The following is a 57,302-nucleotide window of genomic DNA, read 5'->3' on the forward strand; positions in this document are numbered from 1 at the left end:
CCTTTTCTTGTTGCTTTGGTTGGGCCATCTTTTACTAGCTGCCTGCTAACGAACAAAGTCATCGGGCAATGAATAAATCCTGTCATGCAGAGCTCTCTATTAAACGAGATAACATCGTGACATGATATTCAATCAGTCACGCGACATTCTGTGTCGCCTCATATAAACAATTTCATTTTTATATGACAGGAACGTTTTTGCGTACTGTAATTGCGCGGTTTGATCGCTCTAGACCCAGTTTTGGTTATCGACTGATAGATGAGAGACTGTAATGTTTCTTCTGTATCAACGCTGGCTACACCCAAAGGTCCGCTCCTCCCGACAGTATGATTTTGTTCGCCCTTTAGCGAAGTAGCTCAACCTAAACGTTAGCTTTCCATAAACCGTTCGATAATCTTCAGTGTTGATATCCAGATAATAGAGAGGGCTTTTAGGGAAGTGTACCAGCGTCCGGTAGCTTGGTTGGTTACTAAGACCTAACCCACTCAGCCATAATGCCTGTATCAACGACGCTAACCCCGCCCCGCTTTCGTCATACATTCCCAGACCGCTGAAGGTATCGTTATTAACGAACAAGACTATATGATAATGCGACTTCTGGTTTTCCTCTCCGACTTCGCGTACCTAGGCATGACGCAACTGACAGGGATAGGTCCGTGTCCCTTGTTTCTGCTTACTTCGATATCGCGCTTCAATCTTTGCATCCAGTGATTCAACGAAACGGGACATCAAGCCCTGACGTGCATTGAATTCATCGTCTGGCAGGCGTAAATCTACCCGTATTGCCAGGGGCGCGGATGCTCGGCTACTGCGTTATTTATCACGTTAATCATGTGTTGCAGATCAGTCTCGTTAAACGGAGCATGGCTCTGATCGATACGAATGTTATTTATCATGGTTTTTCACTTATAAGATTGCTACAGGCAGGGCATAGCCTTACCCGTAGTGGGTTGATGAATGGGTTGAGTAATTTGCAGGGATAGTGCTGAAGTAGCAGTAAGAGGAACTATACCTGTGTTATGCGAATGAAAATCTACCCGGTTGTCAGGTAGATAATTTATTTATATCAGTTAGTTAATAACACCAATCCGTCATCGACCACACCGGATAGTTACCTGTGGCGTATGGTGTTACCCGAGAAAATCAGGTTAATTTTTACTCCGAAGTTATCCTGCTCATACTATGGCCTGTTAACGTACCAAAATGCCTGAAGACGATTCGGTACGTGTTATGTTCGAGGAGCCTCTGTCGAGCCTGTATTTCAGTCTTTCAGGCAATTATATTTCCCAGCTGTAAATACCTGTCTTGCACAGTGAACACTGTTTCTTCCCTCGGTAGTGGCTACCACACATTGTGCATCGCCAGTGGGTAACCCGCTGAACGGGTGGTAGCTGCGCAATAAGCCTTTGCAGTTGCTTCATATTGGAGGGCGTTTGATCCTTTGAGACAAGGTAAGCGCAATGTAATAGCGCTTCGGGATCACCAGTAGTAATGACATGCTCAAACCATGCAGGCGACATTACCGTTGCAGGATGAAATATCAACGGACACTGGCAGTGATGGCAGCACCACTCATCGTCAGCAGAATCGACCTGACGGGCTGCCACAATTTCACCGGTATTCCTCTGTGCGATGTGGCATTTTTCTATACGCATAGCCCACCTTCACAATGGCCGGGTAGCATCAATGTAATCCTTCGTCAGCGTTGCCAGCCCTCGGTAAGCTTTTTGTCGTGCCGATACCCACTGTTTTAACTCGTCAGCATTAGGCAAGTGTAGTGAATACCATTCATCCAAATCGCTACCCGTGGTGAGATCACACCAGCACAGTAGTATTAGGGCATGACGCATCTCCGGTTGCGTATGCAATCGGAATAGCATTTTTAATTGTTCTGCCAGCTTTCTTTTTCCCAACCGGCAACATTCACTAAATAGCACGCCAGGAAGCAAGGGGTAATCAATATGCTTAATCAGTTGGGGAATAATATTGCAATCTACTACCTGCTCCGTGCGTATAACCTGGAGCAGACACTGTGGAATGACAATAATGGATGTGCTGCCATCTTCTTGTTGGCCCGACGTAATCGTCAGCTTGTTCCAGTGCTCTATTTTCTGCCAGACGCGCTACCGGCTTGCTCAAAGCATAAAAATTGCGAGCCGCTTTCCAGTAATACCAGGCCAAATCAATTTATCTTCTTCCCCAATGCATAATGCGCCAGCCCTGACCGGCTGGCGCATTTGCTTTTTATGTATGGACCGCAAACTATGCAAATTGAACCCGAGGTTTTAACCGAACACACCGAGTTTATTTGCTCGACCAACATTGAGCGTATCGTCACCGGACGTGATGCTGCGCTGCAACAGATAGATCAACTCCTCAACCAGCTACGGGCGATCTCAACACTCACGGCGACTATCGGCGGCGGCACTGCCGAAGAATGGGGGCTGAAGCAAGGGCATCGTTACGATTGCTGGCTGACAGATACGCCTGATAAAGCGATACCCTAGGATGTTGGCGGCGAGGTAGTCACATGATGTAGCAGGGATGCTGATGTTGTGTTTGCCACAGGTAGTGACGCTAACAGAATCATGCTATTTTAATAAGTGTTATTAACTTTTATTAAAAGGTGGCATTCATGGGACAACCAGCAAAACAGACGATCAGTGCTCAGATACCCGCTGAACTTGCTGCTGCGGTTGAAAGCCTGGCTATTGAACTGGATAGATCCAAAAGTTGGGTGATTAAAGAAGCGTTGACCGCAATGATTGAAGAGAGAGAACGGCGGCATCAGCGGATTTTGAAAGGCCTTGCTGATGTCGATGCGGGAAGAGTAGTAAGCCATGCAGATGTGATCGACTTCGCCAACAAACTGAAAAAGTCATAATCAATGGAAATACGTTGGACGCAAAAGGCACAGGATGATCTGGAACGTATTTATGGGTTTGCCAGTCAATACAGTCGGCAACATGCTGACGAGGTGTTAGATCGCTTGATCATTGGCACCACAGGGCTTGCCGATCATCCAAGAATCGGCGTATCTCAGACAAGATATGAACCACGCGAGGTGAGAAAGATCTTGTTTGATGATTATGAAGTTCACTATGAAATTCAGCACGATACTATTTATATCGTCGATCTTTGGCATACACGAGAAGATCGCTAGCTTCCGTTGTCTTTGGAGTAAAACATGACGACGAGAGATCGTATCCAGTCCAGACTGAAGCGTTCAATGCATTATGTCTTCACTCGTGATGACTTCAAGGATATTGGCAGCTATGCCCAAGTTGGAAAAGTATTACGTATTCTGGTCAGTGAAGGCCTATTGTTGAAAGTGGGTTATGGGGTATACACCAAAGCTCGTCAAAATAGCATTACCGGCAACATTATGCCCGCCGCGCCAGGGGGATCTTCAGCCGTGATTATTGAAACGCTAGAGCGTTTAAATGTCCCTTATCGTTTCGTCGGTGCAACGGCAGCGTGTAACAGCGGAAAATCCACTCAGATCCCTGCTTTTCTGGAAATAGAAAACCCACCGAGTTTTAAGAGAGTGCTTAGCGTAGGGAACAGTAAATTGAATGCATGATATCTGCTGCAATGATACCGTCAGATGCCAATCTTCCCCTTCTAAAATGTCTGTGCGGCTTCGAGTCCCAAATTTAACAATTTCAAGTGTTGGTATCTGCATTGGTATAATGTCTTTATTTTCTGTTTGAACTAAATATAAATCATGAGGTTATGTATAATGCGCGAGTCCGGCCTTCGCACCATTGTATGTAAATAGACCTCAACTGAGGTCTTTTTTTATGTCTGAAATTCAGATTCTTATGTAGTTTCCCGACCTAATCTCCTAAAAATACTCCAAAATGGCCCCTAAACAGCCAACCTTTCTTTAACCACATAAAGAAGCATAATCGCCATGAAAAAGAATCATATACCGAAAGGTGGATTGTGATTATGCTGAAGCAGCCTCGTGTGGGAGGTGCTTGAAAACCAGGACGTTTCTGAAACCAGATTTCGGCTGCGTGTTATCTATATAGGTCATGCATTTTTAATAAACGGGAACCGAGGAGAACGAGTGGAATTAATCGTGACGCACGACATTACCGATGACGATCGGGAAGCGCTTTTTGCGGGTCTTCGGAGCTATAACTACCGATTTATTAATCCAACCTCCTTTGGGCAAATCGGTATTTTTCACCGAAATAGCGCTGGGACTATGCTGGGTGGGTTGATCGCAACGCGGAAAGGATTATGGTTGTGTATTGATTATTTGTGGGTGAGCGAAGAATCCAGAGGTCTGAAGCTTGGCAGCGCGTTGATGAAGGAAGCTGAGCAGGAGGCGATACGCCTTGGGTGCCGTCATGCGCTTGTGGATACGTTTAGTTTTCAGGCGCTTCCCTTCTATGAAAAGCAAGGTTATCAGTTACAAATGTCCTTACCTGATTTTCCTGAAGAAGGCATGTTAAGGCATTATCTCATCAAGAAAAATATGCAGGCTGCATGATAGTTATCACCCCATTGACCAATGACAAAGTAGTGCTGGCACCACCCTCTTTATAATCATGCCCGTTTCTCTTCTCACTGGTGTGAACGCATGGCTTACCAACTTAATCTTAACTGGCCCGAATTCTTAGAAAAATACTGGCAAAAACAACCTGTTGTATTGAAGAACGCTTTCCCGAATTTTGTCGACCCCATTACGCCGGATGAGCTGGCGGGTCTGGCGATGGAGGCGGAGGTTGATAGCCGTCTGGTCAGCTATAAAAAGGGTCAATGGCAGGCCAGCAACGGGCCGTTTGAACATTTTGATAATCTGGGGGAGACTGGCTGGTCGCTGCTGGCTCAGGCGGTGAACCACTGGCATGCGCCGTCTGCTGAACTTGTGCGTCCGTTCCGCGTATTGCCGGACTGGCGTTTAGACGACCTGATGATCTCCTTTTCTGTCCCAGGCGGTGGTGTTGGCCCGCATATCGATCAGTACGATGTTTTCATCATTCAGGGGATGGGCAGCCGTCGTTGGCGCGTGGGCGATAAATTGCCGATGCGTCAGTTCTGCCCGCATCCTGCGCTGCTGCATGTCGATCCTTTCCCGCCGATCATTGATGAAGATCTTGAACCGGGCGACATTCTCTATATTCCACCTGGTTTTCCGCATGATGGCTTCACCCACGAAACGGCTCTTAACTATTCCGTGGGGTTCCGTGGGCCGAATGGTAGAGATTTAATCAGTAGTTTTGCTGACTACGTGCTGGAGAACGATCTCGGTGGTGAGCACTATAGCGACCCTGATTTGACCTGTCGGGAGCATCCGGGACGGGTTGAGGCTTATGAGTTTGACCGTCTTCGCGAGATGATGATCGACGTGATTAATCAGCCGGAAGCACTTAAAGCATGGTTCGGCCGCTTTGTAACGACGCCGCGCCACGAGTTGGATATCGCTCCGGCGGAGCCACCTTACGAGCAAGATGAGATTGTGGGGGCACTGATGGACGGTGACGTGCTGACGCGCCTGAGCGGGCTGCGCGTTCTGGAAGTGGGCGGTGACTACTTCATTAACAGTGAACGGCTGGATACCGTTGATCCGAAAGCGGCTGATGCGCTGTGTCGTTACACCGTTCTCGGTAAAAAAGAACTGGGCAAGGCACTAGAGAATCCAGCTTTTGTGGCTGAACTAACCGCGCTGGTTAATCAGGGCTACTGGTTCTTCGACGAATAAATTTCCTTCTCTTTGGTGGCTTCTGCGCACGTCTTGTATGACGTGTTCAGAAGCCGCATATTACGATTCGCATGGTTCACGGTACAGCACGCGTATAGGCTAGCCCTGTGAATACTCGGCAGTCGACCTGACGTCGGTAACGCTAATGTGAAGATTGCTATGACGTTAACTTTTCTTGACTAAAAATTAGCTAGCTATTGAATTTATTGATAAAAAACTCTTCCTTCACGCAATTTAATCCATAACTGAACTATCTTTAGAGTGATATCCACTTAAATAACTCTGGAGAAATGCCATGTTTCATGTACCTACATTCAAGCAAAAACCCTTAGCGCTACTTCTCGCCATTTCTATAGGGATGATGGCTCCGTTTACTTTCGCTGAGACGAAAACGCCGGGCACCCTGGTAGAAAAGACAACGTTGGATACGAAACATGGCCTTATGGAGGCGGGGGAACAGTATCGAATCAAGTATTCTTCGAAGAGTGGCGTCGATGGTGAAAGCCTGCGGGAAGACACCGGCGCGGTTTTCATCCCTAAAGGTGAGGCACCAAAAGAGGGCTGGCCGGTTGTGGTATGGACACATGGGACGATTGGCGTGGGAACCTCCTGCGCGCCATCCCTCAATCCGCGTTCCGCTCGGGACTCGCAGTACCTGAATACCTGGCTGTCGCTGGGGTTTGCGATTGTGGCACCGGATTATGCGGGGCTAGGGTCTGCTGGCTTGCATCACTACCTCAATTCACGTGGTGAGGCATGGAGCGTGTTGGATAGCGTCAAAGCGTCACTGACCACATTCCCGCTGCAAAATAAGTTGACGATCGTCGGCCAGTCGCAGGGGGCACACGCGGCCTTTGCGAGTACGGGCTATCAACCAGGTTATGCGCCGAATCTGAATATCGCCTCGACCGTATTGACCGGCACGCCCTATTTTGATGATAAAACCTCGGCGAAAAAGATTTTTGACGTGGACGTAAAGGGCGGCGATCCTAAAATCCCTTATGTGATGTATATCTATCTGTCAGCAACCGATATGAAACCAGGGTTTAAGGTCGAGGATTATTTCGAGCCGGAAGCCGCTAAGCTCGTAGAGGATGCACGTAAGATGTGCATCGGTGAGTTGACGCAAAAAGTGATGGAAGAAGGGCTGAATGCGAAGAATAGCCTGAAGTCTGACATCTATAAATTATTGGATGACCAAATGGTGCATTTTCGCTACAACACACTACATGTTACCCCTCCCGTCTTTATCGGGATTGGAACCAATGACATCAACGTGCCTACCAAGATGCAGGTTCACTTTGCGGAAGATGTCGTGAGTGCGGGGACGTCAGCCGATGTGCACGAATATAAAGGCATGGACCACAGCGAAACGGTTAACGTTTCACTGCGCAATTCTGTTCCTTTCGTGCTGGGAAAATAGTGTAGACATACAGCAAAACCGTAAATCTCTTGTCCCGGCGTGTCTGCTGGGACAAGATTCCCGTTATTAACGTGCGGCCTGATTTTTCCGGCGGAATTGCCGTTGCCGATACCCTAGCATCCCCCACGCCAGCAGGCCGTAAAGCACGGAAAGCATCCACAAATGCCACCAAAATTCGCCGATCTGGTCAAAATCAGCCCCCATCTGATTAAGGCGCAATATTCCCTGAATTGTGAAGACGGCTGGTATCCACTGAGCCAGCCAGTTCAGTGGTGCGGGGATCATTTCCACGGGCCAGATGAAGCCAGCAAGAAAGACAATCGGAATGGAAGACAGCAGCACTGCCTGACTGGGGAGATCTTTGCGCATAAAGGCAGCACCGATCACCACACCAAGCCATAGCGTCGAGAGCAGAAAGGGCAGCGCAAACAGCAGCAGTTGGCTCATGCTGGCCTCGCGTGCGATGCCGTAAGCATCAAGACAAAAGCCGAGCATATAGAGCAGCGAAAGCAGGTAGGCACTGCCAACGACCAGCGTACGCGCCAGCAGTAAACGCCACGGCGCGGCATAGTGCCAGTAGCGCATGTCGCCAGCGCGCGTGCACTGATTTTGTCCAGCACCGAGCAGGCCACATCCCATCAGTAAAATCTGGTGCAGTATCAACATGAAGACACCAGGAACCACATAATCGACATAGCCCATGGTGGGATTAAAGACCGGAACAACATTCAGAGAAGTGGCCTGCCACTGCGAGCTGGCGGCGGGCATGCCTTCCCCCTGAGCAAGCAGCCGTGCGATTTTTACCTGTGCACCCGCGGTGCCGCCTGCTGTCGCCAGAGACTGCGCGATCGCGCCGTAGATCAGGAAGTAGCTGGCATCTGCCGAGTAGCTTACCGTGACGCTTTTTCCCTGCATGATATCGCGATAGAAGTGGCGCGGAATGTAGAGAATCCCTTTTGCTTCGCCATGCAGAAGTAGCGCTTTGGCCTCATCCAGCGAATTACGTTGTGCCACCAGCCTTACTTCCGGCGTGGCGTCAGCCATAAACGCCAGACGGCGCGAGAGCTGGGTGCCGTCTTCATCAACCAGCACCACCGGCAATTCACGCGGCGTCTGGGCGAGGTAAGGGCGCGGATAGAGAAAGGAATAGAGCAGAATCCCACCGAACAGGGTGAGCAAGATGGTCGGATCGCGCAGTAAACTGCGCAACTCAAACCGGATGAGTTTGGCGAAGGTCAGCATACTGCCTCCTTGTCACCGGAGCGGTAGCGCCACAGCGTGAGCGGTAGCAGCAGCCAGAATAGAGCGAGCGCTACCAGTGCGGGCGCGATCTGAATGATTCCGGCACCGTAGCTGGTGATAGCAATCGCGATATCACCGTAGTGGGCGACGGGCAGCAGCTGTCGCCAGAACGTGGCGAAGGTCTCCATCGCGGCGGCGGGAAAGGTGATACCCATGAACGCCAGTCCGGGAGCCATTAACGCCCCGACAATGGAAACGGCGCGTGCTGGGTCGCGAATCAGCGCATAGAAGGCCATGCCCAGTGCGATGCAGGCGCCAGCGGTTACGCCGATCGAGACAAATAGCAGCATTGCTGAACCGTTGAGCGGGTAATCAAGTAGGCTGTACAGCGCATAGCTCCAGACGCCGCCCCACGCCCAGCCAATCAGCCAGTGTGTCAGGAATTTAGAACCGATAGCGATAGTCGGATTCTCTGGCACCCAACGTGCCCCGTGCCGATCCTCCCGAGCCAGCGTATTCAGGCCGTATAGCGCGAGTAAAATCGACCAAATCGAGGGAATAATCGCGTTTAGCAAAAACTGAGCATAGTTAGCGTTCTGGTTAAACAATGCGGTAATCTGCCCGCCAATTGGCACCGCCAGGCCTTTGGCTTCGGGAACGGCTGCCCCCTGAGATAGCGCCTGCACCACGGCAATCTGTCCGTTGAATGTCCCCGCTACCAGCGCCAATGAACTGTTGATGACTTTGGCAATCAGGACAAATTGCCCATTATTCCAGGCAGTAATCGTCGGTAATGTTTTCAGGCGAATATCACGCTCAAAGTGGCGGGGGATGACCACCAGCGCATAGATCTCGCCGCCGCGCAACGAGGTCGAGCCTTCTTCTATTGATGAGAACTGATGATTCAGGTCGAAGGATGATGAGGCATGTAGCTCTCTGGCAAACTGGCGCGACATCGTGCTGTTGTCTAGATCAATTAAACCGATGGGGAGCTCGCGAACAATCGCGCCAGATAGTGTCCACCAGACAATCAGCATCGTGACCAGCGGCAGCCAGAGCGCTAATGCCATCCCCCAGCGGTCGCGCCACAGCGCCCTCCATTCGCGCACCATCACATTTCTACCAGTGCGCTCATGCCAACGCGCAGCCCGTCAATCGGTTGAACTGGCCGCGCTTCTACCTCGAACGTCCGCATATCAAATCCTTGGCGGGTGTCCGTTGCCCGCCACGTCGCGAAATCCCCCATGACGGAAACGTAAGATACCTTAAACCGGAATGTCTGGTTATTGAGCGCCGGAATGCGCGCCTCAAACTCGGTGTCCATCGCAAAGCGCTCCAGCAGATCTTCGCGTACCGCGAGTTGAATCCAGATGTCACTCATGTCCAGTAGCGTGACCACAGGAAAGCCCTGTGGCGCAATTTCACCGCTGCGCAACAGCACGTTGCTGACCTCGCCAGTGTGCGGGCTAACGACGCGCGCCTCTGCCAGATAGGCTTCCACCTCGGCAACGGAGCCGGCGGCCATACGCGCTTTTTCCTCTGCGGCGACCTGAGTTTCTTTCCGCGTGCCTTCCTGCGCCATTTGATATTCCTGCCATGCCATCCCTTCGGTATAGCGTGCGGCATCCCATGAGGCTTTGGCTTCATCCCGTTTTTGCAGCGGCAACACGCCTTCCTGATAGAGATTTTGCACGCGCAGGTAGGTTTTATGACTTAGCTCGGAGCCCGCTTTGGCTTTTTGCCACTGATCTTTGGCGGCAGCAATTTGCTGCTCACGTGCGCCTTTTTTAGCCTCTAATGCCACTGCGCCAGCTGCGGCTTCACCCGCTTTCGCCTGTTCCAGCTTAGCATCGAGTTCCGGCGTCAGAAGCGTGAAGACGAGATCGCCAACATCGAGCTGTTGGCCTTTTTCTACCCGCACATCAGCAATACGGCCCGGTACTTTTGAAGAGACGGAATACTGCTGCGCTTCGATTTGCCCCTGTAGCCGTATCGGTTCGGGCTGGTAGGCAAGCCAGAAGCGATAGGCTATCCAGACCACCACAATCAGCAGAACGGCCTGAAGGAGCCATTTGCGCGTCGAACGCGAAGAAGAGGGGGGTTGTGTCATGGTGTCACCTGTATGGCGTGCTGAGTTTGGTAGTCAGAGAAGCGGTTTATCTGGCTGGAAATAGCCATCAATCTGGCGATGGAAACCACGTAACGATAGGCCGCAGAAGCGCGCTGTGTGTTGGCTCCGGCTAACTGATTCAGCGCATCGACGACGTCCAACGAGGTAGACATTCCCTGCATAAAGGCTTTGTTGCGTAACCGGACGTTCTCTTCCGCCAGTTTTTGCGTGGATGACAGCGAGTTGAATTCTTCCTGTGCCTGTCGAGCCTCTCGCCATGTAGTTTCGACCAAGACCTCAAGGTTTTGCCGCATATCGGCTTCCAGATAGTTAACCTGCATTTCTGCACTTTTGGCGGCGGCAATGTTGTCGGAACGGCCTTCACGGCTGATGAGCGGGACGGAAACGCCGACGCCGACCATCCAGTCTGGCGTCGTTCTGGCTGCCAGCGTGTCCTGTTCATAAAGCTGATAGTTGCCGAACAGAAATACGTCGGGGGCATATTTGGCGCGCTCAATGCGGATGAGATCCTTGGCCTGATCGCGCTTGGCTGAGAGCACTTTTAAGCCGGGATGTGTATTGAGCGTTTGTTTCACCAACGCAGGCAGTTCGGGAAGGGTTTTGTTGATGAATAACGAAGAAGAGGGCGTTGCGCCTTCCGTCTTGATCAGCTTCGCGAAGATAATTTCAGTCGTCTCTAGGCTGCGACGCGCCTTTTGTGTTTCGATTCGCGCCATGTCATAAGCGGACTGTGCGGACAGCACGTCGACTTTGGCAATTTGCCCCTGTGCTTCTAACTTGCGGGCGTGGTCATAATGCTGCGCCATGCCTTTTTCAGTATCCTGACGCGTCTTTATCACCTGATGTGCCATCACCACGCCGTAATAAGCCTGCGCGAGCGCCTCAAACTGCGCCAGCGTGCGGACGATCAGCATTTGTTCTGCCTCATTCACCTGTGCTGCCCGAATCGACTGAGCTGCATCAATCCGACCTCCGGTGAATAGCGGCCAGACAACCTGAACGGAACTGGTTACCACGTTTTGTTCTGTGAAACGGGTGACAAAGGGATTGCCGCTGATGTTAACAAGCTGGTTCAACGCGGCGAAGATATCTCGATGATTTGCCAGCGGATTGAGGTCCCGGGCATCGAGTTCGACAGGTTTGTCGAGACGCGTATAGCTTGCGCCTATGTTGACCTGTGGCCAATAGAGGCCTTTAGCGGATTCTCGCAGGGACTGCGCGCGATCGACCCCGGCGTGTTCGGCAGCAATACTGTCATCGCTTTGCAGCAGGCGAACCCAGGCCTGATTAAACGAGATGGTTTGCCCAAATGCCGTGGACGACCAGCACTGCAACAGCAGCAGTGCGACGGAGAAATAAGTCAGAAGCCAGATGTTGCCGTATGTTAATCGAGGCATGCCAGGTGAAATCATCCTTTTACCCAAATATCGCCAACGTGGTAGGAATAAGCCCGCTGGAAAAGCGAGACCTGTATAGGATAAAGAAACAGGGCTAACGCTGAGGTAAACAAACCGCGTTATGTCCTATTATTTTCGGAGATGATTTAGTTTTGGTCTAAATCCCCAATTATTCAAATAATATAAGGGGTTAAATTGGAAAAATTATTGGAAGGGAAATAACGCCTGTGATGCCGGACGTTATGATGTAAATAACGATGATTATTTTCTAATAAATAATGAGTCGGCAAAGGCCCGGATTGTCCCCGGGCCAGCGTGACAGAAAACGAAAATTAAACGGCTTCGTTTTCGTCGGTGTAGCGTTTGGCTTTGTAGGCCGGGTGCATCAGGTTCTGGATGGAGAAAATGTCGTCCAGCTGTTCTTCGGTCAGCAGGCCGCGTTCCAGTACGACTTCACGCACACTCTTACCCGTTTCGGCACAAATTTTCCCAACGATATCACCGTTGTGGTGGCCGATGAACGGGTTCAGGTAGGTCACGATACCGATAGAGTTGAAGACATAAGCTTCACACACGTCTTTGTTGGCGGTGATACCGTCGACGCATTTTTCCAGCAGGTTGTAGCAAGCGCTAGACAGAATCTGGATAGACTCGAACATCGCCTGCCCGATAACGGGTTCCATCACGTTCAACTGTAGCTGACCGGCTTCTGCCGCCATCGTGACGCAGGTATCGTTGCCGATCACTTTGAAGCACACCTGATTCACCACTTCTGGTACAACTGGGTTAACTTTGGCTGGCATGATGGATGAGCCCGCCTGCAATTCCGGCAGGTTGATTTCGTTCAGGCCAGTACGCGGACCGGAAGACAGCAGGCGCAGGTCGTTACAGATCTTCGACATTTTAACCGCAACGCGTTTCAGGGCGCTGTGCATCATCACGTAGGCACCGCAGTCGGAGGTGGCTTCGATCAGGTCTTCAGCCGGTACGCAAGGCAGGCCGCTGACTTTTGCCAGATGTTGAACAGCCAGTTTCTGGTACTCATCCGGCGTGTTCAGGCGTGTGCCGATGGCGGTGGCGCCAAGGTTCACTTCCAGCAGCAACTCGGCGGTACGCAGCAGGTTACGGTTTTCTTCTTTCAGCAGCACGTTGAACGCGTGGAATTCCTGACCGAGCGTCATCGGTACGGCGTCCTGTAACTGAGTACGACCCATTTTCAGGATGTTTTCGAACTCTTTCGCTTTGCGCTCAAAGCCATCGCTCAGTTGGGTAATCGCTTCAACCAATTTCAGGATTGAAGTGTACACCGCGATACGGAAGCCAGTCGGGTAGGCATCGTTGGTGGACTGGCATTTGTTCAGATGGTCGTTCGGGTTCAGGTATTGGTATTCGCCTTTCTGATGCCCCATCAGTTCCAGACCGATATTTGCCAGCACTTCGTTGGTATTCATGTTGACTGATGTACCCGCACCACCCTGATACACATCGACAGGGAATTGGTCCAGGCATTTACCGTTATTCAGCACTTCATCACAGGCTTGCAGAATAGTGTCGGCAATTTTACGTGGAATGGTTTGCAGTTCTTTATTTGCCAATGCAGCGGCTTTTTTTACCATCACCATGGCGCGAACAAATTCTGGAATATCGCTGATGGTGCTATTGCTGATATAAAAGTTCTCAATCGCACGCAGCGTATGGATACCATAATAGGCATCAGCAGGGACTTCACGAGTGCCTAACAGGTCTTCTTCAATACGGATATTCGTTGACATGGGCTTCTTCCTTTTTTCTTGTTCGATGTACATAGCATCGTTTTCAATATTAAGACTATGATTTTTTAGGGTTTGCCTTTCCTGTTTTTTGATTTTCAGGTAACACGAACCCATCACGATTTTTATAAAATCATGACTAAAAAGCGTTCTCGGGGAGACGAACATTGAATTAGCATCGTTAAATGACTAGTGGCGGATATATTCCTCCATTTTTGTTTTGTCTCCCAATCGTAAATAGTTATACCTAACCGTTATTCCGTATTATCCGGGTTGATCTCAACCAGCTTTTCTATTCCACGGTTCAGCGTTTTCAATTTCGGAATAAATACAGTTTTGATAATGTCATGCGTGACGTCGCACGCTTCTTCAAAGAACGCGCTGTATTCATCGCGGTGCCCAACAATATAAAGCGAACGCTTGATATTCAGCTGTTCCGGCATATGCGTCAGCACCTCGCGGGAGTGTGCAACGGATTGCAGGAAACTGAGCGGGGTGGTCACCGCCCAACCGATACCTGCCGCCACCATCGACGTTAAGGTATCCGCATTATCAAATTCGAGCATGTTCGGCACGCGGACATCGATGCGGCGCAGGTAGCGCTCAATCTGCATCCCAATCTGCGAGTTCCGGTTAAAGCGCACCAGCGGCAGCGCTGAGGAAAGCTCACGGATGTCCTCAACCGTTTTGATGCGTTTGCGGTAATCCGGCGGTGTGATAATGAAATAGCCTTCGGAAAACAGCTGATGACGCACCACGCTATCGCTGTCGATCAACGGGTCACTGGTGACGATCAGATCCAGTTCGCGGCGCATTAACGCTTCACCCTGCTGCGGGCTGAGCCCGGTACGAATCAGCAACTGCGATGAACTCTTCATCAAACTCTTGGTAAACACCGAACCGCAGGTGATGGCAAACGAATCTACCAGGCCGATACGCAAGTCGGGTTTGATTCCTTTTCCCGCTTCCAGCACCTGTGCCTTCAGGTTCGCGATCTCCTCCGTCAGGATCTCTCCGCGGTTTTTCAACGCAATGCCGTAGGGCGTCAGGACAAAGGGGCGACGAGCCCGGTTAACCAATTTGACGCCGAAATCTTCTTCCAATAACCGGATAGTTTGCGAAATGGCAGAGGGCGTCAGGCCTAACCGCGCGGCGGCTGCCGTCATGCTTCCTGCTTCCGCCATCGTCACAAAAACATAGACGGCGTACATATCGATCGATTTATTGGCGGACACTGTGCGTTTAACCATGTGAGTTTGCCTACGCTGCAAGGTGAATGTCGTCGAAATATGAAGCGTTAGTCTATCTCATCTCGCTGACTACGACCTCGCTAACTGATGTCAGAATAGTCGGGTAACTTCAGAAAAAATACAGGTCGCGTCACTGATTAATTTTTTCTTATTTCTAGCTTTAGCGGATCTGAAGATGAAATGGATTACATGGTGTTACTACTCGTGCATCGGTTGTATTCCCTTGCTAGGGCTGTTTCTTATCCACATTTTTATGCCGCTGTTGAGGCAGTTTCGTGCGCGATAATACCGTCATTTTCATGCTACCCCGTAGCACGCGCCCGACACGAGGCGGCTCACACGCCGCTCGCCCCGTGACCCCGAGGCTTTTGGCGGAAATTATGCCGCTGGCGCGGTTCCTTCGTCGGTATCAGGCTTAACGGACCGCTTGCGACACGTTTACTCGCCCCATAAATGGGACTCGCCCTTCGGGCCAGCACTAGTGCTGTTCAAAAACGTCTCTGACGTTTTTGTCCGACGTGGCGCAAGCTTTCGCCGCATCCATGCGGCTCATCCGAAGCCTGCTATCTCCTCAGCATAATTTTTTACGCCGGATAACGGAAAAATCCGCGATGAACCCCTGTATTTGTGGATAAACGACAGTTGAGAAGTAGAGGGTGAGGGGAACCATCCTCCTGTTAGGCATAACGTATTGTTTTTACTGCGCAGTAAAATGTGGGTCGCCCACTGGCGTTATCGTTCGTACATGACGTTCTGCCTGTTCGCACATTTCCAGCAGCGCCGGAATCAGGTGTGCGGTGGCATTGAGGCACGCGCCGAGTTGACTGAGGCTTTCTTGCGGCAGTTCAACGTCATTTTGCAGCGTGTCGCCGAGGTAATGCAGGCCGTGGCACAGGCCTTCGATCGATTCGGCGGCAATTGCGCCGAGGTCGCAGAGCTGAACGTCATCCAACTGCGCGAAAGGCAGACTGGCTATCAGATCGCGGAAAATAGTAATGGTGCTGTCAGCGGGTGTGGCGTGAGTGTCCGTCATGGTCATTTTTTCCTTGAGATAATTAAGTCCGCCACCACACAAGGTTCCAAATTCGGGTGGTGACGCAGACAGGATTGGAACCCCGGCTCTCAAGAAGACCGGTCAACCTTGCGGTTGCCCTGCCTGCGTCACCGTAAAGAGTGTGCACGCAGCCCCTGAAAAAACAAAGTGTTTTTCAGTCTTGAGAGGTTCGGGGTTCCAAGCCCGGCTGCGGATGTTGCCGCAGCACAGAGACTCTATTCCAACGGCGAAAAACGTGAAATAGGGTGGATGGATTTACAGTAGAATTACACTGTGTTTTGGAATGAAACTCGCAGAAATGAGATGGGTTCTGGGAAAGACGTTGTTGATGAGGTGACAGGTATTCTTGAACAACAGGCAAGGCTTACGCACTTGTTTATGTCGTGTTTTTGGAAAACACCAGTGCGTCCTGTGGCAACGACATCGATACGCCATAATGAGGTGCTGAGAGGCGTTATTCAGTGGGACTTCATTTATTCAAAAGTTGGCTATTTAAAGATTATAAAATCATTTGCTTTGCCGATCGGCAAAGCACACTATCAGATTCATATTCTAATTAATTCGGTTAAGACCATAGTTTACGAACTTTTTATTATATCTATTGTAATGCTGTTTTTAAGAGGTAGAACATCATGCCGCAATTAAGTGAAATTTTTTACACTTCACAGGAAAATATCAACTGGCATTTAGACAGCATTGTTGATGGATTAAAAGACGTTCGTCAGCAATGGCGTGATAAATACCTACAGAGTGATTATCATAATAAGCGCCTTTTCCCCTCGAAAGAGAATGTCAGTAGTATTGTCGATACGTTATCAAAAATTTTGTACCCCATGCGTTTAGGTGCCACCGATCTTAAAAAAGAAAGTGAAGACTATTACGTAGGGTATCTACTGGGTAACGTGCTCGATCGTCTGGCTGAAGAAGCCCTATTGGAGCAGCGTTATAACGCTGGCGAATCATCCCATCTGGATAATACGCAGACTGGCGATCAACGTGTTATCAGTCGCATCAAGCGGTTCGCCGCGCAGTTGCCTGAAATACGCAAACTACTCGACAGTGATATTCTGGCTGCCTATCAGGGTGACCCCTCTGCGCGCAGTATTGATGAAGTGCTGTTGTGCTACCCAGGTATTCACGCCGTGATTCATTACCGTTTAGCTCATGTGCTTTACCAACTGGATTTCCCGCTACTGGCGCGAATAATCACAGAGAAAGCGCACAGCCAGACGGGTATCGATATTCATCCCGGTGCGCAGATTGATGAAGGATTTTTTATCGATCACGGCACAGGCGTGGTAATTGGTGAAACGGCGATTATTGGAAAGCGAGTGCGTATCTATCAGGCCGTCACGCTGGGGGCGAAGAACTTCATTACTGATAGCAATGGGAATTTGAAAAAACGCTATCCTCGCCATCCGATTATCGAAAATGATGTGGTGATCTACGCGGGCGCGACATTGCTGGGGCGTATTACTATCGGTGCACGTTCGAGTATTGGCGGTAACGTGTGGTTAACTCGCGACACGCCGCCGGACAGCAATATTCGACAAGCTAATCTATTACAAAGCCAATATAAAGATGGTGATGGGATTTGATTTTCTCATTATTTACTCTCTGGTTTTATTTTAAATAATAAGTTATCGATATTTATATTTTCTATGGCGGAGCTAAATAATAAGTTTTTATTATGATTATCTCTGTTTTTTAAATAGAGGCTCCATTTTTTTCTTTAATTAAAAATAAAGAATAAATAGCCCTGCTTACGGAAATAAGTATGAGTATTCTTGATCTTGTCGGAAATACGCCATTGTTAGCACTGCCGCATTTTTCTGAAAAAACGCCGGGTGTTTCTCTGTTGGCAAAAGCGGAGTTTATGAATCCCAGCGGTTCGGTAAAAGATCGGGCTGCAAAAGCTATGGTGCTTGACGGTATTGCTCAGGGGAAGCTCGTGCGTGGAAAGACGATCATTGACGCCACCAGCGGCAATACGGGTATTGCCTACGCGATGATCGGTGCGGCGCTGGGGTATGACGTGGTGCTCTATATGCCGCAGAACACCAGCAATGAGCGTAAACAGATTATTCGCCATTACGGTGCGACGATCGTAGAAACCGATCCGCTAGAAGGTTCCGATGGGGCTTATCTGGCGGTAAGAACGCAGGTGGAACAAGACCCCGAACGCTATTTTTATCCCGATCAATACAACAACCCCGTTAATGCCCATACACATTTTTCCACAACTGGTTGGGAAATTTGGCAGCAAACGCACAAGCGTATTACGCATTTTATCACCAGCATGGGCACCTCTGGCAGCTTTGTCGGCAGTGCGCGGCGACTAAAGCAGGAAAATCCTCGTATTCAAACATTAGCGGTACAGCCTGCGTCTCCTCTGCATGGTATTGAGGGCACCAAGCACATGGCTAGCAGCATCAAACCTGGCATTTTGGATGAAACTTTGCAGGACGGCGTGGTGACGGTAACGACGGAAGAAGCCTATGCCACCACTCGTCATCTGGCGAATTGCGAAGGTATTTTTACCGGCATCTCTTCGGGTGCCAATGTGGCGGCAGCCTTGAAGCTAGCTCAGACGCTGCCGAGCGGGTCTGTGGTTGTGACACTGCTTTGCGATACCGGTTCGCGCTATCTGGCAGATCCTTTTTGGAATGAAAGCTGATGATTCGATTAACAACGGAAACGGAGCGCCTGATTCGAGTAGAGGGCGAAAAAACGTACCCCAATGAGTGTTGCGGTGCGCTATTGGGGAGTTTTGACAAGAACGGTGATGCACAAGTGACGGCGCTACTGCCCATCGTCAACGCGCGCGAGGCGCAGGAGCAATATCACCGTTTTATCATCACGGCGGACGACTACCTATTGGCAGAACGCACGGCGCGAGCGCAGGACATTGACGTGGTGGGTTTCTACCATTCGCATCCGGATCATCCGGCCATCCCGTCCGAGTATGACCGTGAGCATGCCCTGCCGTTTTATGCCTACATCATCGTTGCCGTTGCCAAGGGGCAATCTACCGATCTCACCAGTTGGCGGTTGACGCAGGATCGGCAGCGTTTTGAACAGGAAGTGGTCGACATTGCGCAGTGATCAGCAGCGATAAGCAGTAACAAAGTGATGGGGACGATGTGCCCTGATGTTGAACATGGCAGAGAGAGCATAACGATGGCAGTGACATTATTGATTCCGACCGCATTACGCGCTTTTACCGACGGTCAGGGGAAAGTGAGCCTGGAAGGTGAAACGGTTGGGCAACTGGTGGCGGCATTAGCCGCTGGCTACCCCGATATTCATCAGCATCTCTATGAAGAGAATGGTTCGCTGCGCGCTTTTATCAATTTATACGTAGGTGAAACCAATATAAAAACCACTGGTGGTTTAGATACACCGGTTAAAAGTGGCGACGAGGTCCTTCTGGTGCCTGCCATTGCGGGTGGTGCCGGAGTGCTGGCATGAGTATTCCAAGCATTATCCCCGACGACCGTCTAACGGAACTGTCACACGCGGAGATCGCACGTTACAGCCGCCATCTGCTGCTGGCGGAAGTCGGGCTGGAAGGGCAACAACGCCTGAAAAGTGCACGCGTATTGCTGATTGGTACGGGGGGGCTGGGTGCACCGGTCGCACTGTATTTGGCTGCCGCAGGCGTAGGAACCATTGGCATCGTGGACTTCGATTTTGTCGAAGTATCCAACCTGCAACGGCAGATAATCCACAGCACCAAGGATATCGATCGCCCCAAGGTGGCGTCCGCCAAAGATAAAATCCGGGCCATCAATCCGGATATTGAGGTCGTGACCTACAACACGCAGCTCAGTAGTAAAAATGCGTTGGATATCATCCGCGATTACGACCTCGTTGTTGATGGCACCGATAACTATCCTACCCGCTATCTCATCAACGATGCCTGCGTACTGCTCGGTAAACCTAATGTGTACGGCTCTATTTTTCAGTTTGAAGGTCAGGCGAGTGTGTTCTATGCCAAAGCGGGCCCGTGCTATCGCTGCCTCTACCCGACGCCACCGCCTCCAGGGCTGGTACCTTCCTGTGCCGAAGGCGGTGTAGTGGGCGTGCTGCCGGGGATTATTGGCACCATTCAGGCTGCAGAGGCCATCAAGCTGATCGTCGGCGGTAGTGAGAGTCTGATCGGGCGTCTGCTGTTATTCGACGTATGGGAGATGAAACAGCGCGAGCTGAAGCTGGAAAAGGACGCCAACTGTCCGGTTTGTGGCGAGCACCCGACAATTCATGCGCTGATCGACTATGAGGAGTTCTGTGGCTTAAAACCTAACGAAGAAGAGGTGCCGATCGAAAGCGTCACGGCTCGCGAGTTGAAAGCGTGGCTGGATGCGGAGAAGCCGCTACAACTGATCGATATTCGTGAGCCACACGAGCGGGCGATCGTGAAGTTCCCCGATGCCAAGGTGATTCCGCTTGGGCAGATCGTGCGTCGTATTGATGAATTCGATCCTGCTGTGGATGCCGTGTTCCTCTGCAAAATCGGGCAGCGCAGTCTGTTTGCGATACGCGCCTTGCAGCGGGCTGGCTATACCGGCCGGGTATTAAATTTAAAAGATGGCATTAACGCGTGGGCGCAGGATGTGGATACCCGCCTGCCGCAGTACTGAAAACGCAGGGCAGTGTAAACATCACTTATTGAAAGTAAAACCTAAGGGAAAACATCATGACAGATAAAAACGTTCTGAACGCTCTGGGACGCGACGCCGCGTATCAACTCGCCAACGTAACTAAAACAGCACCACAGTTTGGGGCAATTACCCCGCGCTGGGTCAGTTATTTTCTGGATTACAAGGGATTAGAAGCTGGGATCTATCGCGTTAACAAAGTTGTGGAAGGCGATACGCCGCTGGATGCGCTGTGCAGCCAGGACCCGACCCAGACCGAAATCCCTAAAGGGTATATCGAATACCAAACGCAGCCGCGTGAATATCAGTTGGATTCTCTCGCGACGATTATTAATGTCGATACCAAAATCGCGGATATTTACAGCTCACCGTTCGATCAGGCTTCCGAACAAATTGCGTTGGCGATTGAAAGCTTGCGCGAGCGTCAGGAAAGCCAGCTAATCAATAACGATGATTATGGCCTGCTCAAGAATATCGCTGATTCTCAGCGGATCCAGACGCGCAATGGACGACCGACGCCGGATGATTTGGATGAGCTGATTTCTAAAGTATGGAAAGAGCCGTCGTTTTTCCTTGCTCACCCGCGTGCTATCGCCGCGTTTACCCGTGAAGCGACTCGGCGCGGTGTTCCGCCCGTCACGGCTAACCTGCACGGCGGGACTTTTATTCTGTGGCGCGGTATCCCTGTGATCCCTTCTGACAAGCTGTTCGTTGACGGTTTGAAGAACCCGAAAGGTAAGGGCGGTAAAACCAACATTCTGCTGATTCGCTCTGGTGAAGCCAAGCGCGGCGTGCTGGGCCTGTATCAGTCAGGGTTGCCAAATGAACAATCTCGCGGCTTATCTGTACGTTTCCGTGGCATTGATGACAATGGCGTTGCTTCTTACCTGCTTTCACTCTATTGCTCCGCTGCCATTCTGGCCGATGATGCTATCGCCGTATTGGAAGATGTTGAAGTAGGTGAATATTATGACTACGAATAATCTTTCGCTGCCGGGGATTCCCGGCCCGTGGCCAGGCAGTGGTGAGCGTCCGCTGTCAGCCCGAGATTACGGCCTGCCGGACGAGCGCGATTTGCTCGCGTTATTTGCGAGCAGAAGCCATCCACAGGGCGCGCCGGACCCAGCCTATGTGCCGAAAGTAGTGCCCTACGGTCAGGATATCGCCGTGCCCTCGGGGGCAACGGTACAACGATTGGGGGCAGCGTCTTCATCCGTGCCTGCACCGCTGGCGCGTGTTGGACATGTTCCCGTAGAACAGATCCGCGCCGATTTCCCAATCCTGTCTGAACAGGTTGACGGCAAGCCGCTGGTCTGGCTGGACAATGCGGCGACGACTCAACGGCCAAGACAGGTTATTGATCGCATCAGCCATTTTTACCTGCACGAAAACTCAAATATTCATCGTGCGGCGCATACGCTTGCCGCGCGCTCGACCGATGCTTACGAGGCTGCGCGAGATAAGGTGGCACGTTTTATCGGTGCGGGCAGTTCTGACAATATTGTGTTCGTACGCGGCACGACAGAAGGGCTGAACCTGATAGCTCAAAGCTATGTCAAACCGCTGTTACGTCCAGGAGATGAGATCATCCTGACGTTGCTGGAGCACCACGCCAATATTGTGCCGTGGCAATTGGTGGCTCAGGAGACTGGTGCGGTGATCCGTGTGGCGCCGGTGGATGAACACGGACAGTTGATTATTGAAGAGTATGTTCGCCTGTTCAATGACAAAACGCGTTTTGTTTCAGCCACCCACGTTTCCAATGCGTTGGGAACAGTGACGCCAATACAGGAGTTGGTAGCAATCGCCCACCGCTTTGGTGTACGTATTGCTATTGATGGTGCCCAGTCAATTTCGCATATCCCTGTGAATGTGACGACGCTGGATGCTGACTTCTTTGTCTTTTCCGGCCATAAAGTATTCGGGCCCACCGGTATCGGCGTGGTGTATGGCAAAAAGGATGTGCTGGAGGAGGCTCGCCCGTATCAGGGGGGCGGCAATATGATCGCCGATGTGACCTTTGAGCTGACACGTTACCAGCCTGCACCGAACAAGTTTGAGGCCGGAACGGGTAATATTGCTGACGCCGTCGGGCTTGGCGCGGCTATCGACTACGTCACTGCGCTGGGGATTGAGAATATCGCCCAGTATGAGCATGCGCTATTGGAGTACGGGATTGAGAAATTGTCACGGATTCCCGGGCTTAAACTGATCGGCACCGCTGCCCAGAAGACCAGCGTATTGTCGTTTGTGCTGCAAGGCCATGAAAACGAAGCGATAGGGCGTTACCTCAGTCAGGCGGGTATTGCCGTACGCTCTGGGCACCACTGTGCTCAGCCTATTTTGCGTCACTTTGGCTATGAAAGTACGGTGAGACCTTCTCTCGCCTTCTATAACACCCCGCAGGAAATTGATTTTCTGGCAGAAAAGATCTCACAGCTGGCAGCACGCTAATGCCTTCCCGTACCGCCCTGGCTTTTGGCAGGGGCGGTATCTTTTTTTCGTCGAGATGCGCTATCGGTTGTTGGATGAAAGGCAAACCGTAGCGAAGATGATTCAGTTTATTCCTCTCCCCGTTTCAACCCTTCCCAACTCAGTCCAAAACGTGCCAGATATTTGCGCAGTCGGTCAGCGTCGTTGGGCTTTTGTTTTTGCTGACGTGAGACGGCGAACAGGCGACGGCCAGCGTTGGAGAGCGAATGGGAGGTGCGGCAGACATCAAGCACGGTTTCGAGCTGGCGCTGCTCGAAGAGGTCGATGTTGGCGAGTTCGGGCGGTAGCGCGGTTGCTGGCGCATCACTTCGCCAACTGGCTTGCAGATGAGCAATTTCCTCCTCTACCTGTGCCACGGTGATACGGCCTTGTTCGGCTAGCGTCGCCATGCGGGCGAGTTCGCGGAAGTTGCCGCGTCACGCGGCTGAGGCTTTCTTGCGGCAGTTCAACGTCATTTTACAGCGTATTTTGGAATGGTGTTCGCAGAAATGGGTTCAACTCTGGAAATAAGCGGGCTTCTTCTTTTTTAATTGGCCGTGGTAAAGGATATTGCGGTGTTTGCGAAAAATGACGACAGGGAGTGGTTTTGAAGAAATTCGCATTTGTTAACGATGCCGCTGAAAGTGAATACAGAGCGCTTCCTGCGGATATACAGGATGAGTTTGGAAAAGACTTACGCCTCATTCAGTATGGGCAAGATCCTAAATTGCCAATTGATTTTCTTGATGGGGTTGGTATCGGTGTTATCGAACTAAAGATAAACGGTAGTCCTGTATATCGATGTGTCTATGTCGCTAAATATCTTGATACCGTGGTGGTTTTGCATTCCTTTAAGAAAACGACCAATAGCGTTGATCGTAAAGCTAAAGAGGTGGCTGAACAGCGGCTCAAAGCGCTTATGGCCGATGTCAGAGAGGCTGAGCGTTGTAAAAAACGTTAAGTTGCCGATTCGGCTTCAGTGATTGTGATTGACGCCTGATGTGGGCTTGGCATCGACATTTTCGCTCGGAAACCGAGAGCGTCTAACATGTCGAACATGGCATCAATAGTGAAAAGCTCTATCTTGGCATTTTTCAGTTCTGAAACGCGCGACTGGTTGATGCCGAGTTTTTCCGCTGCCTCTTTTTGTGTCCAACCTTTCTCTTTGATTAAATTAGTGATCATGATCGATAAATCCATTTTCATTGCCATCTTGCTGGCAACTTCAGCGTCATGCGTCACATGAAACGGACTTTCGTAGAATTTTAACGCCATAATATGTATCTCCTCATCTCAGTAAATTAAATATCTAATATTTTAGATAATTCGTCAAGTTTACTGGACAGAAGTTTCCTGTTTACTTTCTGTTGCCAGCCTCCCTCACCCCCTCCCAGCTCAGTCCAAAACGTGCCAGATACTTCCGCAGTCGGTCGGCGTCGTTGGGCTTTTGTTTTTGCTGGCGTGAGACGGCGAACAGGTGGCGGCCGGCGTCGGAGAGCGAATGGGAAGTGCGGCAGACATCGAGCACGGTTTCAAGCTGGCGCTGCTCGAAGAGGTCGATGTTGGCGAGTTCGGGCGGTAGCACGGTTGCTGGGGCATCGCTCTGCCAACTGGCTCGCAGGCGAGTGATTTCTTCCTCTACCTGTGCCACGGTGATGCGCCCTTGTTCGGCCAGCGTCGCCATGCGGGCGATGGATGAACCGAGTTCGCGGAAGTTGCCGCGCCATACGGCCTGCGGTGAGCAGGCAAAGGCGAGGTAGCGTTGTCGCGCGTCTTTATCGAAGCGGATCTGCGTTTGGTGATCGCGTGTGAAGCGTTGGAGTTCGTAGTCAATATTCGGTTCGATATCTTCCCGACGTTCCGCTAACCCCGGTAGAGGGAAGGTCCACATGTTGATACGCGCATAAAGATCTTCACGAAACTTGCCCTGTGCAATCCACTCGCGCAGGTTGCGGTGCGTGCCCGCAATTAACTGGAAATCGCTGCTGACTTCTTTATCCGAGCCAAACGGCAAAAAGCGTTTTTCTTCAATGGCCTTGAGCAGCATCGCCTGTTCGTCCAGCCCCAGTTCGGCAATTTCATCCAGAAACAGCATCCCGCCGTTCGCTTCACGCAGCAGCCCGCTTCTCGCCTGTAACGCACCGGTAAACGCGCCTTTTACGTGGCCGAATAGCGTCGACATCGCGTTGTCACCGCGCAGCGTGGCACAGTTAACCGCAACAAAACGGCCGCTGACCAGATGGCGTGATTGACGTAACTGATAGATGCGTTGAGCCAGAAAGGATTTCCCCGCACCGGTCGGGCCAGTTAAGAGCATTGGTGCGGTGGAGCGCAGTGCGACGCGCTCAATCTGATCGATCAGCGCATTAAACGTGGTATTGCGCGTCTCGATGCCCGATTTCAGGAACGAGACGGAACGCTCCTGCTCGTGTTGGAAACGGCTGGTGAGGGTAGCGTAGCGGCTAAGATCCAGATCGATGACGGCGTAGATGCCCTGCGGTGCGGGGCGATCCGCTTTCTCCCCAGGCGCGGTTTGCAGCAGCTTGGCAGGCAGATAGCGGGCCTCGGTCAGCAGGAACCAGCAAATCTGCACGACGTGGGTGCCGGTGGTGATGTGGACAAAATACTCTTCGTTCTCGGTATCGAACGGGTAGCGGCTCGCAAAGTCCAGAAAGGCGCTGTAGACCTCTTCCAGATTCCACGGGTCGCGCAGTTCAACGGCCTGAAGCGTGACCTGTGTAGCGGGTGACACCACGGCGATATCCTCCGCCACCTGCTGTGCCATTCCCTCGTTGCGTGATTGGTGCAGCAGTTCCAGGCGATCGACCGGAAAATCCGGCTGCTGACACAGGCCGACGGTAGGCCGCCATTTCGTCCAGCGATTCTCCCGTTTACCCCGTCTGTCCAGCGTAGTGCCCAGCACACCAATAACGACGCGACGCTTCATGCTATACCTTTATATAAAATATTATCCTGTAGGATAAATTTACCTGCTCTTTTATTTCATTGCTAGTTCGTGCGATGTATTTTTTATTTATTAATTATCAATTAATTATGTTTTTATTTTGCCTTTTTCAGAAATCTGGCACGTCTTTCGCTATATCTCAGGTGAACAATGACAAACAAAGAGAAGAAAAAATGGAAGAGATGAAAACACAGGATTACGACATGATGTCTCCAGTGAATAGCGCACCGGTAAAAATGTGGACACAGGGGGTGCCTGTGGAACCGGAAGCCCGTGACCAACTGCTGAACACGGCCAAAATGCCGTTTATTTTTAAACATCTGGCGGTGATGCCGGATGTGCATCTGGGAAAAGGATCGACGATTGGTAGCGTGATCCCCACGCGTGGCGCGATTATTCCCGCTGCGGTGGGCGTGGATATCGGCTGTGGGATGATTGCGGTGCGTACGTCACTGGTTGCCAGCGATCTGCCGGATAACCTGATGGGGCTGCGTAGCGCGATTGAACAGGCGGTGCCGCACGGACGTAGCGTCACGCGTTCCAAACGCGATGTCGGTTCCTGGCAGAACCCGCCGCAGACGGTGGATGCGCACTGGTCACTGCTGGAACCGCGTTTTAAACGTTTGACGGATAAATACCCGCAGTTGCTGAAAACCAACAACTACCAGCATTTGGGAACCTTAGGAACGGGTAACCACTTTATTGAAATCTGTCTGGATGAAGTGGATCGCGTGTGGGTGATGCTGCACAGCGGGTCGCGTGGTGTAGGGAATGCGATTGGGTCACTGTTCATCAAGCTGGCGCAGGAAGATATGCAGCAGCACATTGCGAATCTGCCGGATCGTAATCTGGCGTACTTCGAGGAAGGAAGCCTGCACTTTGACGATTACATTGAAGCGGTTGAGTGGGCGCAGGATTTTGCCCGTCATAACCGCGAAGTGATGATGTCGCATACGCTGGCGGCGCTGTCCCGTATTGTGACGAAGCCGTTTACCACCCAGCAGGAAGGCGTGAACTGCCACCATAACTATGTACAGCGCGAAACGCACTTTGGTGAATCAGTGCTGATTACCCGTAAAGGGGCGGTGTCGGCGCAGAAAGGCCAGATGGGCATTATTCCGGGGTCGATGGGCGCGAAGAGCTTTATCGTGCGTGGGTTGGGGAACGAAGAGAGCTTCTGTTCCTGTAGCCACGGCGCGGGAAGAACCATGAGTCGTACTGCGGCGAAAAAACGCTTCACCGTGGAAGACCAAATCCGCGCGACCGCACACGTCGAGTGCAGAAAAGACAGCGACGTTATCGATGAAATCCCGATGGCGTACAAAGATATCGATAAGGTGATGGCGGCGCAGTCATCGCTGGTGGAAATTGTGCATACGCTGCGTCAGGTAGTGTGTGTGAAAGGATGAGATCATGATGGAAAAGGATTATCGCGTCGATGCTGCCATGCGGACGCGGATAAAATTAGTCTTACAGGACGTGGAAGAACGTTATCAGGTAAAGGTGCTTTATGCATGCGAGTCGGGAAGCCGTGGCTGGGGATTTGCCTCCCCAGATAGCGACTACGACGTGCGTTTTCTCTATGTGCATCGGCCGGAGTGGTATTTACGCGTCGAAGCACAACGCGACGTGATAGAACTGCCGATCGACGATGAGCTGGACGTCTGCGGTTGGGAATGGCGCAAAGCGCTCGGCCTGCTTAAACGGGCTAACCCGACGCTGATCGAATGGCTGGATTCACCTGTGGTCTATCAAGAAGATCGGGATGCTACATCCGCACTGCGGGCGGCGGTGCCGACGTGGTTCTCACCGTCCAAGGCTCGCTGGCACTATCTGTCGATGGCACGTAAAAACTTTCGCGGCTATCTGCAAGAGGAAACGGTACGCCTCAAAAAGTATTTCTACGTCCTACGCCCGCTACTGGCTGTGCGCTGGATAGAGGCAGGCAAAGGTATGCCGCCGATGCGCTTTTCGCAGTTGCTTGCAGGAACGGTAGACGATCCGCGCCTGTTGGCTGAAGTTCATCAACTGTTGGAGATAAAGCAGCGTTCGGGAGAGGCAGAATATGGCCCGCGTCGGGAGGTTATCCACGCGTTTATCACGCAGATGCTGAACGACGCCGATAGCCCAGCAGTATTGCCAGACAGTAAGGCCGACGACGACACGATGCTGGATGCGCTGCTGTACCGGACGGTGATGGTATAAGCATTGATATGGAAGCGAAAAAGAGAAGGTAAGGAATATGGCATCGTACAATTTACTCCTGCAACAGTTGGAAAAGCTGGTGGCTTTACCAGATAACTATTATCGGCCCGCGCAGGCTGATGTATTGGGTTCGGCGTCATACCTGATAACGCTCACGCGTCACTATAACGGGCATATTCGGCAGCGTGCGGTGCTGTGTTTGGGCTTCATGGATGAGGTCTCGGCATTACCCGCGCTGATTGAACGGGTGAACGATTGGGCTGAACCGGTGCGCTGCGCGGCCAAGCAGAGTGTGCGGCTGCTGTTAACGCCGAATAACACCGCGTCTTTTGTCGCCAATTTGCCTGCTATTTTCTGGCTGTTGCAGTGCCAGCGGGAAGATCATCAGCGGCTGGTGGATGAGATCGTCAGCTTTCTGTCCGAGGAGGCGCACGCGCCGTCGTTACTGACGGGATTGTGTTCGGAAGACAAAACCGTTGCCCGATTATCACTGGATATTCTGGTTGAGTGTGAGCGCTTCCCGTTGAAGCAGATCTTTGGTCAGGCAATGTTGCATCGCGATCCGTTAGTCAGGGCGAACGCGGTGCGGTATCTGCTCAGTGCGGACAAGGATGTCGATCACGACGCGTTGACCATTCTGTTGAAAGACTCGTTCGCACCCATCAAGCAGTTGGCGTTGCAGTACGTGATAGACAATGCGTTCCCCGTGTCTGAACCTCAACTGATTGCCTTACTGTTTGATAAGAATGCATTGGTGCGCCAGCGCGCCTCAGCGCTACTGCGCGAACGAAACGACGATCCGGTTGCGCATTATCTTGCGGCACTGGATCGGGCGAGTACCGTCACAGTGCGCAAAATCACGCTTTGGGGGCTGGATGAGCATCGCTACGACGGTATTGTGGCGCTGGCGGAGCGCAATCTGGACGAGCGCTATCCTAGCCTTTATTACAGCGCTCTGCGCATTCTCATTCTGCGTACTGGTGACGACGCGCGTGAGCAGTTGTTAGCCTCTCTGCGTCACCCCTCGCTGGCTATTGCGAAGGTTGCGCGGGCGCTGTTTTACCAGCAGAAAATTTATCTGTCGCTGCCTGAGCTTCAACGTTGTCTGGACAGTGCGTCTTCCAGAGAACACGTTGAGGTGTACTACTTTTTAGCGCATAAACTGAACAAGTGGGATTGGCTGATTTTCCTGCTGGATAACGCTAAGCCAGAGAATACGGCACTAACGCAGACTGGCGTGGCGAGCTGGGTACAGCGGTTCAACCGTTCTGGCATATTACCGAATACGCGACAGCAGGCGCGTTTGCGGATGCTGCTTGATGAACATCCGCACGTTATCTCGCGCGGCAGCCCGTATATCACCCTGTTTTTGTATCGCTGATTTGTCGCTTTTTACCCCCGCCCCAAAAAAATATGCTCACGATGGTACGCCATCTGTGACAGGTCGGGTGGGTAGGCATTTGGCAGATGGATTTGCTTACCCTCGTACTGGGAAAAATTGACGTCACTGACGGCGCTTTTCAGCTTTTTGATGCGTGGCGAAAGCAGCATTTCCAGCGAATCATTGAAGCTAATCAGCCCCATATCAAAGGCTTTGTCATGCAGGTTGGACAAGCAAAGGCCGTTGCTGGGGTTGAGGCGGTGTTCTGCGGCCGTTTTCCACGGACGAATGTGGCTGGCGACCAGCAGAGCGGGTTCTTCTAATCCAGTCACGCAGCAGCGTTCGCCGTAGTTGCTGAGTACGCGTTTGCGGAATAGCTGCTGACCAATACGCGTTTTTACCTGTGTAAGGCGTTCTCCGCCGTGATAATCAGGGATTTCGCCCTCGTTGGCCTGAAACGGCGATGGCACCGACGTCGCTTCTGCCGCCCGTTCTTCGAGCGATACCATCGCCTGCTGGCACTGCTGTTCGAATAGCTCGGGGTTGCTGTCCATTTCCTGCCACAGCGCGCGGTCGGCGTTGGACGCGCCGCGCAAGCCAGTGCGACCGGAGTCGATAATAAACGGGTCGAGGCTGGCGAGATTAACCAGCTTCATCGCCAGTGCGGAAGGCGTGCGGTTAATCAACTCGGCGTAACGAATAATATCGGGGTTACGCGAATGCAGCCTGCCAAACGGTAGCTGACTGTACAGGGTGAAGGCGATCAGCAACTGATCCCGTGTCCAATGATTGGTGGCAGCCATGCGTATTTCGTCCGTTCATTAGCGCATTCGGTTAGTGATAACGCTAACTATGCCAGGTCAGTGCGTAAAATGCATGTGCTTGCCTGCGGCTGGATAATTGGTGCAGGCTGCGCTAACGTTCTGACAGCCTTCCTATTACGATGCCGAGAGACTATGCCCCGTTCTTCTATTTCCTTGTTTCGTCCCCTGTGCGCGCTGGCTTTGTTGGTGCTGGCGGGCTGCGCCAGCAAGACCGCGACGACGCCGGCATCGCGGCCTGCGGATATTCGTGCGCAGCTACTCAAGCTGCTGCCGGACAATGTGAAAGATCGTCAAGGCTGGGCGACCGATATTGCCACGGCATTTACCACGCAGGGGCTCGATCCCAGTAATGAAAATCTGTGCTCGGTGCTCGCGGTGACCGAGCAAGAATCGACGTTTAATGCCGATCCGCAGGTGCCGAATTTGTCGAAAATCGCCTGGCAGGAGATCGACCGTCGTGCGGAGAAAGTTCATGTTCCTGCATTTCTGGTGCGCACCGCGCTACTCATCAAATCCCCTAACGGCAAAAGTTACAGCGAGCGGCTCGATAAGGTGCGCACGGAAAAGGAACTCAGTGCGATCTTTGATGATTTCATCGACATGGTGCCGATGGGCCAGCAACTGTTTGGTCGGTTGAATCCGGTACATACTGGCGGGCCGATGCAGGTGAGCATCGCGTTTGCTGAAGCTAACGCAAAGGGCTATCCGTATACCGTAGATGGCACCCTTCGGCAGGAAGTGTTCAGCCGTCGCGGCGGGATGTATTTTGGCATCAAACACCTGCTGGACTATCCAACGAGCTATCCGCAGTCCATTTATCGGTTTGCAGATTTCAACGCAGGACGGTATGCCAGCCGAAATGCGGCGTTCCAACGTGCCGTGAGTCGTCTGACAGGGATCAAACTGGCGCTGGACGGTGATTTAATTAACTACAGTTCGGATAAAGCCAGCGCTACGGAGCTAGCGGTGCGTGCGCTGGGGAAACGGTTAGATATGAGCGAAAGTGCGATCCGTCGTGCGTTGGAGAAAGGCAATAGCCTGAATTTTGAAGACACCAGCCTGTATGAGCGTGTCTTTGCGCTGGCGGACAAAGTGGGGACGAAAGCGCCGCGTGCCATTCTGCCGGGGATCGCGCTGGAAAGTCCGAAAATCACCCGCAAACTCACTACGGCATGGTTTGCCCAACGTGTCGATGATCGCCGTCAGCGGTGCTTAGTGAGAGCCAAATAGGCAACGCCCTCAATGAGGGCGTGAGTATCACAATGCTGAAAAGGCAAACCGACCATTAGGCAATATTGTCTGCACTTCTTGAACGGTATTGTCTCCGCTACCTTGATAACAGCGCGTGCGCTAAAGGCTGCTGTGGTGCGCTATCGTCAACCTTGAAGCGGCTGACCAGCGATTCCATTTCAATTGCCTGTTCATCCAGTAATTGGCTGGCAACGGAAGCCTGCGAAACCAGAGTCGCATTTTGCTGCGTGACCATCTCCAATTGGCTGAGCGCTTCGTTAATTTGCGCGATGCCCAACGACTGCTCATCGGCAGCAACCGCAATCTCATTCACCAGATCGCGCACTTTACGTGTGCCGGTAACGATGTCGTTGATCCCCCGGTTCGATTGGTTGACCAGCTTCGTCCCTTCACTGACGCTGGCAATGCTATCGGCGATGAGCGCACGGATTTTGCCCGCTTCGTCTGCACTACGCTGCGAGAGTTGACGCACTTCCGCCGCAACAACGGAGAACCCTCGGCCATGCTGTCCTGCCCGTGCCGCTTCAACCGCGGCGTTTAGTGCCAGCAGGTTGGTTTGAAAGGCAATAGCATCAATGGCAGCCACTACAGCGTTCACGCGCTGGCTGGCATCCTGAATTCTTTCCATCGCACCGCTGGCCGATTCGGTAATGCTTCCGACGCGATGAGCCTGATCGTCTACCTCTGTCGTCAACTGACGTGCCTGCCCGGCAAAGTCTGCGGTTTGTTTTACCGTGACGGTGATTTCTTCCATGCTGCTGGCGGTTTGCACCAGCGAAGCGGATTGCTCTTCGGTACGCTGCGCCAGATCCTGATTGCCGTTGGCGATCTCGCTACTTGCACGCCCGATGGTTTGTGAACTGCGCTTAATATTCACTACCATATCGGCGATGTTTTCCAGTGAGGCGTTATACGCCTGATTCAACTGCGAAAGTTCATCGGTTCCTGGTACGCGTAGGCGGCGCGTAAGATCCCCGCCCATCTCGCGAATGGTCGTCAGCGTTTGCTGAAGCTGTTCGTTGATGCTGCGCATAATCATTAAGGCCAGGCCGATCGCCATCAGCAGAGAAACCAGCGCCCCTGCTAAATAGCTAATCCAGGACTGACGGGCATCGGCAGCCAAGGTGTTAACCTGTGTAGCCAGATCCTGAGCGGCGAGCTGTTCAACCTTTTTCAGCTCATCTATTTTTGCTGTTTGTTGGTTAAACCACTGGCTGGCATCAATCGCAAAATTACCGCCAGGGGACGCGATGGCCTTATTGCGCATTTGCAGCGCGCTCTGGGCTGAAGGATGGTTAAGCGCCTGTTCGAAAGCCTTGCGCAGCTCGGTATTGGCGAACATGTTATAGGCAGTGATATACGCCTCTCCCTTACCCACCATCTGGTTCAGACGCTCGAACATCCCGGTCGCAAAACTATTGGCAGAGAAGGTGTTGGAGAGTACGGCGCGCTCAAGCCCGGCTTGTTCTTTGACGTTCAACAGGTTGTAGTAGGCCGCCAGCCGCTGGGCAATGCCGCCGTCACTGACCAGATGGGTCATATCCCCGACAATATTCAGCAGATAGGTGACTGAATCGGAATAGTAACCGAGCGCCTGAGTGACAGAGATCGAGATATTATCGACATTACGGCGATGTTCGCCGATTTGTTGTACTTTCTGCGCGATCTTACCAAGCTCTTCGCTAACGGCAGAACCCAGTTCGTCCTGACTTAGGTTTGCGGTGGTGTGCTCCAGCACCTGTTGTGCCCGATCGGTCGCTTGCCGCTGCGTAGTGAGCTCTGCACCAAAATTTTTCCCCTGACTGCCAAAATAGCCTGCACTCAAACCGCGCTCACGTTGGAGCTGATGGGCGAACTCGCCTGCATCGCGCGCCAGAGTAATCAGTTTCGCCATGCGGGCCATTTCATTTTCCGTGTTGCGTCGCTCCACCACGCCGGAAAAACTGAACCACAGTAGGGCAAGGATTGGCGGTAGAAGAGCCAAAATGAATTTACTACGGATCGATATGTGGTGTAGGGATTTCATAGATATGCTCCATTGCCTGTAATCCGTCCGTTTCTGACATGTGCGGTGTGCAAAAGTAGACAGGGGTTTATTTTAGTTTCGGCGTAATGGGACAATGGTTTAGCATTGATTTCATCGTTCCCTTAAAAAAATCACGCCTATTCCGAGTACCACCATATTGATGAAAATATATTTATTATTATTTAATTAGTTATGTGATTTTTTGCAATAAGATCTTTAACTTATCGTACATCTAAGGTGGTATCTGTTTTTTTGCCTCGATATTGGTATTTTTACCCTCTGGATTACGGCGGGTAATAGCGCGCCCGCCGTGAAGAGGTGACGAAAGGATTAGAACCATTGGCCGAAGCGGCGGATGTAGGCGCGCTTGACCAGTTGTGCGACGGTGCAGTAGCCAATCAGCGTAGCGGCCAACCAAGGGAAATATTCCCACGGTAGCGGCTGCAAGCCCACTAGTGGCCCCAGCGGGGAGAACGGGAGATAGACACCCAGCGCCATTACCAGTCCGGTCATCAACATCACTGGCAGCGCCGCCGTACTCTGAATGAACGGAATCTTCTGGGTGCGTAGCATGTGCACCACCAGCGTTTGTGACAGCAACCCCTCAATGAACCAACCTGACTGGAACAGCGCCTGATGTTCGACGCTGTTGGCGGCAAACACGAACCACATCAGCGCGTAGGTGGTGATGTCAAAAATCGATGACGTCGGTCCGATACACAGCATGAAGCGACCAATATTTTTAGCATCCCATTTGCGGGGTTTGCGCAGGAACTCCTTATCCATTTTGTCCCATGGCAGCGACAACTGAGAGATGTCGTACATCAGGTTCTGAATCAGCAGATGAATCGCCAGCATCGGCAGAAAAGGAATAAAGGCGCTGGCGACCAGCACGGAAAACACGTTGCCGAAGTTGGAACTGGCGGTCATGTTCAGGTATTTGATGATATTACCGAATGTCTCGCGCCCTTTGATCACGCCCTCTTCCAACACCATCAGGTTCTTTTCCAGCAGAATGATATCAGCCGATTCTTTGGCGATATCCGTAGCGGTATCGACGGATATTCCGATATCGGCATCGCGCAGGGCGGGCGCATCGTTGATGCCGTCGCCCAAAAAACCAACCGTATGATTATTGCCTTGTAGCGCTTTCAGCACGCGGGATTTTTGTAGCGGGGTCAGTCTGGCAAAAATAGTACGCTGCTCTACCACTACACCGAGCTGCTCGTCGCTGAGTGCGTCGATCTCATTCCCTTCTAGTACCTCACCCGGCTCCAATCCAACATCGCGACAGATCTTGCGGGTAATAATCGCGTTATCGCCCGTCAGGACTTTCACCGTCACACCGTTTTCATGCAGGGCGCGAATCGCAGCAGAGGCGCTTTCTTTCGGCGGATCGAGGAACGTCAGCAGGCCGCAGAGGGTTAGATCGCGTTCATCCTCGGCGCTGAGCGGCAGCGTGCTGCCCACAGGGCTCAGTTCGCGCGTGCCGATCATCAGTACGCGGAACCCCTGCTGGTTATAGCTTTCCGCCAGTTCTTTCAGCGTGCGGCGGCGTGCGTCGTCCAGTTCGTGCCGCTGCCCGTTTTCACTGATATGCGTCGCGACAGCCAGCATCTCTTCTACGGCGCCTTTGCAAATCAGGCGCTGCTGGTTGTGTTCATCGGCCACGATGATGGACAGACGGCGACGGATAAAATCAAACGGTAGCTCATCGATTTTGCGGTAGCGACCCAGTGCGGCAATGGCAGGATTATGGCGACCAAACTGCATGATGGCCTGATCCATCAGGTTTTTCATGCCGCTCTGGTGCGCGCTGTTGAGCCAGGCGAGTTGCAGCACGCTCTCATCGACCTGACCCTGCGTATTGAGGTGATGCTCAAGGATGATACGATCCTGCGTTAGCGTGCCGGTTTTATCGGTGCACAGCACATCCATTGCGCCAAAGTTCTGAATCGCGTTCAGTCGTTTGACCACCACTTTGCGTCGCGCCATGGCAATCGCGCCTTTTGCCAGATTGGAAGAGACAATCATCGGCAGCATTTCCGGTGTCAGGCCGACAGCAACGGCCAGCGCAAACAGGCTGGCCTCCATCCAGTCACCTTTAGTGAAGCCGTTAATCAGTAGTACGACAGGCACCATCACGATCATAAAACGGATCAGCAGCCAGCTTACGCTGTTGACGCCGCGATCGAAGGCGGTTTGGGAACGGGTGCCAACGATGGATTTCGCCAGCGAACCGAAATAAGTATGGCTACCGGTTGCCACCACGATTGCCGTCGCCGTGCCGCTAGAGATGTTGGTTCCCATTAGGCAAATGTTGGATAACGCCAGCAGATCGCTTTCTCCGCTGCCGCCAGTGGGCTGACAGCCTTTGGCGCTGATATCGCTGAAGACATCGTATTTTTCTATCGGCAGCGATTCACCAGTCAGCACGGCCTGGCTGACGAACAGATCGCGTGATTCCACCAGCCGGATATCCGCAGGCACCATGTCGCCGGCTGAGAGGGTCAGGATATCGCCGGGAACCAGCTGTTGAAGTGGGATTTCCTGCATGACGGCAGTGGCGCTGGCGTGGGGGCGTCGTAGTACGGTAGCCGTTGTTCGCACCATGGATTTCAGCGCTTCTGCGGCTTTGTTGGTGCGAAACTCCTGCCAGAAGCGCAGCAGACCGCTCAGGCTCACCATCATCAGAATGATGATCACACCCGTGAGCGATGTCTCTTCGTTATGGCGCAGCGGTAGCCAGTAGTCGGTGAAAAAGCTGATAGCGGCCAGCGCCATCAGCACGTAAATAAACGGGTTATTAAATGCGGCGGCTAGCTGCACCAGCGCATGGGGTGCTTTCTCATGGGCGACGCGGTTTTCGCCATAGGTTTGCTGGCGCTCAAGGATGTCATCATGGCTTAAGCCGTGCAGGTGGGTGTTCAGGTTAGCCAGCGTTTGGTCGAGGCTGTTTTGCGCCTCACGGGCAATTGCAAAGGTGGCTGTGGGGGTCTTACGGGCGTGATGATGCCCCGTTTGCGTGATCATATCGGTCATGATGCTGTTCTCTTAATGTTGCCTGTCCGCCGCGCACGGGCGCGCATCCCGGATAAAGGGACGTAAAGCGGAAAAAAATGAAGGTATTAAGGGCGGTAAACGGTGCAGACGGAGAGAACAGAGAGGTCGGGGAAGAAGACGGTTCTTATTCTAACGGATGCGGTTTACCGGGCCATCTAGGGTGTTCGTCCATGTGGTCTCCTTATCGCCATATGGCGAAATAGCAAAGTAGTTGTCGGCTGACGAAACAAAGTACGTAGAAACAAAGTACGTAGAAACAGAGTATGTAGAAACAAAGTACATAGTTTAGTGGTGCAACCATAACTCAGTTTGCCTAAACCGCACGTCAACGTTTACTCATGAGTGATATCAGGTGGGCTTGTTGCCAATCTGCGGGTATTACGGTGGCGTACTGCACGGCGGAGAGCGGTTGGAAAAGAAATGAATTAGAAACAAATGGTCGCCCCGCCGGGTAGCCAGCGGGGCTGCTGCGAATTAATGAATTCTCAGCATGTGGTCCTGATTAACTTTGAAGAAACGAACGGCATCGCGCAGCTGTTCGCCCTGTTCTGTCATGGCGTGTGCTGCCGTGGCGGATTCTTCCACCAGCGCAGCGTTCTGCTGGGTGACCCGATCCATTTGTTCTACCGCGACGCTGATCTCTTTGATGCCAATATGCTGCTCGTTGGATGCCTGAGAAATTTCCGCCACGATATCCGTCACTTTTTTCACCGACTGCACAATCTCCGACATCGCCTGACTGGCTTTATCTGCCCGTGCGGAACCGTCGGTGATCTTCTCAACGGTGCCTTCAATCAGCGTTTTGATCTCTTTGGCGGCGTTGGCGCTCTTCTGTGCCAGCGTCCGTACTTCGCCCGCCACAACGGCAAAACCTTTCCCTTCGCTTCCTGCTCTGGCTGCTTCTACTGCGGCGTTCAGTGCCAGGATATTCGTCTGGAAGGCAATACCTTCGATCACGGCGATAATATCGACGATTTTCTGTGAACTGTCGGAGATCTCGTGCATGCGTTTAAGCATATCATCCACGATGAGCCCGCCTTGAGAGGCAGTTTCTGACGTTTGCTGCGCCAACTGGCTGGCTTCTTTCGCGTTATCCGCATTCTGCCGCACGGTGTGCGTCAACTGTTGCATGTTGGCCGATGCCTGAATCAGTGAGGCAGCCTGCTCTTCGGTACGCTGTGACAAGTCACTGTTACCTTGAGCAATTTCGCTGGATGCCAGCGAGATGGATTCGCTGCCGTTCATGATGGTATGCACGATGCTCATCAACTGTTGGTTCATGTGGTTGATTGACGCGAGCAGACTCGAGTTGTCGCCCTGACGCAGCTGGATTTTTGCTGTCAGGTTACCGGATGCGATCTCGGTCATGATTTCTTGTGCGTAGTGAGGATCGCCGCCGAGCTGACGAGAAATATTACGTGAAATAATCGTAGCGATAGCAACGGTTGCCAGCAGAGCCAACACCAGTAGCCCCCACACGTAGTATTGTGAGGTGCGGTATGTCGTTTCGGCGCTGTCTACGATGTCTTTTGTGGTCGCGATTTCCATCTCGACGAGTTTCGCCAGGTCTTTCATGAGCTGGCCGCGATATTTGCCAGAGCTTGCGCCGCTGATCTTGCTGGCTTCTTCCAAATCGCCCCGATTCACGATGTCAATCAGCGTGGCGTTGACTGAGTTGAAAGCAGAGAAGTTTTCGCCAATCACCTTGATCAGCGCTTTTTTATCCTCAGTGCTGGCAACCGCTTGATAGTTCTTAAACGCAGTAAGGAAGGCATCGGCGTTTTGCAGTAATTCCTTACGGTGACCTTCACGCTCCTCAGGCGTTTTTGAGTCAATATACTGTACTTGCTGTAAACGTGTTTCAGACAGCACACCGCGCATTTCCAGGCTATATCGTACGCCGGGTAGGCTGCTGCTGCTTAATTCATCAATACGACTATTATTAACGCTAAGCTGGAGTAGTGAAACCACACCTAATAGCAACATCATTGCTATCAGCACGGAAAAGCCGAGTAACAACTTGGAAAGTACTGTGAGTTGAGAAAATTTCATCGCTATTCTTATTGATTATATAGAGAAGGTAGTAGTGATAACGGCAAAGAAAATAAGATCTTTATAATGCGGAATTCGATAAATTGGCCTTAATGAATAAACGGAGTTTAATACTGAAATTAATTAATATATCAATACTAAATCCTGATAAATAAAAATCTATAATATATTTAGCCTGATAATGGAGGGTTAAAAATTATTTTAATAAATGTTTTTATTATTGATGTGAAGGGGGCTATTCACAAATAGGATAAATAAAATGTGATTGTCATCAACAATCTCTAGTTATTTATCTCTTTAAAAATAACAATTATCTGTAACAGAATTTATTCATTAAATGACAAATAATTTCTTTTCATTTCTTTATTCATCAAATTATGGAGGTAATATATTTTTTATATTACCTCCGCAGGATTATTCTTAGTTCAAAGCATTACTCAGTCCAGATAAAACACAGGTTTCAGCGCCGCGCTGACCGGGCTGTTATCGGGGTTGGAGGGCATCACGTCGCCCATGTGTTTCCACCAGCGTTGGCAGACTTCCGTTTGCGCAATCGCCTCCCAGCGCGCTTCGGATTCGACTTCTACATAACCGAAGAGCAGATTGCGTTGCTCGTCTAGAAAAATGCTGTAGTGGTGCGCCCCGTGGTTTTTCAGCACCTCGGCCAGTTCTGGCCAGATCGGGTTATGACGACGCTGATATTCGTCGTGGCAGTCAGGAAAAACCGACATCACAAAAGCTTTACGCAACATGGCTGCGTCCTCATCATCGTTAGCAGAACAGAACGCCACGATGGTATGCCGTGGCGTTTTGAGATTGAAGGCAATGTTGTATGCGCTGCACGAACGCTATGCATTATCTGAACTATACGTATTATCTCAATTACACGCGCAGCGCGGCTTCCAGCGGAGTGACGCCAAAACGTTCACCCAGTGCGATCAGCTCTTCGGTAGAGATTGTCTGTTTCTTACCGCCCATCGAGATGACTTTCACCATGACTTCGGCGGATTTCTCGGCAGTATCGATCAGGCCGAAGGCGTCATCCAGCGTTGGGCCAGTACCGAAAATGCCGTGAAATGGCCACAGGACCAACGAATGACGCTTCATTTGCTCGGAGGTGGCATCGCCAATGGCATCGGTGCCCGGCACCATCCACGGCACAATGCCTACGCCGTCTGGGAAGACGACCAGACACTCTGTGCTACCTTCCCATAGCTCACGGGTGAATTTCGCGGTATCCAGTTCCAGCACATAGCTCAGGGCAATCAGATTGGTCGCGTGGCAGTGCATGATGACGCGATCGTGTCCGTGGGTCACACCCATGCGCACAATGTGCGACTGGAAATGCGAGGCCAGTTCAGAGGTTGGCAGGCCGCCGTTGGTCAGCCCCCAGAAGATGCGGTAGCCTTTACCGTCACTGTCTATCTGCAACACCACCAGTGAATCCGCCGGGTCCAGTTGAACGTTGCGGAAGAACTTGCCGGAGCCCGTAACGATAAACCAGCAGTCCGCCAGTTCTGGCATTGGCTGTGATAGCGCTTCATGACGCGGCTGCGGATAGAAATCGCTTTCATAAGGCGTCACATCCTCAGCCGTCAGGCGCAGGCTGACGTTACCGCCGTTACGTTCGTCCCAGCCTTTGAGCCACATGTCGCTGGTGGCTTTAACCATTCCCTGTACAAACCAGGAAGAGAGAATTGCTTGCATAGTCTTACCCTTGACGTTGAGTGAGGATGGTTTCTTCATACTGACGTACCTGTTGCAGCCAGTCGCTGCCTGGGATGACGTCATGACGCTGGCAGTAGTGCTCCCACACGGCCTGCCACGGCAGCGATTTTTGCTCTTCCAGCAGCGCCAGACGTGCGGTGTAATCGCCGTTTTGCTCCAATGTGCGCAGCGTTTCCGTGGGTTCAAGCAGCGCGCGCAGCAGGGCTTTCTTCATATTGCGCGTGCCGATGACCCAGGCCGCGATGCGATTGATTGAGGCATCAAAGAAATCGAGCCCGATATGGACGCGATTAAGCAATTTATGGCGCACGATCTCGTGAGCGATAGCCTGCGTTTCGTCATCCAGCAGCACGACATGATCGCTGTCCCAGCGCACCGGGCGGCTGACGTGCAGCAGCAGGCGCGGTACGTAGAGAATCGCGCTGGAAATCTTGTCGGAAATCACTTCAGTCGGATGGAAGTGTCCGGCATCCAGACAGAGTGCGGTGCCGCGGCTGGCTGCGTAGCCAAGGTAGAATTCGTTGGAACCGACGGTGAAACTTTCTGCGCCTATGCCAAACAGCTTACTTTCCACCGCATCGATATGGTGTGACGGATCGAGCGGTTCGGCGATGACTTCATCCAGTGCGCTGAGCAGCCGCTGGCGGAATGCCAGACGATCGATGGTTAAATCTTTCATGCCGTCCGGCACCCAGATGTTCATGACTGACGGCGTACCGAGTTCGCGACCGAAGTAGGCGGAAATCCGGCGGCTTGCCTGACAGTGCTCAATCCAGAAGCGGCGCACTTTTTCGTCCGGGTGTGACAGCGTAAAGCCGTCTGCACTCAGCGGATGAGAAAAGCAGGTTGGGTTAAAGTCCAGCCCAAGCTGGTGACGTTTGGCCCACGCAACCCAAGAGCTGAAATGTTCAGGGGCAATCTCGTTACGGGCGACAGGCTGTGCGGATTCAAGATAGATAGCGTGCAGGTTCAGCCGCTTGGGACCGGGGATCAATGCAAATGCCTGTTCCAGATCGGCACGCAGTTCATCCGGCGTACTTGCCTTACCGGGGTAGTTGCCAGTGGCCTGAATACCGCCCGTTAATGGCCCGCCGGTGTTTTCGAATCCGGCCACATCATCACCCTGCCAGCAATGCATTGACACCGGAATCTGGTCGAGCTGTTCCAGCGCAGCCTCTACGTCAATATCCAGGCTGGCATAACGCGCTTTTGCCAACTGCCATGCGGTTTCAATTGGTGTGCTCATTGCGTAGTCTCCTTTTTGCCCTGTGGGGCGGTTTCTGGCTGGCTGAGCGCCTGAAAGCGACGCCAGTGCCCGGCAAAATCACTCTCCGCACGCGGGGTATAGCGATGCAGAGGGAAGTTATGAGTCAGCATGTGACGGAATGCAGTAAGGTCGGTGACAGCACCTAGCGCCATCAATTGGCAGCCGATATTGCCGAGCGTAGAGGCTTCGACCGGCCCGGCGAGAACCGGGATCTGGCATACATCAGCACACAGTTGGTTCAGAAACGCGTTCTGGCTGCCGCCGCCGACAATATGCAACTGGCGGATCGGGGCGTGACGCAATTCACCCAACTCCAGCACGACCTGCCGGTAAAGCAAGGCGAGGCTGTCGAAAATGCAGCGTGCCAGTTCGGCATCGCTGTGGGGAATGGGTTGACCGTGCTCACGGCAATAGTCACGGATTGCCTGATGCATGGACGGCGGATTGATAAAGCGTTCGTCATTAGGGTTAACGAGGCTAACAAAAGCGGGCAGGGCAGCGGCGGACTGAATCAATGCGCCTAAATCCTTGATGCCACGCTCCTGACAAACGCGCTGTAGCAGCCACAGACCCATGATATTTTTCAGCACCCGATAGGTGCCGTTTACGCCACCTTCATTGGTGATATTGGCGGCCAGCGCCTGCGGGCAGTTAAACGGGGTGTCGCTCTCGATGCCCATCAGCGACCACGTGCCGGAACTGAGGTAAGCGCTGTCGCGGCTCTGTAACGGTGCACCGACTACCGCGCTGGCGGTATCGTGCGTCGCGACGGCAGTAACGGGGATCTGCCGCCCGCTCGGTGCGGCCCAATTCCCGACGGCGTGCCCCGGCTGCACTGGATCGCTCAACCAGCGGCGCGGTACATCCAGATAGTCCAGCAGTTCGCCGTCCCAGGTTTTCTGTTCCAGATTGAGCAGTTGAGTCGTGCTGGCGTTGGTGTATTCGCAGACCCGTTGACCCGTGAGGCGATAGTGAAAATAGTCGGGGATCATCAGCAAATGTTCTACCCGATCCCGATCGTCGGGAGGCATGTCGCCCAACGCTTTGAGCTGGTACAGCGTATTGAACGGCAGAAACTGAATGCCGGTACGCCGATAGATAGCCTCACGGCCCAGGTCAGCGGTGACGGCAGCCATCACGCCGTCGGTACGGTGGTCGCGATAAGAATACGGTAGGCCGACGCGCTGTCCGTTTTTATCGAGTAGCACATAGTCCACGCCCCAACTGTCAATCCCAATGCTATCGGGGGCGAGACCCGTAGCATCAATTTGGTGTAATCCGGTAAGAATGTCGTGTTCCAGTGTGGCTAGATCCCACTGGTGATGACCGTCCTGAAAAATCAGCGTGTTGCTGAAACGGTGAATTTCTTTCAGCGTCAGATGCTGCGTTGCGGTATGGAACGTCGCCAGCATCACCCGACCGCTGGATGCGCCCAAATCCACCGCCACGATATTCTTCACCGCCATAGCCGCCACTCCTTATCGTTGAATGTGTTGCAGTGTAAGGATCGGTAACAGAAGCCACCTTCCGGTGAGTGCCACCTGTAACAGGCGATTGGCAAAATGACAAAGCTGACCGTGAAAGGGCTCACAATCTGGGAAATTATTTAGATAATAACCATGGAAAAAACAGGGAAAACGCCGTGTGATCCTTGCCACACTTCAATCAATTGAGCGGGACGATCTTAAAAAAAGTGCAGTCAGACGGCGCGTGGGTGACGGTATTTGAAGGCTGGTTTTGTGGCTTATGACTACTCTTTTTCAAAGACTGCCTTTTTCAACGGCTGTATTTTTCAAAGGTCGCATTTTTGCCAAAGGCTGAATGGAGAGCTGAAATGACGTTACTTCGTGGTGATGATTTTTTTACTTCGCGTGCCGTGACGGTCGCGGTAGAGCCGCGTACCCCACAGACGGCCTTTCCTGAGCATTATCATGATTTCTGGGAAATTGTGCTGGTGGAGCAGGGCGCAGGCGTCCATGTATTTAACGACCAGCCCTACGCCCTGTGTAGCGGGACGGTGTTCTTTGTTCGCGATAACGATCGACATCTGTTCGAAGATGTAGAAGGACTGTGCCTGACCAACATGTTGTACCGTTCGCCGCGCGGGTTTCGCTTCCTGTCTGATATCGCCGCCTTTTTGCCGTATGGTCTAAATGGCGAGTGGCAAGGGCAATGGCAGGTGAATGCGATGGGAATGCAACAGTTAAAACAGTCGCTGAACAGTCTGGCGGAACTGGCGCAGAGCGATGCGCCGGAAGCGATTGCCGCCAGCGAGAGCCTGTTTTTGCACATTCTGGTACAACTGCGTCAGCACTGTTTCCAAACACAGGGTAACGGCTCCGAGCGTCAGGGGGTGCAGGCGCTGCTGGGCTGGCTGCAAAATAATTACAGCGAAGAGGTTAACTGGGGGGGGCTGGCCGATCAGTTCTCGCTGCCGCTGCGTACACTGCACCGTCAGCTAAAACAACACACGGGTATGACACCACAACGCTATCTGAATCGGTTAAGATTGCTGGAGGCACGTCGGCGGTTGCAGCAAAGTGATGACTCGATCACCACCATTGCGCACGCCTGTGGATTCAGCGACAGCAATCATTTCTCGACGCAATTCCGCAAGGCATTCTCGCAGGCGCCCAAATCACTACGCCATCAGGCGTTTTCTCGTGAAGAGTAGGTAACGGCAACTGCGGGTGAGGGAATGGCGACAGCAATACGGGGTTTGAAATTACAGACTGAAGACTATTTCCTCACTGACAAGAATGCCGTGATGGTTGCCGAACGGCACCCGCAGCCGGTGTTCCCGCTGCATCACCATGACTTTGACGAACTGGTCATTGTCTGGCGTGGCAATGGACTGCATCTCTGGAATGATGTGCCTTACCGTATTACCCGCGGCGATATGTTCTATGTTTCCGCGCACGATCGCCACAGCTATGAATCCGTCCACGCGCTTGAATTGGACAATATTCTCTATATCCGCAATCGCCTGACGCTATCCGCCGACTGGCAAACGTTACTGCCGGGCGGAGAGCATCCGCAAAGCCAGCGCCACTGGTGTTTAGGCTCGGAAGGCATGGATACCATTCGTGAGAAGGTGGACGCGCTGACGCAGGAGTGTATGAAATCGGATGCATTGTCGCTGCAACTGAGCGAGGCGCTGCTGTTGCAGATCGCGTTGCTGGCGGCGCGCTATCGCCACACGCCGGATAATCCGCAATTGGCGGATGCCCACCAGCTAGATATGTTAATGAATGCCCTGCGCGCCAGTATTGCCGCACCATTCCGTTTTGAAGCCTTCTGCGAACAGCACCACTTTAGCGCCCGCAGTTTGCGTTCGCGCTTTAAAGAACAAACGGGCATGAGCGTGCCGCATTACCTGCGTCAGCTACGGCTCTGCAAAGCGATGGAACTGCTGCGTTATGATTTGCAAACGATTGGTGAAGTTGCCGCACTGTGCGGTTTTGAAGACAGCAATTACTTTTCTGTGGTGTTCCATCAGGCGTTCGGCGTCTCGCCCAGCGCCTACCGCCAGCGTTTCCTGGATGCGGAGTGACTGTGCTTTTTTAGCGATTAAGTGTGATGAATCAATGAAGGGTTAATAGTGGTAGCGGCAGGCAGCGATCATCATGGAGTCATCGGTGATGGCATAAACCAGACGGTGTTCTTCGGTGATGCGGCGCGACCAGAAACCAGCAAGGTTATGTTTAAGTGGCTCTGGTTTTCCTTTTCCTTCAAAAGATGTTCTGCGCGTTTCTTTTATTAATTCATTGATCTTTTTGACCATCCGCTTATCGATGTTCTGCCAGTATAAGTAGTCTTCCCATGCTTCTTCTGACCAGATTAGCTTCACTCAATGATATCTCTTTCTTCGCCATTGCCAGCCTTAAGGCTCTCGATTGAATTCATCAGCCTTTTTGCATTGGCTGGTGAACGCAGCAGATACGCAGTTTCCTCTAGAGAATTATATTCTTCCAGAGACATAAGCACGCAGGCTTCACCATTCTGTCGAGTGATAAGAATAGGAGCACGGTCTTCGACCGTTTTCATCATGGTCGCCGATAGATTTTGTCGGGCTTCACTGTAGCTAATTGTACGCATCTGTACCTCCTGATATGTACTTATCATTGTACAATGCCGCTGTGTTTTTAACCACTCAATCTTTCTTCAACATCACTATTCCGCCACCGTCGAGAGCAATAAACGCGTGTAAGGATGCTGTGGCTGGTTGAAGATCTGCTCGACCGGCCCTGTTTCTACGATATCCCCGTCTTTCATCACTGCGATACGGTGGCTCATGTGCTGCACGACGCCCAGATCGTGGGAGATGAACAGCATTGTCAGCCCTAACTGGCGCTGCAACGCGACCAGCAAATCCAGCACCTGCGCCTGTGTGGTGACATCTAACGCCGATACTGGCTCATCGCAGATCAGAATTTCTGGCTCTGAAGCCAACGCTTGTGCGATGGATACACGCTGGCGCTGCCCGCCGGACAACGCCGTCGGACGTCGGGTGAGTAGGTCGGGTGTGAGTCCGACATATTCCAGCAGTGTCAGAATACGACGCTGTTTCTCATCCTCGCTCAGATCGCGGCGCAAGCGCAGCGGCTGGCGCAAAATCTGGGCGACGGTAAATTGCGGATCGAAAGAACTGAGTGGGTCCTGCGTGATTGTCTGAATACGGGCGCGCAGCGGTCGGCGCTCGCGTTCTGTCAGCGTACTCCAGGCGCTGTCTGCTAACCGGACATCGCCGCTATCTGGCTTTTGTAGCGCCAGAATGACTTTCCCCAGCGTTGTTTTACCTGAACCGGATTCCCCGACGATACCCAGTGTTTCACCGCGTTTGATTTGGAGTGAAACCTGATTTACCGCTTGCATCCGACTACCGTCCGGGCGCTTGAATGATACGGCAATCCGATCCGCCGTCAGCGCTACCGTATCGCTACTGACGTGATCTGCTGCCAGAGAAGTCTGTGATGGCGTAATCCCGCCCTGTAACGGATCGGCACCGGCTAGCCACTTCCCACGTGTAGAAGCGGTCGGGATCGCCGCCAGCAGTTTGCGGGTGTAGGGATGCGTCGGCGCTGACAGAATCTGCCGTGCTTCTCCGCTTTCTACCAGCGCGCCTTGCTGCATGACGATCACGCGATCCGCCACGTCAGCGACGACAGCAAGATCGTGGGTGATCAGTAGAACACCGTGACCCGCCTGCGCCAATGCGGTGAAGACTTTTAGCACCTGCTTCTGCACCGTAGCATCCAGCGCGGTGGTCGGTTCATCGGCAATCAGTAACTGTGGACCCGCTGCCAACGCGGAAGCAATCAACGCGCGTTGACGCAGGCCGCCGGAAAGCTCATGTGGGTACTGTGCAGCTCGATTCTCTGGGTCGGGGATGCCCGCCTGTGCCAGGAGTTCGGTAACGCGTGCGGGAACCTGCTGGCGAGGCAATAAGCGATGGGTCAGAATCGGTTCGGCGACTTCTTGCCCGATCTTGCGCAGCGGGTCGAGAGACACCAGCGCATCCTGCAACACAAAACCAATTTCGCGGCCGCGAATCGCACGCCAGTCGCGATCGGTCAGATAGCGTAAATCGCATAGGCTGCCATCATGGCGCGTGAGTTCAATCGCATTTGCCTGAACATCGACGCCTTCGCCGGATAGCCCCACCAGCGTACGGGCAGTGACGGATTTCCCTGAACCCGATTCGCCAACCAACGCCAGAATTTCTCCCGCATTGACCTGAAAAGAGAGATTTTTAACCGAACGAATCGGACCGAAGGGACTGGGAAACGTAACGCTCAAGCCGTCTACGCGCAGCAGCGGCGTTTTCGCGGGCGCATCTGAAGAGGGGTGAGGCAGTGTGTTCAGGCTCATCTAGCCTCTCCTTTTGCCAAAATAGCCTGTAAACGGCGACCGAGCACGGTAATGGAAATCACCGACAGCGCGACGACGCTGGCGGGCAGCAAGCTGACCCACGGTGCGATATCAAGGAAATTACGCCCGTCTGCGAGTAATGCGCCCCATTCTGCGGTCGGCGGAACGACGCCCAGCCCCAGAAAGCTAAGCGCCGAGGCGGACAGCACCGCGTGACCGACGCCAATGGTGGCGACAATTAACAGCGGGCGCAGCGTATTGGGAATGATGTGGCGAAAGACGATATACAACGGGTGTTCGCCCAGCGCGATAGCATGTTCGACATAGCCGGATAATCTGACTTGCAGCACCTGAGAACGAATCAGGCGAGCATAACCAGCAATGCCTGCCAGACCGACGGCCAGCATGGTGTTTTCTGGCCCGCGCCCCAGCACGGCGATCACCAATAGCGCCAGCAGCAGATCGGGAAATGCCAGCATGATGTCCAGCAGGCGTACCAGAACCTGACGAATACGCAGCGGAGCGAGCACCGACAGCGTACCAAACAGTACGCCACCGAAGCAGGCGATGAGCATCGCTCCGACACCAATCCCTAGCGACAGTGACGTGCCGTGCACGATGCGAGCAAAAATGTCGCGTCCCAGCTGATCGGTGCCGAACCAATAGGTGGCATTCGGTGACTGAAATACCGCGCCCATGTCCATTTCATCTGCGGCGCGACTGGTAAACAGTGACGGAAAAAAGACTGCCAGCGCTAGCAGGAACACAAGTGCGGCGGGCAACAGCGTTGCTGTGGTCAGCCACGGGCTGCGATAGTGTTTTCTTGATGAAGTCTGCGTGTAGGGCATCGGTTCACTACTCATGGGCGCTCGCCTTCTTGCGTAAGCGGGGGTCGATGATGAGGTACAGCGCATCCACCAGCAAATTTATGACGACAAACAGGAACGCGGACAGCATAACGACACCCAGCACCAGCGGCATGTCGCGGTTTTCAATCGCGCTTAGCGTGACCTGTCCGATACCGGCGCGACCAAACACGGTTTCAGTCAGCACGGAACCACCGAGCACGCTTGCCAGTAACGTACCGGTCAGCGTTGAGGCTGCCAGTGACGCATGGCGTAAACCGTGGCGGAAGCGCAGTCGAATTTCGCTGACACCGCGAGTACGCACGGTTAACGAAAACGGTTGGGATAATGCATCTTCCAGACCGTCGCGCAGTACCTGGCTCAGAATAGCGGCAATCGGCAGGCTCAGCGTGATCACTGGTAAGACTAACGACATAAAACCGTCGTTGCCGGTGACAGGGAACCATTGCAGACGAAAACTGAACAGGCTGAGTAGCACGATACCGATCCAATAGACCGGTGTGCTAAGCAGCGTCAGTTCCAGCCACGATACGGCGTTGCGTAGCACGCCATAGCGACCGGCGGTGAGTAGAGCACTGACGATAGCGAGGAACAGTGCCAATACCAAACCACCGAATGCCAGTGGCAGGGTTTGATGCATGGCATCTGCGATGACGGAACCGACAGGTTGGCGATAGAGATAGCTGACGCCAAAATCACCCTGTAGCGCCTGCCCGCAGTAGCGCAGATATTGCACCCACAGCGGTTGATCCAAGCCAAACTGTTTGATGAGCACGGCGCGATAGGCTGCATCCACCACGTTCTCGCCGCCGCTGAGAATGGCAACGGGATCGCCGGGGATCAGTTTGACGGCAATAAACGTCAATGTGGCTGCGCCCCAGAGCACAGCCAGAATGGTGAAGAGACGTTTGCCTAACGCGAGCAGGTTAACGTTTAATCCAGACATCATAGAAGTTCGGTTTTGCGTTGGTGGCCCAGCTTACGCCCTGTACCTGTTTGGACAACCCGAGTTGATAGGCAGGAACGTACAGAGGAACGACATACGCCTGATCGATCACTTCATGCTGTATCTCAGTGTAGAGCTGTTTACGTTCCGCTTCGCCTGCGCCGATGGCTTTTCTCAGCTTGTCATCCAGCACGCTGATGCGGGTAAAGTTATTGCCGTTCGGTGGCGCATAGGCTGAATCAAAGACGGTACGCAGAATATCTGGCTCTGCACGCACGAAGAAGTTAGACGCGATGTCGTATTCGTTAGCGTTGGTGCGGGTAGTAAATTCACCTGCGTCGACTGGCGTTAATTGGACGTCAAAGCCTGCTTGTTTCACCTGGAATTGCACGGCCTGGAACAGCGCGACATCTGCTGCTTCAACGTTGGTTGATGCATAGACAAAGCTGACGCTCAGGCGCTTGCCGTCTTTGGTACGGAACCCTGCGCTGTCTTTCTGTTTCCAGCCTGCGTTATCCAGCAGGTCGTTGGCTTTTTTCACATCAAAGCCCCAGCGTGACGCGACGCTCGGATCGTAGTACAGCGTGGCTGGACCGAGCACGTTATCGGCCGCTTTTAGCGTACCGAAGAAGGCGACTTTTACCGCTGCGTTGCTGTCTACTGCGCTCTGGAATGCTTTACGCACCGCGACGTCCTGGAAAGGACCTTTGGTGGTGTTGAGGTAGAGTACGCGGTTAACGCCTGGGTTTTCGTAAGTGATGACTTCCAGTTTCGGATTACGTTTCACCGCTGGGAAATTGGCAGGCGGTACGGCATCAATTGCCTGAATCTGTCCACTGCTCAGTGCGCCAAGGCGAACTGACGCTTCCGGCAGATATTTGAACACCAGACCATCCAGATAAGCAGGGCCTGTATGTTTTGCATAGCCCGGTCCCCAGTTGTAATCAGGGCGTTTCGTCAGTTTGCTGCCGCTGCCTTTTACAAAGGAATCAAGAACAAATGGCCCTGAGCCCACCACGGTATTACTGGTGTTTGGCGTATTTTTCAGGTAAGTCGGCGATTGAATGCCCAGATACGGTAGACTCAACCCCTGTAACAGCGCCGCAAACGGTGAGCTGTAGTGGAGCACAATGGTATAGTCATCCGGCGTTGATATTTTGTCGATCGGGCCTAACAGCGATTTGGCGTAGCTGGAGGTGGTTTTTGGATCGAGAATGCGTTCGATATTATATTTCACTGCTTCTGCATCGAGCTTGGTGCCGTCGCTAAACGTGACATCTTTGCGCAGATGGAAGGTGTATTCGGTGTTGTTATCGTTGATCTTCCAGCTTTCTGCCAACCAAGGCGTAAAGCGGTTGTCCTCTGCTTGCCCAACCAGTGAATCAACGACGTTGCGGGAAATCAGTGCGGCCACGCCGTAGGCGGTAATGTGCGGATCGATAACGGGAGTATCGCTGCCCAGACCGACATTCAGAATGCCGCCGGAGACGGGTTTTTCAGCACTTTGCGCCGCGTAAGCGCCGGGGTTGAGTGCGAAGAGTAATGAGAGTAATCCTGCGGCGAGAGTCGTAACCTGCGGATGATTTTTTTCCATTCCCTGTGTCCTTTACGAATGTCATGAGGCCATACACGGCGGTCTTTTCGCTACTGTAGAGGGCCGTCTTATGCATGTAAAAGAATAAAAATTGATTTTCAATTCCATAAAAATATATATGCGGAGGGGGGCTTGGCAGGAACGCTTTACTTCGCTGATGTGGTTTTACTGGCTACGTGCCGGGACGTTCTTTGTCACTGGGTCATGTGTGATGCAAGGCGAGAGTATGAGTTACTGAACTGTTATTATTTCACAAATAAATAACTAGGCTATTTATTATTGACGCGTTATATACCCGTAATACTTCAAGCCGCAGGTGCGTTGGCTGCGTTCACTCACCCGAATCACTTACCTGAGTAAGCTCATCGGGACTCCCTCTCTTGCCGCCTTCCTGCAACTCGAATTATTTGGGGTATAGCTGAGTTATTATTCATTTCTCTCTCTGTAAATATACATTTCGTCTACGTTATAGAATCTGGTTTTTCAATTATTGAATAAAAATTTCACAAAAAATCAACTCGTGATTTCTTATTGTCATTTTATAAAAATTAAAACCCCATTCCTAATAACAAAATAACCTAGAGAGATTGTTGGATATATCAATTAACCTCTTTATAAGTACATAATACCTATGTAAGAATATAACCTTTAATGGTTAGATTGGTAAAAAAATGAACTTTTTTGAACAAACATCTCCATCTCGGAGACGCTATGGATTAGCTGCTTTTATTGGTTTGATTGCAGGTATTGTTTCATCTTTCGTAAAATGGGGGGCAGAAAATCCGCTTCCACCGCGTAGCCCTACTGATATGTTTAGTGGTGCTTGCGCCCCCGAATCACTGATTAGAGCTGCTGAGCAAATTGATTGTTCTCGTAACTTTCTTAACCCTCCCTACATTTTTTTACGCGATTGGCTTGGCGTCGTTGATCCTAATGCGGCTGTTTATACCTTTGCCGGCCACGTATTCAATTGGGTTGGTGTAACGCATATTATTTTCTCTATTGTTTTTGCCGTAGGTTACTGCGTTGTTGCCGAAGTATTTCCTAAAATAAAATTATGGCAAGGTTTGTTGGCTGGTGCGCTGGCTCAATTATTTGTCCATATGATTTCATTCCCATTGATGGGTCTGACACCTTCTCTATTTGTTCTTCCTTGGTATGAACATGTATCAGAAATCGTGGGCCATTTAATTTGGTTCTGGTCTATTGAAATTATTCGTCGTGATTTGCGTAATCGTATGACTCACGAACCTGACCCGGAAATTCCTTTGGGCGCTTCACGATAAATCGTGATTTTATTTTAGCGATATAAAATATTGCGATACTTATTCTTTCTGTTTCACAGTGAAAACAAGCTTGCAATAAAAATGAACGCTATTCCAGAACGCCTTGAGACTCTCTCAGGGCGTTTTTACTTTCTTGGTTATCAAAGCGATTGCTACTCGGACTGCCAGGTTTACATCACGGGAGGGACGAGCGAACGAGCATAAAACCAAGGCGCATGTAAGTTTGTGAGCACTTACATCTATGCTGGTTTTGCTAGGAGCAAGGGAACCAAACAGTAAACGCATACCTGCTATGCTTCATCTTGCCAAACGTCCTCATATCCGGCCCGATCGATGATGAATTTTGTTCCTTCGGGTAAAAATAGATACGGTATGACTTCAGGCAACATTTCCTCCAGGTGACTCGTGTGCAGTGCCTGATAAAAACCACTCTCAGCGGAATAGTCGCCACAATGAATAAACCAGCTTATCGTGCCATTTTCCGGTAATACGATCCGGGTTCCGTAAATGGGGGCGTGTTGTAAGGTATCTAAGGCAATGGCGACCATTTCCTCTGGGGGATGCAGCGGTAATTGATACTTATTGCAGGTCTGTTTTTGTTGCGCGCTGGGGAGTGCTCGATCCGCTTTTTGCATGGTTAATTTCGCTGTGGTTTTTATGCCTTCCGAGATTGAGAAACTCAGTATTTTAATTGAGTGCTCAGCCTGTGGTGACCTCAGCTATCCAGCCACCAATTTAAAAGCGTTTCGTCTTCATCGTCGTCAATATTCTTATAAATATTGGAAAAGTACCATTCGAGGCCTGTTTTTTCGCGAAAGGCGTCGAAAACATCGGCAATCTTATCCATCCCATTCCTGGCAGGAACGGCCAATGTCAAATTTCCCTTAAATATGCCGTCTAGGGTTCCATTCAGTTGGCTGAGCACCTCATTCTCTAAATGGGTGATATCTTCAGAAGGAAGTTCATTGGCGTAAATATGAATGCAAAAATTACCGCCCCTGTGCAGCACTTCTGGATGGGCATGTGTGTCGTTAATTCGGAAGGTATCTCCGCGTGCTAAATTTAACGCAAGGCCGGGAGAAGACAGTAATTCGTAAGTGTCTTTCTCGATTTCTCGAACAGGGAGTTGTTCAAACACCGGCCTGTCATCATTATCTGCTACATATACACGAACTAACATAGGTGGATATTACCAATATTTGAGTCAGTGACGTAAAATTATGTCCCGATGTTAGCCCAAAAATACACTTTCGTATCTTGTTTTCCATGGAACTGTTTTTTATACGGCGAATTGCTACGATGATCGAGAGACGTTGGTGGGCGTATCGGTAAATATCTGCCGAAGTGAGGCTTCAATGTCGTCAATAGTTCCCAACTTAGGTGTGAGTCCTATCTCAATCATTTTTATCGTTTTGCACCAGTTTGTTGCGCTTGAGCACGTAAAAATGATTTTGTCTGTCGTGACCAAAACATCATCAATTCCGCCATACCCAGCCATGTCCGGATTACCGATCTCAACATAATAAGTATCTTGACCCAGCTCTTTATCCTGCTCGTCAGGCTCTTCCGCCCGCTGCAAAATCAGAAAATGCTGTGGACTATCTGCATTGTCAGCAAACCCAACCGTTAAAACCGCTTCTTCAGCCGACGAATCATAGTAGGCTGCCGAAAATTTAACGCTCATGACTTTCTCCAAGACTGATCTATCTATAACAGCGGCAACAGGAACTTATCACGCAAGGCGGTATGTTTACAGCAGCCGACGTGATGAAAACCTCTTTTTGCAAAATCTGTGGCAATATCGGCGTCAGAACGGAAAATGCTTGATAGAAAAAAGGGTGAATAAGGTTGCTGATGACAGAGACTACAATGTTGCTCGATATGCCAATGGTGAAGTCGATGCTTGACGATCTCAGAAAACAATTTCAGGTATTTGATACGACCCATTCATATTTTGATTACCTGGCGTGTTGTGATTTGGTCGATGAATGGAAATTTTCTGACGGCGATTATTTTGGACACTTACCGTACAGCGATGAGCGTATGGGATTTTCGTCCCCCCGACTGATGAAAAGGAAATATGCCAATGTAGATGAAGCGCGTTGGCTGGGGAAATATGGTGCCGGTTTCTCTGGTGGCCGTCATGCTATTACCGTTTCTCCTGGGCAGAAGGGCATTCAAGCCATTCAGGCAACCCAATATAACCGTACGGGCGATGTTTTAGAGATTGCTACTCTCGGTTTTAAGGGAATAGATCGTCCAGAACGTGTTGAATCAAAATTGCTTGGCTTGGGAAGAATGTTGCCAGTAGAGGATCACGCGGTGGTTTATGCGGGCGTTGGTATTAGAGAGGCTTTTTCCGTATTTCTTTACCAGTATTCCTCTGCCGGTCAGGTGTTGTCTGGCCGAGCGTTTTCCAAAGGGTGGCCCAGTGAAGATGAATGGTTCTGTCACTACGATAATGACGGGCAACTTGCTGAGATAACGTCAGGCAATACATCCGTTTGGCGTAAGAAATCAGCCAGTTAACCGGTTTGCCGCTATCGATCATTGATACGAGAAATACCTAGGTACGATGAACTGAAGCCGTTCACTGACCGTATTTAGCTCCAGTTCATACAAATTCGCCGATTTTACATTGACCTGAAGCCACAGCGAGTTTTCATTCCCAGAGATCAAACGGGCGTCATTGTTCTTAATCACATTCATAACACGTTGGGTAATCGAGGTGTCATCAAAGATGAGTTTGTACTCATAGCTCATATTGTAGGGGGCTTATTTATGCTGAACGCTGCTCAACGTCATTAATCATTATTTCGATCGCCATATTAGAGGCAAGTCGATATTGCATTTGGATAGAATTAAGGGGATTTTTACGGCAAGCTCAACCGGAAGCGTCGTCGGTGCGCCATACATATCGACTATTCCGACTTCAACAACACCATCAACAAGAGCAGAGAATGCTTCACGATCTTGCGGTGCAATTGATAGGGCGAGATCTCGCGGTATATCATCTCCGCGACCATTTAGCGGCAGCAATGCACCTTTTCTTTCCCACTCAACCAGGCTGCCACTTTCAGGATAATCGTTAAGATGAGCTATCAGCGCCTCGATCGAGGGATGCCGAATCAATTTTGCGTCGCAATAAGCCTGTAAACAGGCAGAGGCATAGCGTTGTAAATCTCTTGGGGAAAGCGCGGTTATTTCACTAAATGTCACTGAGACCTTCATTTCGTTGTTTCCACAAAATTAAAATTTGCGAATGTTGGATATTTATCCAACAAGTTCATTGCCGTGAATGACATCGTCGAGTGGCTTATTCTTTTTTCCTATAGCAATGGCATTCGATTAATCCAATCACGACAAATTCATCATTATGTGTTTTATCATTTGAGCCGTACCCTCATCGGAATATTGCTACTTTGTTCCACAGAATCATAGTCTCAGCGAAAGCCCTGTCTGCTTGCAGAGCTATAAGCTCTCCTGCATACAGTGGATCGCTTTTTATTGTTCTCTCCTCATCATCACTCAAGACTGCCGCTTTTCCTTCCTTCTCGTTGAGTAAAAAGCGCTGAGCCGCTAGGTAGTCATGAGCGTCAATAAGAGAAGACTCTGCTGCCTCTAAGCTCACCTTACCTTCAGAGAAAAACATCAGGAAGTCTGAAAATGCGTAGAGATACAGATTTTTTAAAATCTCTTCGTTATTAGCATCTTGTTCATCCGCTATGGCTGCATCTATCGCCTCAAGTGCCCGATCGACATTGAGGTATTGCGTCTCTGATGCAAGGTAGTCCCAAAGATCGTCCGTAAGTGAGGTAATCTCCTGCGGTAACTTAATACTCATCGAATGAAGTAAATCACTGAACCGATCAAATGCTTTTAATAGCACGAAGAAAGCGATTTTTTCTGGGTTACCCATTACTCATCCTTCTGATGTTGGGTGTTTAATCGATGAGGCAGCATATAGGGAGGGAAGCAGCAATATCAATGCGTTAACGTACTTTTCTTCTGTGTTGATGTTATTGCCATCGCGTTCGACGATTGTCTGGTGGCACCGAACGCGATGATGAAACGCTTACACGGCCATGCCTAATCCAACAATATTGCCGCCCCCCAGCTAGAAACTGATGGGGTCCCGATTGATGAGGGGTTTGTTGTAAGTGCTCCAGTTGGTGATCCTGAAATTCTGCTTTACCACGAAACGACCAGTATTGTTGGAATGATGTGTTATCTGAGACGGTTATTCGGCAAAAATTCGATTTATTCAACAGATCGCTACAAAAACGAGGCTTGGTAATAAAAGCACACTTATAAGAATTTGGCTTATAGATGTTTTGCTATTCATTAAAAATGAAATGGTTTTCATATAATGCATATCATTTCAATTTTAATTATATCTATTTAAATTGTAAAAGTGATTTTTTATAGGGTTAAATCTACAGATTTTAATTTTTTTTAAATTTTTATTTTTAATAAAAAAACGATCTAAATCATTACGATACCGAAGTTTTACATAGGATTGTTAGTTTTATATTTTAATCTAACTGTATGATATTTATTAGATTAATTAATTCTTGTGATTCCTCTTATAGGTAAAAAACTATTTGATTAATTTTGATGAAATAGAGTAAGTTTATCTTCGCTGTAGCACTGCTGCGTTGTGGCAATTTTGAATCAAATAAATTAGCTAATATTTCAGCGATTTCTTCAAAATCTGCGACAATTACAGAGAGTAGCTTTGATGGTAATTATGAATGTACCGTTACGTTGAGGGCGAATGGTACTTGGTTGATTGAACCCGGAAATAAAAATGCTGTTTCGTTAGGTAGTGATTTACATAATATCAATGAGTTAATCAAGGC

Annotated in this window: 53 protein-coding genes and 3 pseudogenes (1 of these 56 running past the window's edge); 25 read left to right on the top strand and 31 right to left on the bottom strand. The window is 51.3% G+C overall.

The window, feature by feature from the left end:
• Window positions 1-285: 285 nt before the first annotated feature.
• A pseudogene (locus EDI29_RS14315) lies at window positions 286-729 on the bottom strand (inovirus Gp2 family protein).
• A 548-nt stretch (window positions 730-1,277) separates the two neighbouring features.
• Window positions 1,278-1,655, bottom strand: coding sequence for a putative zinc ribbon protein (locus EDI29_RS14320; protein ID WP_137741425.1), 378 nt, complete (start codon window positions 1,653-1,655; stop codon window positions 1,278-1,280).
• 609 nt (window positions 1,656-2,264) lie between these two features.
• On the opposite strand from EDI29_RS14320, the pseudogene EDI29_RS14330 reads away from it, so the two are divergent.
• From EDI29_RS14330 to EDI29_RS14360, 7 genes and pseudogenes are all read left to right on the top strand, one after another.
• A pseudogene (locus EDI29_RS14330) lies at window positions 2,265-2,504 on the top strand (DUF4942 domain-containing protein); the annotation flags it as partial.
• A 131-nt stretch (window positions 2,505-2,635) separates the two neighbouring features.
• Window positions 2,636-2,884 carry a CopG family ribbon-helix-helix protein gene (locus EDI29_RS14335; protein WP_039345626.1) on the top strand — a complete coding sequence of 83 codons (249 nt, stop codon included), beginning with the start codon at window positions 2,636-2,638 and terminating at the stop codon, window positions 2,882-2,884.
• A gap of 3 nt (window positions 2,885-2,887) precedes the next feature.
• The gene (locus EDI29_RS14340) at window positions 2,888-3,163 is read left to right on the top strand and encodes a type II toxin-antitoxin system RelE/ParE family toxin (RefSeq protein WP_039345623.1); all 276 of its coding nucleotides are present in this window, start codon (window positions 2,888-2,890) and stop codon (window positions 3,161-3,163) included.
• Window positions 3,164-3,187: 24 nt separating this feature from the next.
• On the top strand, window positions 3,188-3,583 hold the full coding sequence (locus EDI29_RS14345) for a DUF6088 family protein (RefSeq protein WP_137741426.1): 396 nt from the start codon (window positions 3,188-3,190) through the stop codon (window positions 3,581-3,583).
• 492 nt (window positions 3,584-4,075) lie between these two features.
• Window positions 4,076-4,504: a GNAT family N-acetyltransferase gene (locus EDI29_RS14350; RefSeq protein ID WP_137741427.1), complete on the top strand. Its 429-nt coding sequence runs from the start codon at window positions 4,076-4,078 to the stop codon at window positions 4,502-4,504.
• Between the two features lie 90 nt (window positions 4,505-4,594).
• A complete protein-coding gene (locus tag EDI29_RS14355) occupies window positions 4,595-5,716 on the top strand; it encodes a ribosomal protein uL16 3-hydroxylase (RefSeq protein ID WP_137741428.1) in 1,122 nt (373 codons plus the stop codon).
• Window positions 5,717-6,011: 295 nt separating this feature from the next.
• On the top strand, window positions 6,012-7,139 hold the full coding sequence (locus EDI29_RS14360) for a lipase family protein (protein WP_137741429.1): 1,128 nt from the start codon (window positions 6,012-6,014) through the stop codon (window positions 7,137-7,139).
• A 66-nt stretch (window positions 7,140-7,205) separates the two neighbouring features.
• Here the strand turns inward: EDI29_RS14360 and EDI29_RS14365 are convergent, their stop codons facing one another.
• From EDI29_RS14365 to EDI29_RS14395, 7 genes are all read right to left on the bottom strand, one after another.
• Complete coding sequence (locus EDI29_RS14365; protein ID WP_137741430.1) at window positions 7,206-8,381, bottom strand: ABC transporter permease; 1,176 nt, start codon at window positions 8,379-8,381, stop codon at window positions 7,206-7,208.
• Window positions 8,375-9,493 carry an ABC transporter permease gene (locus EDI29_RS14370; RefSeq protein WP_137741431.1) on the bottom strand — a complete coding sequence of 373 codons (1,119 nt, stop codon included), beginning with the start codon at window positions 9,491-9,493 and terminating at the stop codon, window positions 8,375-8,377. Before EDI29_RS14370 ends, EDI29_RS14365 begins: the two co-directional genes overlap by 7 nt.
• Entirely contained in the window at window positions 9,493-10,491 is a 999-nt protein-coding gene (locus EDI29_RS14375) for an HlyD family secretion protein (protein ID WP_137741432.1), read from the bottom strand. Before EDI29_RS14375 ends, EDI29_RS14370 begins: the two co-directional genes overlap by 1 nt.
• Entirely contained in the window at window positions 10,488-11,909 is a 1,422-nt protein-coding gene (locus EDI29_RS14380; RefSeq protein WP_137741433.1) for a TolC family protein, read from the bottom strand. Before EDI29_RS14380 ends, EDI29_RS14375 begins: the two co-directional genes overlap by 4 nt.
• A gap of 332 nt (window positions 11,910-12,241) precedes the next feature.
• Window positions 12,242-13,681 carry an aspartate ammonia-lyase gene (aspA, locus tag EDI29_RS14385; RefSeq protein WP_039534793.1) on the bottom strand — a complete coding sequence of 480 codons (1,440 nt, stop codon included), beginning with the start codon at window positions 13,679-13,681 and terminating at the stop codon, window positions 12,242-12,244.
• A 251-nt stretch (window positions 13,682-13,932) separates the two neighbouring features.
• Entirely contained in the window at window positions 13,933-14,928 is a 996-nt protein-coding gene (locus tag EDI29_RS14390; RefSeq protein WP_103161879.1) for a LysR family transcriptional regulator, read from the bottom strand.
• A 697-nt stretch (window positions 14,929-15,625) separates the two neighbouring features.
• Entirely contained in the window at window positions 15,626-15,961 is a 336-nt protein-coding gene (locus EDI29_RS14395) for a hypothetical protein (RefSeq protein WP_125232209.1), read from the bottom strand.
• A 294-nt stretch (window positions 15,962-16,255) separates the two neighbouring features.
• Between EDI29_RS14395 and EDI29_RS14400 the strand changes: the two genes are divergently transcribed.
• The 8 genes from EDI29_RS14400 to EDI29_RS14435 all read left to right on the top strand — a co-directional run bounded on the left by EDI29_RS14400 (window position 16,256) and on the right by EDI29_RS14435 (window position 23,097).
• The gene (locus tag EDI29_RS14400; protein WP_137741434.1) at window positions 16,256-16,627 is read left to right on the top strand and encodes a hypothetical protein; all 372 of its coding nucleotides are present in this window, start codon (window positions 16,256-16,258) and stop codon (window positions 16,625-16,627) included.
• Window positions 16,615-17,580 (top strand): serine O-acetyltransferase EpsC, encoded by a 966-nt coding sequence (gene epsC / locus EDI29_RS14405; RefSeq protein ID WP_137741435.1) that lies wholly within the window; start codon window positions 16,615-16,617, stop codon window positions 17,578-17,580. The genes EDI29_RS14400 and epsC overlap by 13 nt, the downstream gene beginning before the upstream one ends.
• A 179-nt stretch (window positions 17,581-17,759) precedes the next feature.
• Window positions 17,760-18,659, top strand: coding sequence for a PLP-dependent cysteine synthase family protein (locus EDI29_RS14410; RefSeq protein ID WP_137741436.1), 900 nt, complete (start codon window positions 17,760-17,762; stop codon window positions 18,657-18,659).
• Entirely contained in the window at window positions 18,659-19,087 is a 429-nt protein-coding gene (locus EDI29_RS14415) for a M67 family metallopeptidase (protein WP_116586211.1), read from the top strand. The genes EDI29_RS14410 and EDI29_RS14415 overlap by 1 nt, the downstream gene beginning before the upstream one ends.
• Window positions 19,088-19,162: 75 nt before the next feature.
• Window positions 19,163-19,453 (top strand): MoaD/ThiS family protein, encoded by a 291-nt coding sequence (locus EDI29_RS14420; protein ID WP_137741437.1) that lies wholly within the window; start codon window positions 19,163-19,165, stop codon window positions 19,451-19,453.
• The gene (gene moeB, locus EDI29_RS14425; protein ID WP_130623348.1) at window positions 19,450-20,625 is read left to right on the top strand and encodes a molybdopterin-synthase adenylyltransferase MoeB; all 1,176 of its coding nucleotides are present in this window, start codon (window positions 19,450-19,452) and stop codon (window positions 20,623-20,625) included. The genes EDI29_RS14420 and moeB overlap by 4 nt, the downstream gene beginning before the upstream one ends.
• Window positions 20,626-20,681: 56 nt before the next feature.
• Window positions 20,682-21,626, top strand: coding sequence for a family 2A encapsulin nanocompartment shell protein (locus EDI29_RS14430; RefSeq protein WP_137741438.1), 945 nt, complete (start codon window positions 20,682-20,684; stop codon window positions 21,624-21,626).
• On the top strand, window positions 21,613-23,097 hold the full coding sequence (locus tag EDI29_RS14435) for a cysteine desulfurase (RefSeq protein WP_137741439.1): 1,485 nt from the start codon (window positions 21,613-21,615) through the stop codon (window positions 23,095-23,097). The genes EDI29_RS14430 and EDI29_RS14435 overlap by 14 nt, the downstream gene beginning before the upstream one ends.
• Window positions 23,098-23,204: 107 nt before the next feature.
• Here the strand turns inward: EDI29_RS14435 and EDI29_RS14440 are convergent.
• Window positions 23,205-23,552, bottom strand: a pseudogene (locus EDI29_RS14440) (sigma 54-dependent transcriptional regulator); the annotation flags it as partial.
• A 164-nt stretch (window positions 23,553-23,716) separates the two neighbouring features.
• Between EDI29_RS14440 and EDI29_RS14445 the strand changes: the two are divergent.
• A complete protein-coding gene (locus EDI29_RS14445) occupies window positions 23,717-24,076 on the top strand; it encodes a type II toxin-antitoxin system RelE/ParE family toxin (RefSeq protein ID WP_241664934.1) in 360 nt (119 codons plus the stop codon).
• On the opposite strand, the gene EDI29_RS14450 is transcribed toward EDI29_RS14445, so the two are convergent.
• Both EDI29_RS14450 and rtcR read right to left on the bottom strand, forming a co-directional pair.
• Window positions 24,073-24,390, bottom strand: a complete 318-nt coding sequence (locus tag EDI29_RS14450) for a helix-turn-helix domain-containing protein (RefSeq protein ID WP_137741441.1) — start codon at window positions 24,388-24,390, stop codon at window positions 24,073-24,075. The genes EDI29_RS14445 and EDI29_RS14450 overlap by 4 nt on opposite strands.
• A gap of 82 nt (window positions 24,391-24,472) precedes the next feature.
• Window positions 24,473-26,062, bottom strand: a complete 1,590-nt coding sequence (gene rtcR / locus EDI29_RS14455; RefSeq protein WP_137741442.1) for an RNA repair transcriptional activator RtcR — start codon at window positions 26,060-26,062, stop codon at window positions 24,473-24,475.
• A gap of 191 nt (window positions 26,063-26,253) precedes the next feature.
• On the opposite strand from rtcR, the gene EDI29_RS14460 reads away from it, so the two are divergent.
• From EDI29_RS14460 to EDI29_RS14470, 3 genes are read left to right on the top strand one after another with little or no spacing between them, the layout of a single operon-like run.
• Window positions 26,254-27,489 carry an RtcB family protein gene (locus EDI29_RS14460; protein ID WP_161502920.1) on the top strand — a complete coding sequence of 412 codons (1,236 nt, stop codon included), beginning with the start codon at window positions 26,254-26,256 and terminating at the stop codon, window positions 27,487-27,489.
• Between the two features lie 4 nt (window positions 27,490-27,493).
• Complete coding sequence (locus EDI29_RS14465) at window positions 27,494-28,285, top strand: nucleotidyltransferase domain-containing protein (protein WP_137741443.1); 792 nt, start codon at window positions 27,494-27,496, stop codon at window positions 28,283-28,285.
• A 37-nt stretch (window positions 28,286-28,322) separates the two neighbouring features.
• Window positions 28,323-29,666 (top strand): HEAT repeat domain-containing protein, encoded by a 1,344-nt coding sequence (locus EDI29_RS14470; protein ID WP_137741444.1) that lies wholly within the window; start codon window positions 28,323-28,325, stop codon window positions 29,664-29,666.
• A gap of 11 nt (window positions 29,667-29,677) precedes the next feature.
• Here EDI29_RS14470 and EDI29_RS14475 read toward each other — a convergent pair whose 3' ends face one another.
• Window positions 29,678-30,469, bottom strand: a complete 792-nt coding sequence (locus EDI29_RS14475) for an HNH endonuclease (protein ID WP_137741445.1) — start codon at window positions 30,467-30,469, stop codon at window positions 29,678-29,680.
• 153 nt (window positions 30,470-30,622) lie between these two features.
• Between EDI29_RS14475 and EDI29_RS14480 the strand changes: the two genes are divergently transcribed.
• Window positions 30,623-31,720 (top strand): DUF1615 domain-containing protein, encoded by a 1,098-nt coding sequence (locus EDI29_RS14480; protein ID WP_137741446.1) that lies wholly within the window; start codon window positions 30,623-30,625, stop codon window positions 31,718-31,720.
• Window positions 31,721-31,817: 97 nt separating this feature from the next.
• On the opposite strand, the gene EDI29_RS14485 is transcribed toward EDI29_RS14480, so the two are convergent.
• The 7 genes from EDI29_RS14485 to rhaB all read right to left on the bottom strand — a co-directional run bounded on the left by EDI29_RS14485 (window position 31,818) and on the right by rhaB (window position 43,343).
• Window positions 31,818-33,767, bottom strand: coding sequence for a methyl-accepting chemotaxis protein (locus EDI29_RS14485; protein ID WP_137741447.1), 1,950 nt, complete (start codon window positions 33,765-33,767; stop codon window positions 31,818-31,820).
• A gap of 330 nt (window positions 33,768-34,097) precedes the next feature.
• On the bottom strand, window positions 34,098-36,809 hold the full coding sequence (mgtA, locus tag EDI29_RS14490) for a magnesium-translocating P-type ATPase (protein WP_137741448.1): 2,712 nt from the start codon (window positions 36,807-36,809) through the stop codon (window positions 34,098-34,100).
• Window positions 36,810-37,304: 495 nt separating this feature from the next.
• Window positions 37,305-38,882, bottom strand: coding sequence for a methyl-accepting chemotaxis protein (locus EDI29_RS14495; protein ID WP_137741449.1), 1,578 nt, complete (start codon window positions 38,880-38,882; stop codon window positions 37,305-37,307).
• Between the two features lie 437 nt (window positions 38,883-39,319).
• A complete protein-coding gene (gene rhaM, locus EDI29_RS14500; protein ID WP_137741450.1) occupies window positions 39,320-39,634 on the bottom strand; it encodes an L-rhamnose mutarotase in 315 nt (104 codons plus the stop codon).
• Window positions 39,635-39,764: 130 nt separating this feature from the next.
• Complete coding sequence (rhaD, locus tag EDI29_RS14505) at window positions 39,765-40,589, bottom strand: rhamnulose-1-phosphate aldolase (protein WP_137741451.1); 825 nt, start codon at window positions 40,587-40,589, stop codon at window positions 39,765-39,767.
• 4 nt (window positions 40,590-40,593) lie between these two features.
• Window positions 40,594-41,856: an L-rhamnose isomerase gene (locus EDI29_RS14510; RefSeq protein WP_137741452.1), complete on the bottom strand. Its 1,263-nt coding sequence runs from the start codon at window positions 41,854-41,856 to the stop codon at window positions 40,594-40,596.
• Entirely contained in the window at window positions 41,853-43,343 is a 1,491-nt protein-coding gene (gene rhaB / locus EDI29_RS14515; RefSeq protein ID WP_137741453.1) for a rhamnulokinase, read from the bottom strand. Before rhaB ends, EDI29_RS14510 begins: the two co-directional genes overlap by 4 nt.
• 368 nt (window positions 43,344-43,711) lie before the next feature.
• On the opposite strand from rhaB, the gene rhaS reads away from it, so the two are divergent.
• Window positions 43,712-44,551, top strand: coding sequence for an HTH-type transcriptional activator RhaS (gene rhaS / locus EDI29_RS14520; protein ID WP_137741454.1), 840 nt, complete (start codon window positions 43,712-43,714; stop codon window positions 44,549-44,551).
• A 24-nt stretch (window positions 44,552-44,575) separates the two neighbouring features.
• A complete protein-coding gene (locus tag EDI29_RS14525; RefSeq protein ID WP_137741455.1) occupies window positions 44,576-45,430 on the top strand; it encodes a helix-turn-helix domain-containing protein in 855 nt (284 codons plus the stop codon).
• Window positions 45,431-45,472: 42 nt separating this feature from the next.
• Here the strand turns inward: EDI29_RS14525 and EDI29_RS14530 are convergent, their stop codons facing one another.
• From EDI29_RS14530 to EDI29_RS14555, 6 genes are all read right to left on the bottom strand, one after another.
• The gene (locus tag EDI29_RS14530; RefSeq protein ID WP_137741456.1) at window positions 45,473-45,727 is read right to left on the bottom strand and encodes a Txe/YoeB family addiction module toxin; all 255 of its coding nucleotides are present in this window, start codon (window positions 45,725-45,727) and stop codon (window positions 45,473-45,475) included.
• Window positions 45,724-45,975: a YoeB-YefM toxin-antitoxin system antitoxin YefM gene (gene yefM, locus EDI29_RS14535; RefSeq protein WP_039324900.1), complete on the bottom strand. Its 252-nt coding sequence runs from the start codon at window positions 45,973-45,975 to the stop codon at window positions 45,724-45,726. Before yefM ends, EDI29_RS14530 begins: the two co-directional genes overlap by 4 nt.
• Before the next feature lie 75 nt (window positions 45,976-46,050).
• A complete protein-coding gene (locus tag EDI29_RS14540) occupies window positions 46,051-47,748 on the bottom strand; it encodes a dipeptide ABC transporter ATP-binding protein (protein ID WP_137741457.1) in 1,698 nt (565 codons plus the stop codon).
• Window positions 47,745-48,611 carry an ABC transporter permease gene (locus EDI29_RS14545; protein WP_137741458.1) on the bottom strand — a complete coding sequence of 289 codons (867 nt, stop codon included), beginning with the start codon at window positions 48,609-48,611 and terminating at the stop codon, window positions 47,745-47,747. The genes EDI29_RS14540 and EDI29_RS14545 overlap by 4 nt, the downstream gene beginning before the upstream one ends.
• A complete protein-coding gene (locus tag EDI29_RS14550) occupies window positions 48,604-49,563 on the bottom strand; it encodes an ABC transporter permease (protein ID WP_137741459.1) in 960 nt (319 codons plus the stop codon). Before EDI29_RS14550 ends, EDI29_RS14545 begins: the two co-directional genes overlap by 8 nt.
• A complete protein-coding gene (locus tag EDI29_RS14555; RefSeq protein WP_137741460.1) occupies window positions 49,541-51,154 on the bottom strand; it encodes an ABC transporter substrate-binding protein in 1,614 nt (537 codons plus the stop codon). The genes EDI29_RS14550 and EDI29_RS14555 overlap by 23 nt, the downstream gene beginning before the upstream one ends.
• A gap of 671 nt (window positions 51,155-51,825) precedes the next feature.
• Here EDI29_RS14555 and EDI29_RS14560 point away from each other — a divergent pair.
• Window positions 51,826-52,440: a YagU family protein gene (locus EDI29_RS14560; RefSeq protein ID WP_107170810.1), complete on the top strand. Its 615-nt coding sequence runs from the start codon at window positions 51,826-51,828 to the stop codon at window positions 52,438-52,440.
• A gap of 290 nt (window positions 52,441-52,730) precedes the next feature.
• Here the strand turns inward: EDI29_RS14560 and EDI29_RS14565 are convergent, their stop codons facing one another.
• The 3 genes from EDI29_RS14565 to EDI29_RS14575 all read right to left on the bottom strand — a co-directional run bounded on the left by EDI29_RS14565 (window position 52,731) and on the right by EDI29_RS14575 (window position 54,124).
• Window positions 52,731-53,075: an immunity protein Imm33 domain-containing protein gene (locus tag EDI29_RS14565; RefSeq protein WP_137741461.1), complete on the bottom strand. Its 345-nt coding sequence runs from the start codon at window positions 53,073-53,075 to the stop codon at window positions 52,731-52,733.
• Window positions 53,076-53,155: 80 nt separating this feature from the next.
• Window positions 53,156-53,620: a DUF4265 domain-containing protein gene (locus EDI29_RS14570; RefSeq protein WP_137741462.1), complete on the bottom strand. Its 465-nt coding sequence runs from the start codon at window positions 53,618-53,620 to the stop codon at window positions 53,156-53,158.
• Window positions 53,621-53,734: 114 nt separating this feature from the next.
• Complete coding sequence (locus EDI29_RS14575) at window positions 53,735-54,124, bottom strand: Imm10 family immunity protein (RefSeq protein ID WP_137741463.1); 390 nt, start codon at window positions 54,122-54,124, stop codon at window positions 53,735-53,737.
• Between the two features lie 170 nt (window positions 54,125-54,294).
• Between EDI29_RS14575 and EDI29_RS14580 the strand changes: the two genes are divergently transcribed.
• Entirely contained in the window at window positions 54,295-54,969 is a 675-nt protein-coding gene (locus EDI29_RS14580; RefSeq protein WP_137741464.1) for a hypothetical protein, read from the top strand.
• A gap of 282 nt (window positions 54,970-55,251) precedes the next feature.
• Here EDI29_RS14580 and EDI29_RS14585 read toward each other — a convergent pair whose 3' ends face one another.
• Together EDI29_RS14585 and EDI29_RS14590 are read right to left on the bottom strand one after the other, a co-directional pair.
• On the bottom strand, window positions 55,252-55,671 hold the full coding sequence (locus EDI29_RS14585) for a hypothetical protein (protein WP_137741465.1): 420 nt from the start codon (window positions 55,669-55,671) through the stop codon (window positions 55,252-55,254).
• A 172-nt stretch (window positions 55,672-55,843) separates the two neighbouring features.
• On the bottom strand, window positions 55,844-56,359 hold the full coding sequence (locus EDI29_RS14590) for a hypothetical protein (protein WP_137741466.1): 516 nt from the start codon (window positions 56,357-56,359) through the stop codon (window positions 55,844-55,846).
• Window positions 56,360-57,228: 869 nt separating this feature from the next.
• Here EDI29_RS14590 and EDI29_RS14595 point away from each other — a divergent pair.
• Window positions 57,229-57,302 carry the 5' portion of a hypothetical protein gene (locus EDI29_RS14595; RefSeq protein ID WP_137741467.1) on the top strand. The gene runs 385 nt beyond the window's last position, so the window shows 74 of its 459 coding nt (coding positions 1-74); the start codon lies at window positions 57,229-57,231; its stop codon lies off the right edge, out of view.

The sequence above is a fragment of the Pectobacterium polonicum genome (assembly GCF_005497185.1).
In the GTDB taxonomy this organism is placed as follows: Bacteria; Pseudomonadota; Gammaproteobacteria; order Enterobacterales; family Enterobacteriaceae; genus Pectobacterium; species Pectobacterium polonicum.

Excerpts from the sequence above, each read along its gene's own strand:
- EDI29_RS14320 (WP_137741425.1), bottom strand. The coding sequence starts at position 1,655 with ATGCGTATAGAAAAATGCCACATCGCACAGAGGAATACCGGTGAAATT.
- EDI29_RS14335 (WP_039345626.1), top strand. The coding sequence starts at position 2,636 with ATGGGACAACCAGCAAAACAGACGATCAGTGCTCAGATACCCGCTGAA.
- EDI29_RS14340 (WP_039345623.1), top strand. The coding sequence starts at position 2,888 with ATGGAAATACGTTGGACGCAAAAGGCACAGGATGATCTGGAACGTATT.
- EDI29_RS14345 (WP_137741426.1), top strand. The coding sequence starts at position 3,188 with ATGACGACGAGAGATCGTATCCAGTCCAGACTGAAGCGTTCAATGCAT.
- EDI29_RS14355 (WP_137741428.1), top strand. The coding sequence starts at position 4,595 with ATGGCTTACCAACTTAATCTTAACTGGCCCGAATTCTTAGAAAAATAC.
- EDI29_RS14360 (WP_137741429.1), top strand. The coding sequence starts at position 6,012 with ATGTTTCATGTACCTACATTCAAGCAAAAACCCTTAGCGCTACTTCTC.
- EDI29_RS14365 (WP_137741430.1), bottom strand. The coding sequence starts at position 8,381 with ATGCTGACCTTCGCCAAACTCATCCGGTTTGAGTTGCGCAGTTTACTG.
- EDI29_RS14370 (WP_137741431.1), bottom strand. The coding sequence starts at position 9,493 with ATGGTGCGCGAATGGAGGGCGCTGTGGCGCGACCGCTGGGGGATGGCA.
- EDI29_RS14375 (WP_137741432.1), bottom strand. The coding sequence starts at position 10,491 with ATGACACAACCCCCCTCTTCTTCGCGTTCGACGCGCAAATGGCTCCTT.
- EDI29_RS14380 (WP_137741433.1), bottom strand. The coding sequence starts at position 11,909 with ATGCCTCGATTAACATACGGCAACATCTGGCTTCTGACTTATTTCTCC.
- aspA (WP_039534793.1), bottom strand. The coding sequence starts at position 13,681 with ATGTCAACGAATATCCGTATTGAAGAAGACCTGTTAGGCACTCGTGAA.
- EDI29_RS14390 (WP_103161879.1), bottom strand. The coding sequence starts at position 14,928 with ATGGTTAAACGCACAGTGTCCGCCAATAAATCGATCGATATGTACGCC.
- EDI29_RS14395 (WP_125232209.1), bottom strand. The coding sequence starts at position 15,961 with ATGACGGACACTCACGCCACACCCGCTGACAGCACCATTACTATTTTC.
- epsC (WP_137741435.1), top strand. The coding sequence starts at position 16,615 with ATGCCGCAATTAAGTGAAATTTTTTACACTTCACAGGAAAATATCAAC.
- EDI29_RS14410 (WP_137741436.1), top strand. The coding sequence starts at position 17,760 with ATGAGTATTCTTGATCTTGTCGGAAATACGCCATTGTTAGCACTGCCG.
- EDI29_RS14415 (WP_116586211.1), top strand. The coding sequence starts at position 18,659 with ATGATTCGATTAACAACGGAAACGGAGCGCCTGATTCGAGTAGAGGGC.
- EDI29_RS14420 (WP_137741437.1), top strand. The coding sequence starts at position 19,163 with ATGGCAGTGACATTATTGATTCCGACCGCATTACGCGCTTTTACCGAC.
- moeB (WP_130623348.1), top strand. The coding sequence starts at position 19,450 with ATGAGTATTCCAAGCATTATCCCCGACGACCGTCTAACGGAACTGTCA.
- EDI29_RS14430 (WP_137741438.1), top strand. The coding sequence starts at position 20,682 with ATGACAGATAAAAACGTTCTGAACGCTCTGGGACGCGACGCCGCGTAT.
- EDI29_RS14435 (WP_137741439.1), top strand. The coding sequence starts at position 21,613 with ATGACTACGAATAATCTTTCGCTGCCGGGGATTCCCGGCCCGTGGCCA.
- EDI29_RS14450 (WP_137741441.1), bottom strand. The coding sequence starts at position 24,390 with ATGGCGTTAAAATTCTACGAAAGTCCGTTTCATGTGACGCATGACGCT.
- rtcR (WP_137741442.1), bottom strand. The coding sequence starts at position 26,062 with ATGAAGCGTCGCGTCGTTATTGGTGTGCTGGGCACTACGCTGGACAGA.
- EDI29_RS14460 (WP_161502920.1), top strand. The coding sequence starts at position 26,254 with ATGGAAGAGATGAAAACACAGGATTACGACATGATGTCTCCAGTGAAT.
- EDI29_RS14465 (WP_137741443.1), top strand. The coding sequence starts at position 27,494 with ATGATGGAAAAGGATTATCGCGTCGATGCTGCCATGCGGACGCGGATA.
- EDI29_RS14470 (WP_137741444.1), top strand. The coding sequence starts at position 28,323 with ATGGCATCGTACAATTTACTCCTGCAACAGTTGGAAAAGCTGGTGGCT.
- EDI29_RS14475 (WP_137741445.1), bottom strand. The coding sequence starts at position 30,469 with ATGGCTGCCACCAATCATTGGACACGGGATCAGTTGCTGATCGCCTTC.
- EDI29_RS14480 (WP_137741446.1), top strand. The coding sequence starts at position 30,623 with ATGCCCCGTTCTTCTATTTCCTTGTTTCGTCCCCTGTGCGCGCTGGCT.
- EDI29_RS14485 (WP_137741447.1), bottom strand. The coding sequence starts at position 33,767 with ATGAAATCCCTACACCACATATCGATCCGTAGTAAATTCATTTTGGCT.
- mgtA (WP_137741448.1), bottom strand. The coding sequence starts at position 36,809 with ATGACCGATATGATCACGCAAACGGGGCATCATCACGCCCGTAAGACC.
- EDI29_RS14495 (WP_137741449.1), bottom strand. The coding sequence starts at position 38,882 with ATGAAATTTTCTCAACTCACAGTACTTTCCAAGTTGTTACTCGGCTTT.
- rhaM (WP_137741450.1), bottom strand. The coding sequence starts at position 39,634 with ATGTTGCGTAAAGCTTTTGTGATGTCGGTTTTTCCTGACTGCCACGAC.
- rhaD (WP_137741451.1), bottom strand. The coding sequence starts at position 40,589 with ATGCAAGCAATTCTCTCTTCCTGGTTTGTACAGGGAATGGTTAAAGCC.
- EDI29_RS14510 (WP_137741452.1), bottom strand. The coding sequence starts at position 41,856 with ATGAGCACACCAATTGAAACCGCATGGCAGTTGGCAAAAGCGCGTTAT.
- rhaB (WP_137741453.1), bottom strand. The coding sequence starts at position 43,343 with ATGGCGGTGAAGAATATCGTGGCGGTGGATTTGGGCGCATCCAGCGGT.
- rhaS (WP_137741454.1), top strand. The coding sequence starts at position 43,712 with ATGACGTTACTTCGTGGTGATGATTTTTTTACTTCGCGTGCCGTGACG.
- EDI29_RS14525 (WP_137741455.1), top strand. The coding sequence starts at position 44,576 with ATGGCGACAGCAATACGGGGTTTGAAATTACAGACTGAAGACTATTTC.
- yefM (WP_039324900.1), bottom strand. The coding sequence starts at position 45,975 with ATGCGTACAATTAGCTACAGTGAAGCCCGACAAAATCTATCGGCGACC.
- EDI29_RS14540 (WP_137741457.1), bottom strand. The coding sequence starts at position 47,748 with ATGAGCCTGAACACACTGCCTCACCCCTCTTCAGATGCGCCCGCGAAA.
- EDI29_RS14545 (WP_137741458.1), bottom strand. The coding sequence starts at position 48,611 with ATGAGTAGTGAACCGATGCCCTACACGCAGACTTCATCAAGAAAACAC.
- EDI29_RS14550 (WP_137741459.1), bottom strand. The coding sequence starts at position 49,563 with ATGATGTCTGGATTAAACGTTAACCTGCTCGCGTTAGGCAAACGTCTC.
- EDI29_RS14555 (WP_137741460.1), bottom strand. The coding sequence starts at position 51,154 with ATGGAAAAAAATCATCCGCAGGTTACGACTCTCGCCGCAGGATTACTC.
- EDI29_RS14560 (WP_107170810.1), top strand. The coding sequence starts at position 51,826 with ATGAACTTTTTTGAACAAACATCTCCATCTCGGAGACGCTATGGATTA.
- EDI29_RS14565 (WP_137741461.1), bottom strand. The coding sequence starts at position 53,075 with ATGCAAAAAGCGGATCGAGCACTCCCCAGCGCGCAACAAAAACAGACC.
- EDI29_RS14570 (WP_137741462.1), bottom strand. The coding sequence starts at position 53,620 with ATGTTAGTTCGTGTATATGTAGCAGATAATGATGACAGGCCGGTGTTT.
- EDI29_RS14575 (WP_137741463.1), bottom strand. The coding sequence starts at position 54,124 with ATGAGCGTTAAATTTTCGGCAGCCTACTATGATTCGTCGGCTGAAGAA.
- EDI29_RS14580 (WP_137741464.1), top strand. The coding sequence starts at position 54,295 with ATGACAGAGACTACAATGTTGCTCGATATGCCAATGGTGAAGTCGATG.
- EDI29_RS14585 (WP_137741465.1), bottom strand. The coding sequence starts at position 55,671 with ATGAAGGTCTCAGTGACATTTAGTGAAATAACCGCGCTTTCCCCAAGA.
- EDI29_RS14590 (WP_137741466.1), bottom strand. The coding sequence starts at position 56,359 with ATGGGTAACCCAGAAAAAATCGCTTTCTTCGTGCTATTAAAAGCATTT.